Origin of the sequence: Streptococcus pseudopneumoniae IS7493 (assembly GCF_000221985.1) — a bacterium.
Taxonomy (GTDB): Bacteria; Bacillota; Bacilli; order Lactobacillales; family Streptococcaceae; genus Streptococcus; species Streptococcus pseudopneumoniae.
On record NC_015875.1, the window covers coordinates 1,313,771 to 1,371,441 of the forward strand.

Here is a 57,671-nt window from a genome sequence, read left to right on the forward strand (position 1 = left end):
ACCTCGTTGTACAAATTTCCATGGTGTGGATGCAGTTTCTCTTGTTCCAGCAGCCTGAGAATTCAGGCGTTCTTGTCTTACATTTTCAAATAATTGATGGAATTCCTGGATCTTATCTAATTTAGTATATTCATCTTGATCAATCCAAATAGTATATCTAAAATTTCCATTGATATACTCATCTGCTCCAATATACTTTTTAAAATACACTTCAGTTTCAGGATATCTTTGAACTAATTTATTTTTATCATCATTTGTCAGTATTAGATATTTACTTCTTGGCATATTCCCAAAGACTATTTTTGGAAAATTATTTAACTTCTCTGCATCATTGTGATTAGATACAATAATATCATCTGCAAAAGTTAGGTAGGGATTTATATTCTTTCCATAACTTTCTCCCTTATCACTATATATAATTCTTTTCTTATCATTTTTATTTGAAAATCCAATAATCGTAACTGTAACCCCTGCATTATGGGCCGCGCTATTGTTCCATTTAAAAGATTGATACGCAAAGGAAATTTGACCATATCGTAGAAGAACACTCCACAAAATTGAAACTTGTTCACCTTGATTTATTGAATTTGTTGTTACAAAAGCATATTGAGCATTTTTACCATAAATAAGGTGAGTTGCCTTATAAAACCATCCCGAAATATAATCTAATTTTTTAGAAGAAATTTCTGAACAAATCACATTTTCCAGTTCCTTCTTTTGTTCCAAGGTCATTTTTTTAGAGCCTATATACGGCGGATTTCCAAATATATAAACTTCGTCATCTGCCTTGACATTCAACACAGTTTCCCATTCAATTCTTAGAGCATTCCCACAAACGATATTTCCAGCTTCTCTTAAGGGGAGTAGCCTTGGATGGACATCAGCAAGAGCTTCTTCCATTTCCACATTCATCTGGTGTTCTGCTACATACAAGGATAGCCTTGCTACTTCATGAGCGAAATCATCCAATTCAATTCCTGAAAACTGGGATAGAGAAATCTTAGATGCATCAGCAATCAATTCTCCTTGATAAACAGCTTTTTCATTCAAGGAGTCACGAATTTCACGCTGTTTGACTAAGATATTAATTTCTAAACGACGAAGTTCTTTATAGGTAATGATGAGGAAATTTCCAGAACCACAGGCAGGGTCTAAAAACTTGATAGAGGCCATACGAGTGAGTAAATCTTCTAACTTAGGTAAGATTTGTCGTAATTCCTTGCGACGATGTTCCTCGCTAAAGTCACCACCTCCTATATAGTAATCAGCTCGTTCTTCTAATTCCGTAAATGCTGCTCGTAAATTATCTAAAAATAGTGGTTTGATGACCTTCATAATATTGGGCACGCTAGTATAGTGCATACCCGATGTTGATCTCGCTTCTGCATTTGCCACGGTTTGAATCATTGAGCCCAAAATATCTGGATTGATTTCATTCCAGTTTAGCAATTCCCCTGCTTCAATGAGTAATTGACGAGTTCTTTTATTGAAAATAAGGTCATGATGTGGCTCTGAAAAAAGCTTACCATTTACATAGGGAAAATCTGATAACCACGACTCCAAATCCTGACGACTACATTCAGGCATATCTAAAACAGTAAATAACTTTCTAACACACTCATTTAAGTCAGAACCATCTTCGGATGTCCTCATCTTAATAACATTTGTGAAAGCTCCCTTGGAGATGATATTTGTATCTTCTGCAAATAGTAGAAAAAGAACACGGATCAAAAATAGATTAAATGATTTACCATCAGTTTCAGTGATTGCTAGTTCAGGATTGATAGAAATTAGTTCATCATAAAGTTTGGTGAAACGCTCTGCCGCTTTTACATCAGCAGGATTTTCCTTATCATAATCAATCTTTTCAATACCATTCCAAGGTAAGAAGAAATCACAATGGGCTGGTAAATCATTAAAAGAAATTGCTAGAGTTAGCCCTGTCTGTGTATCCTTTGCATATAATTCTTGAAAATCTGTTGTAATAATAAATCGAGATTTACGAACCTGATCCTCTAACTCTTTATCAATCTCAGTCAGAGTAAGTAATGGCTGATTTTCAACTTTACGAAAATACAATTTGTTTTTTATTATAAAATCATCAGATGCCACTTTACTTGCTCTTGTTATGGTCGTTTTAGTAATGTCAAACAATGAAACAAATTCAATAATGAATGTCGATTTATTAAGATTCTCTACTAAAACCTTAGTTCTATCCTCAATCTCAGTGATATTTAATAACTTTTTAGCCATTAGATACCTCCAAGAAACGCAAAAAGCCTACTGGATTTTCAGTAGGTTTCAATTTATATTTTTCGCATTTTTTTATTAGGTTATATATATATATATATATATATGCACTTGCGTAGTCTGGCTCATTTTGAACTCCTTTAGAATTAAATTTTCAGAGATGCTATAAACAATACTAATAACTCTCTGCCTAAAACTATTATACCATGATTTCTATTTTTTCTAAAAAACGAACCAGCTTAACTGATTCATTTCGTGACTGCTAACTCCTACTTCCGATACATTTTAAACTGTAGGAAGAGGTCGCTATATTTCCCTGTCCATTTATGGTCAAATTTCTCATAAACTTCTAGGTGTTTCATGGTTTCAACATCGGGATAGAAGGCCTTATCTTCCTTTGTTTCCTCTGGGAGCAATTCCTTAGCTGGTAGGTTTGGAGTTGAATAACCGACATACTCCGCATTTTTAAGAGCATTTTCGGGTTTCAACATAAAGTTGATAAAGGCATAGGCTGCATCTTGGTTTTTGACTGTTTTGGGAATGACCATATTGTCAAACCAAAGGTTGCTGGCCTCAGTCGGAACCACATAGCGTAGATTTTCATTTTTCTCCAGCATTTGGCTGGCTTCACCAGAGAAGGTCACGCCGATAGCAGCGTTATTCTGAATCATGTAGCCCTTCATCTCATCCGCCACAATAGCCTTGATATTTGGAGTCAACTTGTAGAGCTTATCCACTGTCTCTTCCAACTGCTGGGGATCCTTTGAGTTGAGGCTGTAGCCTAGCGAATTGAGTCCTAGTCCCAGCACCTCACGCGCCCCATCAAAGAGCATGATAGAGTTCTTATACTCTGGCTTCCAAAGGTCATCCCAATGCTCAGGCGCTTCCTCTACCATGGTTTCATTGTAGACAATTCCCAGTGTTCCCCAGAAGTAAGGGATAGAGTATTTATTTCCTGGGTCAAAGGACTGGTTGAGAAACTCTGGTCCGATATTTTCAAGACCTTCAAGTTTTGAATAGTCAAGCGGTACCAAGAGATCTTCGTCCTTCATCTTGTTAATCATGTATTCGCTTGGAATGGCAATATCGTAAGTCGTTCCACCCTGCTTAATCTTGGTATACATGGCTTCGTTGGAGTCAAAGGTCTCGTACTGGACTTGGATGCCTGTTTCTTCTGTGAATTGCTCCAAGAGTTCTGGATCGATATAGTCCCCCCAGTTGTAGATAACCAGTTTTTGACTATCTCGGCTATTGATTTTACTATCGAGATGAGTCGCAATTCCCCACAAGACAAGGATAATGGCTACAATTCCTGCTAAAAATGAATAGAGTTTTTTCATGCTTGCTCCTCCTTCTCACGTGAGATAAAGTAATATCCAACAACTAGGATAATACTAAAGAGAAAGACAAGGGCAGACAGGGCATTGATTTCTAGCGAAATCCCCTTGCGAGCACGAGAGTAAATCTCGACGGACAGGGTTGAAAAGCCATTTCCCGTTACAAAGAAGGTCACAGCAAAGTCATCTAGCGAATAGGTGAAGGCCATGAAGTAACCTGCAATGATAGACGGAGTCAGATAAGGAAGCATGATTTCCTTGAACATCTGAAATTGACTAGCTCCCAAGTCATAGGCTGCATGAATCATGTCGCCGTTCATTTCCTTGAGTCGAGGCAAGACCATCAAGACCACGATAGGAATAGAGAAGGCCACATGACTAGATAGAACGGTCAAAAAGCCAAGTGAAAACTTGAGTTGAGTAAAAAGAATCAAGAAGCTGGCACCAATCATAACGTCAGGCGCAACCATGAGGATATTATTGAGTGATAGAAAGGCTTCTTGGTATTTCTTACGAGACTGGTAGATGTAAATAGCACCGAAAGTCCCGATAATGGTCGCAATCAAGGCTGACAGAAAGGCCAAGAAAAAGGTCTGGGTCACAATCAACATGAGACGACCATCGCCAAACATGGTTTTAAAATGGCTCAGGCTAAAGCCTGTAAAGCTATTCATGTCGTTGCCTGCATTAAAGGCATAACCAATCAGGTAAAAAATCGGCAGGTAGAGGACAAGAAAGACCAGTCCCAGATATAGATTGGCAAATTTTTTCATCGTTCTCTCCTTTCCTTGGTCACCCACATGGTGATGAACATGGTCAGGATAAGAATCACACCGATGGTAGAACCCATACCGTAGTTGTCATTGGTCAGGAAGTTTTGCTCAATGGCCGTCCCCAAGGTGATAACGCGGTTCCCACCAATCAAACGGGTCAGCATGAAGAGACTCAAGCTTGGAATAAAGACAGACTGAACTCCACTTCGCACGCCGTTCATAGACAGAGGGAAGATGACATGACGGAAGGTCTCCCACTTGGTCGCACCAAGGTCGTAACTAGCATTGATGAGATTGTTATCCATATCGTCCAAGACATTGAAAATCGGCAAAATCATAAAAGGAAGCTCAATATAGCTTGCGACAAAGATAAAGGAGAAATCGGTAAAGAGCAACTGCTGTGAACCGATTCCGATAAATTCCAAGAATTGGTTAATAGAGCCATTCTGACCAAAAATCCCGATAAAGGCATAGGCTTTAAGGAGCAAATTGATCCAAGTTGGCAGGATAATCAGCATGAGCCAGAGTTGACGGTGCTTGAGACGGGTCAAAAAGAGGGCTGTTGGATAGCTGATAAGCAAGGTCACAAAGGTCACAATTCCTGCATAGAGTACAGAGTTGAAACTCATTTTTAGGTAGGTCAAGTTTTGTGACGCAAAGTAAGATTTATAATTTTCTAAACTAAACTGGCCTTCAATATTGAAAAAGGATTGTCCGAAAATCAAGACCAAGGGTGCCAGAACAAAGAGGGCAATCCAAAGCATGTAGGGCACTACAAAGAGTTTAGAGCTTGTTTTCTTCATCTCTTTCCTCCTCGATTGCATTGATCAGACCTGCTTCTTGCTCTTCAATTTCCACGTATTCTTCGATACGAGCATCGAACTCTTCTTCAGTTTCGTTGAGACGCATGATATGGATGTCTTCCGGTTCAAAATCCAGACCGATTTCCTCACCCACGATGGCCTTACGAGTCGAGTGGATCATCCATTCATTTCCAAGTTCGTCATAGGCAATAATCTCATAGTGAACTCCACGGAAGAGCTGGGTATCCACCTTAACTTGGAGCTTGCCTTCTTCAGGAAGGGTAATCCGCAAGTCCTCTGGACGAATAACAACCTCGACAGGTTCATTTGGCTTCATCCCACCATCGACCGCTTCAAAGCGTTTGCCGTTAAACTCAACCAAGTAGTCCTCAATCATGGTTCCTGGCAAGATATTTGACTCACCGATAAAGGTGGCAACAAAGTGGTTGATTGGCTCATCGTAGATGTCCACAGGTGTTCCAGACTGGACAATCTCGCCATCATTCATGACAAAAATCCAGTCACTCATGGCAAGAGCTTCTTCCTGATCGTGTGTGACAAAGACAAAGGTAATGCCCAATCGTTGTTGCAGTTCACGCAGTTCGTACTGCATATCTGTTCTTAATTTCAAGTCCAGCGCTGACAAAGGCTCGTCCAACAAAACCACACGGGGTTGGTTGATGATAGCACGGGCGATGGCCACACGCTGACGTTGTCCTCCAGAAAGTTTGCGGATGGAACGTTTTTCATAACCTTCCAACTGAACCATCTTGAGAACTTCCGCTACGCGTTGCTCGATTTCTTTCTTGTCAATCTTGCGCAAGCGAAGTGGAAAGGCAACATTTTCAAACACATTCATATGTGGAAACAAGGCATAGGATTGGAAGACCGTATGGACATCACGCTTGTTGGTTGGAATATCATTGATACGAACACCGTCTAGCATGATATCTCCTGTCGTCGCATCCAGTAAACCTGCAATAATGTTTAGGATAGTTGATTTCCCCGAACCAGATGCACCTAGAAGGGTGTAGAATTTCCCTTCTTCCAACTCAAAGTTGATGTCTTTGAGAACCTTGATGTTGCTGTCTTCAAAAACTTTTGAGACGTTTTTGAATTCAATAATTGGTTTTTTCAATTGTCATTTATTCCTTCTTTTTCATAGATTAACAGATCAGGGCTCTGTCAGGCCGCCACTACTTCTTGCAGGGTGTAAAACCACCTGCATACATCTGCACTAACGATAGGCTTTCACCCCCTTTCCATGACATAGCAGCAGCTTTTTAGCCAAAGCTTCCTACTTGCTTTCACCTAAAATACGGACTTCTCTTTCAAGCGTGATACCTGAGTGTTCCTTGACTTTTTCGATAACAGACTCAATCAAGTCTTCGTAGTCTTTAGCCGTTCCATCTGCGACATTGATCATAAATCCTGCGTGCTTTTCTGACACTTCTACGCCACCAACACGATAGCCTTTCAAGCCAGCTTCTGAAATTAACTGACCTGCAAAATGCCCGACTGGACGCTTAAAGACCGAGCCACAAGATGGGTATTCTAAAGGTTGCTTGAGTTCACGTAGGTGCGTCAAACGGTCCATTTCCTGCTTGATAACCTGATGAGTTCCTGGAGCAAGGGCAAATTTAGCTGACAAGACAACTGCACCAGACTCCTGAATGGCTGAATGACGGTAACCAAAAGCCAAGTCTTTAGCAGACAGGGTCTCGATTTCTCCATCCTTGGTCAAGACCTTACAAGACTGCAAGATGTGGGCAATCTCACCACCATAGGCACCTGCATTCATAAAGACAGCACCACCAACACTTCCAGGAATGCCACAAGCAAACTCAAAGCCGGTCAAACTATGACGGAGGGCAATGCGAGTTGTTTCAATCAAGTTAGCACCAGCTTCTGCTTCAATAGTATAGCCATCAACAGAAACATTATTGAGCTTGTCACACAAGATGACAAATCCACGAATCCCACCATCACGAACAATGATGTTGCTGGCATTGCCAAGAACCATCCAAGGGATATTTTCTTGATTGGCAAATTTAACAACGCGAGCCAACTCAAAACGATTTCGTGGAAAGACCAAATAATCGGCCTCTCCACCTACTTTTGTATAACTATAGCTATGCAAGGGTTCCTTAAAACGGATGTCAATTCCTTCTAAGATTTCAAGCATTTTTTCTCTTACAGACATGTCACTCTTCCTTTTACAAAATTCATTCCATTATACCATTTTTAAGACCATTTGACGACCCTAAAAAAATCTTGGGCTTATTTTAAACAAAAAAAGAGGTTTCCCCTCTTTTTATGATTTTTTGCAAAAGATAGCCTTGGTTCCATAGGCAACCAGAACAAGTTCAAGTGCTAGGACAACTTCAACCAAGACTGGATTGGTCAACCAGCCAACTTGGACTAGAGATGGTGCTAAGTCAAAGAGGGCATGTAGGCCATAAGCTGCTAGGAGATAAATCCATTTCTTCTGACGAACAGCTTGATAAACCCAAACAGTCAAGAGTAATTGGAAACCTAGCGCCAAGATTCGCTCAAAAGCAAGCAAATAAATCTGCCAGACTGATAGCGACTGAATAGTTTTCAACATATTTTCAGACAGTAATTGCATGACCTGTGGATCCTGCGTTTGAACTGCTGAGAGAACGAAGTAGAGATTAAGCAAACTAGTAAGACCTAGGAAAATCAACTCCAAGCCACCATGCCCTAACCCATAGGCCAAGGCGTCTGCCTTTTCCAAACTTCTCTTTTTCTCCAACCATTTGAAGAAAATAAGACGAGCAGTTTCCTCAAAAAATGCTGCCATGGCTAGTCCATAGATGATATAGACAAGCGGATGGTCTTGCAAGAGGGCAATACTACCGTCTTTTTGAGGATGTAAAACCAAGATATGCACTAGTTTTTCCAAAATCTGTGTAGAGACAAAGAAGGCTACAGCCCCCAAGCCCAAAACAGCTAGATTAATCTGGTATTTCTTTTTGGTATACCAAACGCTCCCTAGCAAGAAAGCCAGCAACAGCACCATGGTAATGATAATATGAATGGTCATTTTCTTCTCCTATTCTGCCTTTTCAATATCTTTTTTCATCTCGTCAACATTGAACTTAGCAAACAAGTATTGACGATCTTGGACTGGGAAACGTTGATCCAATTGGTCAACAGCTCCCACCTCGATAATGCCTTCCTTGATAACAAAGTCCATAACATGCCCACCGAAGGTCAAATCATCTGAGATAAAATGTAGATGATATCCTGCCAAACTGACCCCATTGAAAATCTCTGGCGTCCAGAAACCAACGATGGTTCCTGCCACATTGTCACGACTATATTCAGGTTGATGGGTTGCGACATCAGCAAACTTGGTATCTGGTGCCGACTTAGGAATCATGCGCACATGCATATGTGAAAATTCCCCACGAATCTTGATAGAGCGGAAAAGATTTTCCCCGTCATAATAAGACTCAATCCGTTCTTCCAATTCCTTGTCTGTCATCTCAAAGCGCTGGCGGAAAATGACCTCTGCCTGATGTGGTACTACTGCTGCGTAAGGAATAAGGGCATCTGGTGATACTTCTACAATTTCCGGTTGCTCTCCTGAGCCTTTGGCTTGATAAGCCTTGCCATCCAAGACAATCAATTCCCCATCAATGGAATCCAAGGTTCCCAAACCAAGGTCTCCATGCTCTAGCAATTCTCCTACTGTCATGGTGCCACCATAAAGGCCAGCCATCAAGGCTCCAAGGGTATTGTATTGAAATAATTTCACTGGTTCCTGCACGTTCTTATCCATTCTCTTTCTTGTTTGTTATTCTATAAATGTTACTCCTAAGTATACCACATTTAGCTTTATATGTGAACGAGAGAAACACCTTAGACATTGCCAAGAAAGAAAAAAAGGGTACAATGTAACAAAATCAAGGGAGGTCTGGAATGAAGAAACAAAGCAAGTACCAAGAGGTCGTAGCTTATCTGAAAAATGCATCGAGTCTGGACGCTTTCCGACGGGTAGCCTGAGATTTTGACAGAAACAAAACTTGAACTGGCACAACAACCCCTAAGGAACACACTTCCCTAGGGGCCTTTTTTTATTTAACTAAATCATTATTTATTTTTTGTTCCTAGCAAACATAAATATTGTATTAATAATTGCAAAAATAAATGCAAACAAAAGGATTTTCCAAAGGATAAATTTTTGTAACACTAAATATGCATATACAAATCCAATCAAAAAGCTAATAATCCCATCTTTTATTAAAAAGTTTTTATCACGCATTATTCCAGACCACACTGAACTGCCCAAATAGCCAACTGACCAGCAATGATATAAATATTTGTTTTAAGTCCATTAGCTTTAACAAATCTTAGTACCACTTTAGCTAATTCTAACCAAGCCTTTTTCTGCGCATACTTAACAATTAGCGAAACATTGGTCATAGCAAAAAATTCTTCTCGTATTTTTCTCGCTATACATCCTCCCATCTCATCCCAAGGGACTCTGTCATAGAGATTATTAATATTAGTTTCTAATTTATTTTCCGCAAGAGCAATATCTTTTTGAGAAAAGTTTTTATAAACATATTCAGTAAAATTTTTTTCATTAACTCCATTTCTAAACATTTGATCAAGAACATTAGCTACATCATCCATTTATTTTTGTTCTTGGGTACTAATTTCAGAAACTTCCGTAGTAGTTACATCATCAGCAAATACTCTAACAGAAACTATAGAAGGAGACATAATAGAAAATAGTGATAATACAACAAGAGCTGAAGTTACAGTTTTTTTTAAATTTCATAAAAAACACTCCTTCAAGTCACAAATATATATTACTGATAAAATAACTTGATTTTCTGATTTAAAACTCCTTTCTAACAAGTCATTCGTATACTTTTATTTTTCAATTCTATTATACCACAACTAGAAAACGGTTTCAAGCTTTTTCCTAAAAATATGTGCAAGTAATACGGGGAAATTAGCATGAAAACTTTTTAAAACAAACCAACTCCAGATAAAAATACATATTTTGTTTTAAAGAGAAAAAAGTTCCGAAAAACTGTCACATCTGCATTTGGTTGCTCTTTGATTTCAAAAAAGTATTAAAGATGGGAATATACCACATTTGCTCTTAGATGTGAACGAGAGAAACACCCTAGACATTGCCAAGAAGGAAAAAAAAGGGTACAATGTAACAAAATCAAGGGAGGTCTGGAATGAAGAAACAAAGCAAGTACCAAGAGGTCGTTTCCTATCTGAAAAATGGTATCGAGTCTGGACGCTTTCCGACGGGAAGTCGCCTGCCTTCTATCCGTCAACTAAGCCTTGACTTTCACTGTAGCAAGGACACCGTTCAGCGCGCCCTGCTGGAATTACGGCACGAACAATACCTCTATGCCAAGCCCCAGAGTGGCTACTATGTCCTAGAACAAGGGCAACACCAAGACCTCGAAATCGAGGTTACGGATGAACACGCCAGCGCCTATGACGATTTCCGACTCTGTGTCAATGAAACTTTGATTGGCCGGGAAAACTACCTCTTCAACTACTATGAAAATCAAGAAGGTTTAGAAGACTTAAGACAATCCATTCACCAACTCCTCTTTGACCAAGCCCTCTACTGCAAGGCTGACCAACTGGTACTGACTTCTGGAACCCAACAAGCCTTGTTTATCCTTTCTCAAATTTCCTTCCCTAGCCAAGCCAAGGAAATCTTGGTGGAACAACCGACCTACCATCGAATGAATCGCCTCTTGATTGCTCAGGGTCTGGACTATCAAACGATTGAACGAGGCATTGATGGGATTGACTTGAAGGAACTGGAAGGCCACTTCAAAACAGGAAAAATTAAGTTTTTCTATACCATTCCTCGATTTCACTATCCTCTAGGCCATTCCTATTCTGAGCAGGACAAACGAGCTATTCTTGACTTAGCAGCCAAGTATGATGTCTATATCGTAGAGGACGATTATCTGGGTGATTTGGACTCCAAGAAGGGCCAAACCTTCCACTATCTTGATACAGAGGAGCGTGTCATTTATATCAAGTCCTTCTCGACCAGTCTCTTTCCAGCCCTTCGTATTACAGCACTCATTCTTCCAAATGCTATCAAAGAAGCATTTGTGGCCTACAAAAATATCCTAGACTACGACAGCAACCTCATCATGCAAAAGGCCTTATCACTCTATATCGATAGTCAATTGTTTGAGAAAAATCGTCTGACTCGCTTGAATAATCAAGAAACTTACCAAAAACAAATCAAGGAAAGACTAGCTTACAGCCCCTGTCCTCTTCCTCATTTTCCTCTTCACGATGGTTTATTGCTAGACCTGAGACAGTATCCTAAAATCGCCAATCTCAAACACAGTCAACTAGGCTTGGACTTCTTTGAAGAGGCCTATTTAAGCACCTGTCCTTATCAATTTGCCAAGGTGTCCCTAGACAATCTGGAAAAGGTTTTAAACTATTTAAAAGCAGAATTGGAATGACATCCAACTCTGCTTTTTCTTATTCTTCAACTTCAGTTAGACTTGCTGCTTTTTCAAGATAGCTTTGGTAAATTCCTTCATCCTTAAGTTTTTGGATGACCTTGTCTACCACTTCTTTCAAATCATCACTATTTTTTCTAAGAGCAACGGCATTGGCGTCGCCGTCCTTCATCTTCAAGCTGACAGTTGCGACAGCTAAGCCAGCGTTTTTAGCAGCATAACTAAGTGCAACAGGCTCATCCATATGAACAGCATCTACTTTTCCAGCCTGCAATTCATTGACTGCTTCACCCATATTAGTTAGGGAAGTTAATTGAGCTTTTGGCAATTGTTCCTTGACCATTGATTCTGGAACAGTCCCTTTTTGGGCTGCAATATTAGCACTTTCTAGGCTAGTTAAATCCTTGTATTTTTCCACATCAGCCTTACGAACCAAGAAACTAATCTTGTTTTCATAGTATGGGATTGAAAAATCAAAGACTTCTTTTCTCTCGTCAGTAGCACTAATTCCTGCAACTGCTAGGTCAGCCTTACCAGTTTGAAGACTGGTCAAAACATTGTCAAAACTCATGCTTGAGATTTCCAACTTAACCCCAAGTTCATCAGCGATAGCCTGAGCCATGTCGATGTCTGCACCGACTACCTGGTTCTTTCCATCAACCAATGATTGAAATTCAAAGGGTGCATAGTCAGGACTGGTTGCCACAACTAATTTCCCCTTTTGCTTAATTGCCTCAACAGCTGACTGAGAACCATTAGAACCTGACTGGCAAGCTACTAAGAAGAAACTTGCAAGAAAATTACATAAAACAAATATCCATTTTTTTGATTTCATAAATAAACAACCCCTCTGTTAATTTTGTATAATTATAACGATATCTAAGTTGCTTGTCAAGTGTTTTTTAAATTTTTATCTCAAAAATATTTTTTCGTTCAAAAAAAGGAGCCATCAGTTGATTTCAAGCTCCTTTTTATACAGAATTAAACTATTTTATAATTCGACAATCTTACCTGTTTCAAAGTAAACAACCCATTCACAGATATTTTTAGCATAGTCACCGATACGCTCCAAGTAGGAAATAACTTGGAAATAATCACGACCCGTAACAATGGCTTCTGGATTTTTCTTAATCTCTTCAGTCGCAAGGTCACGGATAGTTTCAAAATAGTGGTTAATTTGCTCATCCATGGAGGCTACCCGGTATGCGTCGTCAACAGAACCATTAAGATAAAGATCAAGTGCTGCTTCAACAACGCTTTTAACTTCACGTCCCATTTTTTGAATTTCTTCCTCTACAGCTGGGATGCGCTCTTCCCCCTTCATACGGATGGTTGCCTGGGCAATGGCTACAGCGTGATCCCCCATACGCTCCACATCTGATACAGCCTTAAGGACAGTCAAGACTGTACGCAAATCTTGAGAGACTGGTTGTTGGAGTGCAATCATTTCAAATGATTTCTTTTCCAGTTTCACTTCGTATTCATTTACTTCTGCGTCATCTTCGATGACCTCTTTTGCCAGGTCACGGTCATGCGTGACAAAGGCACGCACCGTACGATTGATTTGTGAGAGCACTTCTTGTCCCATAGCGTAGAACTGGTTATGTAATTTCTCTAAATCTTCTTCAAATTGAGATCGTAACATCTTTCATCTCCTTATCCAAATTTTCCTGTAATATAGTCTTCCGTTTCCTTGTGTTGGGGATCAAGGAACATCTGCTTGGTATCATTAAATTCAATCAAATCTCCATCTAGGAAAAATCCTGTCTTATCAGAGATACGTGAAGCTTGTTGCATGGAACGGGTTACCAGAAGCATGGTGTACTTGTCTTTTAGACCATACAAGGTTTCCTCAATTTTACCAGCTGAAATCGGATCCAAAGCCGAAGTTGGCTCATCCAAGAGGATGATTTTAGGACTGGTTGCCAAGACACGGGCCACACAGACACGCTGCTGTTGACCACCTGACAATCCAATAGCTGAATCATGTAGACGATCCTTGACCTCATCCCAGATAGAGGCACCTTGCAAGGCTTTTTCTACGGCTTCATCCAGAACCAGCTTATCCTTAATTCCATTGATACGAAGCCCGTAGACAACATTCTCATAGATAGTCATAGGGAAAGGATTAGGTTGTTGGAAAACCATTCCGATTTCCTTACGTAATTCAACCGTATCTGTACGCGGACTGTAGATGTTGTGACCATTGTACACCACGGATCCAGTTGTGGTCACCTCTGGATTGAGATTTCCCATGCGGTTGAGAGACTTGAGGAGAGTTGACTTCCCTGATCCAGATGGACCAATCAAGGCTGTAATTTCCTTAGGTTGGAAAGATAGGGAAACACTATTCAAAGCCTTCTTTTTATTATAATAAACGGACAGGTCTGATACCTGTAAAATCGCATCTGTCATACGGTTTCCTTTCTAACCAAAGTGACCAGATACATAGTCATTGGTGGACTGTAGCTTGGCATTTTGGAAAATAGTTGCAGTTTTGTCATACTCAATCAAATCACCCAAGTAAAAGAAGCCTGTATAGTCACTTGCACGAGCAGCCTGCTGCATATTATGCGTTACAATGATGATGGTAAAGTCTTTCTTGAGCTCAAACATGGTCTCTTCTAGTTGCATGGTCGCAATCGGATCCAAGGCTGAGGCTGGCTCATCCATTAAGAGGATATCTGGCTTAACAGAGATGGCACGAGCAATACAGAGACGTTGTTGCTGACCACCTGATAAGGTCAAGGCTGACTTGTGGAGATCGTCTTTAACCTGATCCCAGAGGGCAGCCTGACGAAGGGAGGTTTCTACGATTTCATCTAGGACTTGCTTATCCTTAACTCCAGCACGTTCATGCGCAAAGGTAATATTACGGTAAATTGACTTAGCAAATGGATTAGGGCGTTGAAAAACCATTCCAATGTGTTTACGCATTTCATAAACGTTGATTTCTGGACGGTTGACATCAATTCCACGATAGAGAATCTGCCCAGTTACTTTAGCAATATCAATAGTATCATTCATGCGATTGAGACTGCGTAAGTAGGTAGATTTCCCCGATCCCGACGGACCAATCAAAGCTGTAATTTTATTTCTTTCAAATTGCATATCAATCCCCTTAATGGATTCATTTTTACCATAGTAAACATGGACATCCTTAGTAGAAAGGGCTACTTTTTCTTCAGGAAAGGTAAGGATATGCTTCTCATCCCAGTTATATGTTGACATGGCTTCTCCTTTAGACAGCGGTTAATTTCTTGTGTAGATAGTTTCCGAACTTACGAGCTCCAAAGTTAAAAATCAGGATAAAGATTAGGAGCACAGCGGCAGAACCTGCTGATACAATAGTTCCATCTGGAATAGTGCCTTCACTATTGACTTTCCAGATATGGACAGCCAAGGTTTCTGCTTGACGGAAGATAGAGATGGGGCTAGTCACACTGAGGATATTCCAGTTAGACCAGTCAAGAGCTGGCGCCGATTGCCCTGCTGTATAAATCAGAGCTGCAGCTTCGCCAAAGATACGACCAGATGCCAAGACGACACCCGTTACAATACCTGGAAGCGCTTCTGGAATAACAACATGAACCACTGTCTCCCAACGAGAAATCCCAAGAGCCAGACCAGCCTCACGTTGGGTATGGTGAACATGTTTCAAACTATCCTCTACATTACGCGTCATCTGAGGCAAGTTAAAGACTGTCAAGGCCAAGGCGCCTGAAATGATTGAAAATCCATACTCAAACTGGACTACAAAGATCAAGTAACCAAAGAGACCCACCACCACTGATGGTAAAGAGGACAAGATTTCAATACAAGTCCGCACAAAGTTGGTAACAGGACCTTTTTTAGCATACTCAGCCAAGTAAATCCCAGCTCCCATAGAAAGAGGTACAGAAATAATCAAAGTAATGACCAATAGGAAAAAGGAATTGTAAAGCTGAATGCCAATCCCACCACCTGCTTGAAAAGCAGAAGACCTTCCAGTCAAGAAAGACCAAGAGATATGGGGCAAGCCCCGAACCAAGATATAGAGAATCAAGGAAGCCAAGATTGTCACAATGATGCTAGCAATCGTATAGAGGACAGCTGTTGCAAGTTTATCTAATTTCTTAGCGCGCATAATTTTTCTTTCCTCTTTCTTTCGTAATCAATTTAATCACACTGTTAAAAACTAAACTCATCAAGAGCAGTACCAAGGCCAGTGACCAGAGAACATTATTATTTACAGTTCCCATGACAGTGTTCCCAATTCCCATAGTTAATATAGAAGTTAAAGTTGCAGCTGGTGTGGTCAAGGAAGTTGGGATAACAGCTGAGTTTCCGACAACCATCTGGATAGCTAGAGCCTCACCAAAGGCACGCGCCATCCCAAAGACCACTGCAGTGAAAATACCAGAACGGGCCGCCTTCAAGATCACACGCCAGATAGTCTGCCAGCGAGTAGCTCCCATAGCGAAACTGGCCTCACGATAATAACGAGGAACCGCACGCAAGCTATCCGTTGTCATAAAGGTTACGGTCGGCAAAATCATGACAAAGAGGACGGAAATCCCTGACAAAATCCCAAAACCAGTCCCACCAAAGACACTGCGAACAAAGGGAACGACGACTTGCAAGCCAATAAATCCGTACACTACTGAAGGAATCCCAACCAGGAGTTCAATAGCTGGTTGCAAAATCTTCGCCCCTTTTGGTGATACTTCGGTCATAAAAACTGCTGCACCAATAGCAAAGGGTGTTGCGATAAGGGCTGAGAGAATGGTAACGATAAAGGAACCCAAAATCATAGGAAGGGCACCAAATTCTTTACTAGAAGGATTCCAAGTTCCTCCCAAAAGAAAGTCAAAGATATTCACACCATTGACAAAGAAGGTCGACAAGCCTTTTTGCGCTACGAAAACCAAAATCATGGCCACAAGGATGACTATCAAAGAAAGACAGGCAAAGGTCAAACCTTTTCCTAATTTCTCCAGACGAGAATTCTTTGATGGAAGCAACATTTTCTTAGCTAATTCTTCTTGATTCATTATTGTCTCCCTTCCAACACTGTCACAGTTCCGGCAGCATCTTTTTCAACCTTCATTTCCTTAATCGGAATATACTTCAATCCTTTGACAATCCCTTCTTGGGTCTCATCCGAGAGAACAAAATTGAGAAATTCTGCAGCCAACTCATTGGGCTGCCCCAATGTATACATATGCTCATAAGACCACAAGGGCCAATTATTGCTACTTATATTTTCTGGACTTAAGTCATAGCCATTCAACTTCATGCTTTTGACCGAATCATCTATATAGGTAAGAGATAAATAAGAGATAGCTCCTGGACTTTTTGATACGATTGATTTTACCGCTCCATTTGAATCCTGCTCCTGACTTTGCATGGCGGACTGACCTTCCATAATGACAGTATCAAAGGTAGCACGAGAGCCAGAGCCGGCTGCCCGATTGATAACAGAGATGGGTAAGTCCTTACCACCAACCTCTTTCCAATTGGTTACCTCACCTATGAAGATTTGACGAAGTTGCTCTGTCGTTAGGTTATCAACATCGACCTCCTTATTGGCAATCAGAGCCAAGCCAGCTACCGCGACCTTGTGGTCAACAAGAGCAGAAGCATCAATTCCGTCTTTTTCCTCAGCAAATACATCTGAGTTTCCTATATCAACTGCCCCAGACTGAACCTGGGACAAGCCTGTACCAGAACCTCCCCCTTGGACATTGACCGTTTTTCCAACATGGATCGTGCCAAATTCATCTGCCGCTACTTCAACCAAGGGTTGCAAGGCAGTTGAGCCAACAGCCGTTATGGATTCTCCACGATCAATCCAGCTAGCACAGCCTACTAGACAAGCCGTCAGCCAAAAAGCGATAAGAGACAGAGCAAGCTTTTTTCTTTTTTTCACTGTTTTTCTCCTCGAAAATAATTATGAATACTGTGAATTTTTTAAGTAGTTCTTTATGAGTTGACGCATGAATTCTTACCAAATTTCTGCGCAATTGATTATTTATATAATATAGGCTATATTACTCTTTTCTAACCTCCTTTTTTCATATGTGGATAAAATCTCTTGTCTATCCCTTCCCCCATTGTCACCCATTATAGTCATTTCGTGTCTCTTTTTCCCCTTTTTAATGCAAGGAAAAGGTTACTCTCCTTAGATGATAATCCAAAAGCTAGAAAGGTATCTCAAACCTCTCTACTCTCCCAGACTAGTTTACAACTAAAAGGAAAAGATTCTATTTTATGGGAAATCTAGTTTACAAGCGGTAAGAACGCTAATAACTAAACTTCTTGTACTCTTTGAAAATCTCTTCAAACCAGGTCAGCCTTGCCTTGTTATAGGTATGTACCTATTTGGTCAGTCCTATCTACAACTTTAAAGCAATGCTTTGTAACTGACTCCGTCAGTCCTATTTGCAACCTCAAAACAGTATTTTGAGCTATCTATGGCTAGCTTCCTAGTTTGCTCTTTGATTTTCATTGAGTAGTAAAACTACATGTGATGGCAATCAAGATATCAAGAATCATCCTACTAAAAAAATCCATACTTTCACTATAACATAGAATAAGATATTTGACTAGCATTTTCACTTGAATCTGAGGCCTTTTGGAAAATAATTTTTCAAAACATTTCCAGTAACCTTTGCAAAGCCCAAGCCATTGCCTTTAACCAAAACTTGGTACCAACCATTTGGCAGACTTTCTGCCAGCTGAACAGTTTCTCCAGCCACATACTTGACAAACGCTTCTTGGCCAATTTCAACCGACTGTTCGACCTGACTCGGTTTCAAGGCTAGACCAAGAGCGAAACTGGGCTCAAAGCGTTTCTTCTTAAAAGTGCCCAGATGCAGTCCATTGCGAGCAATCTTGAGCTTCCCTAAATCTGGCAAAAGTTCTGGTAAGAGATAGAGTTGGTCCCCAAAAGTCTGCAAGATTCCCGGTAGATTGACCTTCAAATGGTTTTGGGCAAATTCTTGCCACAAGGCAACTTGTTCTCGACCAAGATTGCTCTTACTTGCCTTACATTTAGGAGTTGGATTGTTACCCTTACACTGTAGATGGGCTACAAACTGACCCTCTCCCTTAAACTGATGGGGGTACATCCGAGCCGTTTCTGGCAGGTCAATACCAGCTACCATTCCATTGATATGCTCTACTGGCAACAAATCAAAATCATACTCTTCCAGCAACCACTTGACAATCTCTTCGTTTTCCTCGGGTGCCCAGGTACAGGTCGAATAAACCAGACGACCACCTTCAGCTAACATGGTCACTGCATCCGCTAGAATTTCTCTTTGCAAACTTGCACATTGACTCGGATAATCTAAGCTCCAATAGTCCATAGCATCTGGTTGCTTACGGAACATCCCTTCCCCTGAGCAAGGGGCATCAAGGACAATAAGGTCAAAATAGCCTTTAAAGACCTTGGCCAAACGATCAGCAGATTCATTGGTCACCACGACATTTGTCGCTCCAAATCGCTCCATATTTTCTACTAAAATCTTAGCCCGTTTGCTTGAAATTTCATTGGAAACAAGTAGCCCCTCCCCTGCTAGATAGGCTGCCAGTTGAGTTGATTTGCCCCCCGGTGCAGCAGCCAAGTCCAAGACCTTCATACCAGGACTGGGTTGGGCTACTTGAGCCACCATTTGAGCAGCAGGTTCTTGCGAATAAACTAAACCTGTAGCATGCTCAGGCGATTTCCCTGAAACCTTCCCATAGTGGCCCCAAGGGGTTTGAGTAATGGCATCAGAAAAGGAAAGTTGCTCTTCTTTTAAGGGATTGACCCGAAAGGCCGAAACCGCTTCCTCCTCAAAAGAGGCAAGAAAATCTCTTGCCTCATCTCCTAGTATTTCTTTATATTTTTCAACAAATCCTTCTGGAAATTGCATTTAAGTTCTTTTCCTTTCGTAAATATAGGACTGAATTTCCTCCTGCATCTCAAGAGGCACCATCATGACCAGCTGTCTGGTTTGAAAATCAGGAGCTTCACCAAAAAGGGTCACAACCCGATAGCCCAGACTTTCCCCTAAAATACTAGCTGCGGCATAATCCCATGGTTGCAGATAAGTGAGATAGGTCAACAAACGCCCTGACAAAATCTTGGCAAAACTAATGGCCGCACTTCCATAGACACGAACACCAAGAACCGCTCGACTCAAATCAGCCAATCCCCATTCATTGATTTCCAGCATACCACTATTCCCTGCAATGAGAAAATCTCCAAGTGGTTTTGCTTTAAAGGGAGCTAGGGGCTTATCATTTCGACAAACCGGAAAGGCTCCACCACCGTGATAACAATCCTCTTTGACCACATCATAAATCAGGCCAAACTGTCCCTGACCATTTTCAAAATAAGCCATCATGACAGCAAAATCTTCCTGCTGGGCGACAAAGTTATTGGTACCATCAATGGGATCAATAACCCAAACCTTGCCCTCTTGAACTGAAGCTCGCAGACACCCTTCTTCAGCACAAATCTTATCCTCAGGATAACAGGATAGAATTTCACCCACCAAGAGTTCCTGAACTTCCTTGTCCAGTCTGGTCACCAAATCTGTTGGAGAGGACTTGGTCTAAACGCGCAAGTCTTCCTGCATGTGGTCAAGGATGTACTGTCCTGCTTTCTTAATTAGCTCTTTAGCAAATTCAAATTTACTTTCCAAGAGAAATCTTTCCTTCCCCTTTTTCCTTGGCAGCCTGAACTGCTCGGTAAAGCGAATAACCACTCACTGTTTCAAATTCTCGTCCCAAACGTTTCTCTTCGCTCTTGCTTGGCACGACCGCTTTGAATCCCTTATAGGAGTCCAGTAACTTTTTAGCCTCTACTTTGCCTTCATAGGCAGCTTCAACATCATTAAAAAAAGAAAGCACTGAAGCAAGTTCTTCAGTGCTCCACGACAAATCTAGTGGGTAACTATACTGTTTGTTCATTAACTAATACCAGCTCTCATTCTTGCTTCTTTTAGTTCTTGCTTACGATAACTACGAGGGAGAAAAGCACGAATCTCATCTTCATTAAAACCGATTTGCATACGCTTGGCATCAATAATAATTGGACGACGCAAAAGACTAGGATACTGCTCAATCAAATGAAGCAATTCCGATACCGAAATACTCTCTACATCAATATTCAATTTTTGAAAAATTTTTGAACGAGTTGAAATGATGTCATCAGTACCATTTTCGGTCAAGGAAAGGATGTGTTGCAATTCTTTTCTTGTTAAAGGACTGGTCATAATATTGTGTTCCACAAAGGGAACCTTATGTTTTTCTAACCAGGCCTTAGCCTTACGACATGATGTACAGCTCGGTGATAGAAATAGTGTAATCATGCTTTTCTCTTCTTATCTATACTTTGCTACTTCTATTATACAAAAAAATAAAGCGCTTGACTAGAGATTTTTAGAAAAAAAGCCTATTTTTTCAAGAAAAATAGACTGTTCGCGAACGATTGACACAATTGGATTTGGTTAATTCACTCTTAACGATGGTTTTAAACGATATGTATTTTTATATATACAAATTAAAAACAGCTTTCGGTTCACTTCCTACGACTTTTCAGATACAGATAGCCAAAGAAGCTCTCATAGAGGGCAAAAAAGAGGAGGAAGGCATGAAGGAAGAAGGTCTCTGGCAAAATCAGAATCACTGGATCCTTGGCTGGGTCAAAAAGCCAGGTATCATCTCCCACAAAGAGAATTTGATGGAAAAGGGTAAAGAATTGGTCAAAACCAATCAAAACTCCCCCAAGTCCAATCAGCACAGGCAAGACTACTAGAGTCAAGAGTCCCTTACTGAATAAAGACAAAAAGCCCTTTTTCACAATCCTATTGACAAAGACATAGAAACTTGGCAGTGTCACTAGAGCTACTAGCTGAACCAAATGAAAGAGATTCTTGACCACTGCAAAGTGGTGCAGACCAGCTGCTGACGAACGAAAATCTGGCATCTCTAGGACCTGACTAAATGGATTGGTCAGATAATTCATCAAAATATGAAAATTGTATTGAATGATTTCTGGTTTTAGATAGACTCGATTCGTTAAGTTTAGCCACTGAATTTCCAGCGGATAAAAAATCCAAGCCTGATAAATGGTCATAAGGATTGAGAGGGAGAGGAGAAAGAGCATAGAGGCCCAAAAGGTCAGTTTAGTTTTCATCAAAATCCCACTCCGCAAGGCTAGAAACCACATGTGTCGGTGCAATTGGCAGGTCTGCTACTTCTTCTTCCTTAGTAAAACCAGTCGTTACTAGGAGCGTTGGAATGCCATTGTCAATCCCTGCTCGAATATCAGTTAAATAGTTATCTCCAACCATAATCAACTCTTCACGTTCTAAGCCTAAGTGCTCAACCGCCTTGTCCATAATGATGGCATTGGGTTTTCCGATATAAACAGGCTTCACTCGTGTTGCTACTTCAAGCAGGGTAATCAGTGAACCAGCACCTGGCAAAAGACCACGCTCTGTCGGGATATTGAGGTCAGGATTGGTTCCGATAAAATGAGCTCCCTTTTGGATAGCTAGAGTTGCTGTGGCAAATTTTTCATAGTCGACTTGCCAGTCCAGACCTACTACCACATAGGCAGGATTTTCCTTGTCTTCCACATAGCCAGCCGCCTTGATGGCTTCCTTGAGCCCTGATTCTCCGATAACATAGACAGTCTTTTCCAGTCCCAAGTCATTCATATAGTCGATAGTTGCCAAAGTCGCTGTGTAGACAGTCGATAGAGGCGTATCGATATTAAAATTCTGAGCCAACATTTCTTGAACACTCTCAGGAGTACGGGTTGTATTGTTGGTCACAAAGAGATAGGGGATGTCTCGCTTTTGCAATTCATGGACAAAAGCCTCTCCTGCTGGGATTCGGTCTTTCCCCTTATAAATGGTTCCGTCTAAATCAATTAAATAGCCTTTATATTTCATCTATTTCTCCCTAAGCCTTTTTTATTTCTTGCCATGTGATGATAGCTTGGGCATTGGTAGCCCCGTCGCTTGTAATCTCATGCTTGCTTTCCAGTCCAGTCCTTTCAACAGCCGATGTAATAAACCCACCTGGTCGAACTTCCTTGACATACTTGAGATTGATTTTCTTGGGAATATAGTGGGTCAAAAAGTCCGCTCCCATGACCTCAAAAATCCAATCCAAGTATTTACTGTTATTGACATGACCATTCATATCCAAGTCGTAAAAACGGACATGGTAATCCTTGCTAATTGGATTTTCCAAGAACTCATACTTTGGCCCGCGGATAAGCTTTTTATTAAATTCAGACTGGTAAGGAGCCACAATCTCAGGTTCGACAGCATGGATTTTTCGACTGTCTCGGTCCATGAGAACAAAGGTCGCCATCATGTGGATGAGTTCCTGACCTGCTTCATCATAAATGGTAAAGCGACGGTAGCAAAAGAGCCGATTGTAGCTCAGGGCTTCCGTTTCGATGGTAATTTCTTCCGCAAAACGAGGCAAACGAACCACCTCAATATCGTATTCTGTGATAATCCAGACCAGATTATGCTCTTCTAAAATGGCCTTATCACTAACTCCCAGTTCAATCGACTGCATCCCTGAAACTTGTAGGGACAGCAAAATCACATCTGGAAGTTTGATATGACCGTTCATGTCAGCCATATCAAAAAGAATTTTCATTTTCATTTGATAAGTTAAGCCCATCATCCTACTCCAAAATAAATCGTTCTGCTACGGTGTCTCCTAAAAAGAGACCTCTCTTTGTCATGCGCACGCGATCACCGTCTATTTGCATGAGACCTTGTTGAACCAAGTCTCTGACAATTTCTCCATAAAGTCCATCAAAAGACCGTCCAAATTTTTCCTCAAATCGCGCCATGGAGACTCCTGATTTCTTGCGGAGTCCCAGGAACATTTCTTCTTCCATTTGCTCTTTTTGACTCAGGTACTCCTCTGTGATACGAGCATTGCCTTCCTCAACCGCATTAAGATAATGGCGAATGGGACCATGATTTTTATAGCGAATACCATTGACATAACCAGATGCTCCAGCACCGATGCCATAGTATTCAGCATTGTCCCAGTACATAAGATTGTGGCGACTTTCAAAACCAGGTTTGGAGAAATTAGAAATCTCATAATGCTCAAAGCCTGCTCGCTCAAGCTCAGTGATGATGTACTCAAACATCTCCGCTTCCAGTTCCTCCTTAGGCAGAGGCAATTTCCCTCGTCGCATACGGTTCATAAAGACCGTATGATTTTCCAAAATCAAGCTATACAAACTCATGTGGGGAATATCCAGTCCAATGGCCTTAGCCACATTTTCCTGGACCTGCTCCATGGTCTGACCAGGCAGCGCATAAATCAAATCAATGGAGATGTTGTCAAAACCAGCCAATTTCAGGCGGTCGATATTTTCATAAATATCCTTCTCCAAATGACTGCGCCCAATCTTTTTCAGCATCTTGTCGTCAAAGGTCTGCACGCCTAGCGAAACACGATTGACAGCCGAGTTTTTCAAAACAGCAATCTTATCCGCGTCCAAGTCGCCTGGATTGGCTTCAATGGTCAACTCTTCCAAGGCAGACAAGTCCAAGTTTTTAGTCAAGCCCTTCAATAACACCTCCAGTTGCGGAGCTGACAAGGCTGTTGGTGTCCCACCACCAATGTAGAGGGTCCGCAACTTTTGAATATCATAAGAACGAAACTCTTCTAACAGATGCTCTAAATAACTGTCGACTGGCTGATTCTTAATAAAAACTTTTGAAAAATCACAATAATAACAAATCTGGGTACAAAATGGGATGTGCACATAGGCTGACGTTGGTTTTTTCTGCATAGTACTTATTATACCACAAAAGCGAACAATACTTAGAATTCCCTTTAACAAAATCCTAGCATTGTTCGCTTTCTTTATCTAAACATTCTTTTTATTTTATGACGAACACGATTCCCAGAACCAATCTAGTTTGTCTTTACAATACAAAAGAATGAATGTTCATTTGACTAAATTTTTAGTCTTCTTTTTTCGTTCCAAGAGCAAGTCCGAGACCGCCTAGCAGACCAAGAAGTTCTAGAGATGCAAGAGTCGCATTTGATTCTGTTCCTGTATTTGGCAATACATTTTGAGAATCATTTGATTTAGCTCCGTTATCACTATCACTAGCATCTGTAGTATCTTCATGATTTTCATTCGGAGTAACTGCATCTGGAATTGGAGTTGTTGGTGCAGGTGTATCTTGATCAGAACCTCCATTAGTAGCAGGTGTGACTGGAGTTGCTGGAGTGACTTTACCTGGTGTTACCTTAGCTGGTGTTGTTATATTATTAGCAATGTGTTCTGTGATATGACCGTCCTTTGAGTCTACATCATAGGTGGTTGTAGTAACTGTTTTACCTTTAGCTCCTTCAATACGTTCATTAGGTGTGTCAACTTCTCGTTCACCATCTCTAACATATCCAACTTCAGGTTCAATCGGGGTTTCTACTACTTTGTCCTTGGCTGCGACTTTGACGACTGTATTCGTTGGTTCTTTCGTTTTCCCATAAGTTAGCACGGTTGTTGGAGTTATCTTACCTGTTTTTGGATTAACTTCATAGGTAGTGGTCTCAATCACATCACGACCTTCAGAATCTTTAGATTGTTCAACCTTAGTTTTAGCTCCTACTTTAACGATTGTCTTACCTGCTGGGGTGACGACTGGGGTGCCAACGTGTTCTGTGATATGACCGTCCTTTGAATCTACATCGTAAGTGGTTGTAGTAACTGTTTTACCTTTAGCTCCTTCAATACGTTCATTAGGTGTGTCAACTTCTCGTTCACCATCTCTAACATATTCAACTTCAGGTTCAATTGGTGTTTCTACTATTTTGTCCTTGGCTGCGACTTTGACTATTGTTGCTGTTGGATTTACTACTACTGGTTTTCCTACTGTTTCTGTAATAGCGCCTGTAGTAGAATCAACACTATATGTTGTTGTGATAGTACTTGAACCTGCTTGGCCTGCTTCTTCCACATTTGGTTGATTTTTGTCGCGTGTATCATCTTTCACATATTTCTTAGGTGATGAGATTTCTGTTTTTTCTACTTTGTCCTTCGCTGCGACTTTGACGACTGTATTCGTTGGTTCTTTCGTACGAACTGGTTTACCTTCACTTGCTGTAATCTTTCCAGTATTAGTGTCCACAGTATAAGTTGTTGTGATAGTGTCTTCACCATCTTCACCTTTAACAGTAGTTGGGACTGTACCTTTTTCTTTCGTATCATCTTTTTCGTAAACTACTGGAGATGGTACTACCATCTTCTCAATCGTTAGTTCTTTCCTTGTCCCGTAAGTAATTACTGTTGTAGAAGTTACCTTACCTGTTTTTGGATCAACTTCATAAGTTGTAGTGTTGATAACTTCACGACCTTGGTCATCCTTGCTACTCTCAACCTTAGTTTTAGCTCCAACCTTAACTATTGTTTTACCAGCTGGGGTGACCACTGGCTTACCAACCTGTTCTGTGACTGTTCCATTATTTGGATTAACGTCATACCTTGTAGTCGTTACAGATTTTCCTTTTGCTCCTTTTCTAGGCTTGTCTGGTGTACCAAAGTCACGAGTGTCATCTCTTTCATAAACCACTGTGGGCTCAATTGGCGTTTCTACTACTTGATCCTTAGCCGCGACTTTAACGATTGTTTCTGTTGGATTTACTATTACTGGATTTCCTTCATTTGGAGTAACTTCCCCATTGTCTGGATTTACTGTGTAAGTCGTGGTAGTTGTCTTACTTCCGTCTTTTCCTGGAACAGTAATATTGGCTTGGCCTTTTTCTCGACTAGCATCTTTTTCGTATTTTACTGGAGATGGGATTGTTTCTACGTCTACTTTATCCTTAGCTCCTACTTTTACAACTCTAGCTATTGGTAGAGTTACGACTTCTGATCCCCCTTTTGATGGAGTTAGGGCTCCATTTACTGGATTTACGCTATAGGTTGTGATGACTTTAGATTTTCCTGATCTCCCTAGAAATTGAACGGTATCAGTACCTTTTGGACTGTTTTCATCTTTTAAATAAACTGTTTTGGGTTCAACTGAATTATACTCAACTATATCCTTCGCGCCACCTTTATTGACTACTTCTTCCTTCTTAGTCGAAGTAAGGCTGCCAGTTTTTGAGTTTACTGTGTAGCTTGTTGTCTTCTTAACAACGTCGTCTCCTTTTTTAATGTATTCTACTTCATCCTTGGCTGCGACTTTGACAACTGTTTCTATTGCCGGTTGCTTAACTACTGGTTGTCCTACATGTTCAATCAGATCTCCAGTGTTAGGATCTACACTATAAGTTGTTGTTACTGTACTAGTACCTGAAGTACCAGTTGTTGTTACATTAGCTTCACCTTTAGCTCTTGTGGCATCTTTTTCATAACGTACACTTGGCTCAAGTTGGGTAACGACAACTGTAGATTTGGCTCCATCTTTCTTAAACACTTCATCAATTGTATTGTTAGTAATCTGTCCTGTATCGAGATCTTTCATACTCACAGTTATTGACTTAATGATGTCATCTCCGCGTTTACTATATACAACAGTTTCTCCAACTTTTTCTACAGATTTAACTGTTGCAATGTTTTTATCTTGATAACCTGTCCCATCTAAGGAAATTCGTTTCCCAGATATAAACTCTGATCGTCTATTAATCATATCAGCTTCAAAATAAGAACGTGAACTGTGACCTCCACTGGTTCGTCCAACATTTATAACAACATCACTATCATTGCTGACGCCTTTTCTTATCGCCAAATCATTATCAACAATATAATGAGTCATTTTACCAGACTTGGCTATTTTTTTGCTATCTAAACCTTTTTGCCAAAATTCACGACTGGAAAGCAAATTGGTCACAACTTTTGGAGCATTAAAGGTTGTGCCTTTTTTTAATACATTATTATAAACGTTTCTATAAGCCAACTGTTCTTTAGGAGACATGACTCTGCTGTCAGAATATGCCAACTGATAAGCTTCAACCATTGCCCGTTGTACTAAATATCCTCCTAAAGAATGACCTGTCAAATAAAGATTAGTAATACTCTTATCTTTAGCTAGTTCATGCATAATATTTTCTGCATCTATCCCTTGTTGAGGATTGCTTCCTAATCCAAGTGTTATATCAGCTCCTATATCTTTGGCATCACTTGTTCCACGAAAGGCTAATACTTGTGCAGTTCCATTTGGTAAATATAAGAAATCACTCTTCGTTTCATACAAGACAGCATCTAGTCCACTGGAGGTATGGTAACTTTTCTTCCTTTCCCAATAAGGCCCCAATTCCTTATTCATCATCATATACTCATAACGTGGTTTACTGTCACCATTCTTTTTATATAACTCTGACTCTGTTAAGGGTCTCTTATGATCCAGCACTCTATCAATATAATTATCATCACGGTAGGATAATTCCATGAACATAATCATATCGCGCTCACTTACATTCCATTTTAATTTTTCATCTGGCTTTTCTTTACTGTCAATAATACCATCACCGTCAGTATCTTCTAATAAGGGATGACTATTATAACCTACATACTTTTTCCCACCTTTTTCATAAATATAAAGTTCTTCTTTATCCTTCAAGTAATCATCATCTGTATAGGCTTCTGGACTTAACTTAGAGCCGTTTAACAATAAACTATCAAGCTTATTACCTTCTGAACCGATTACTCCTGCTTTTATTTGCTTAGCATACTCATCAGTTAATTCATACTTTTTAACCTCGGAAGGATTTGATGCTGCTCTCACCGCTGGAGTGCTTGATCTGTCTTCACCCGCCACGAAATCCCTTGTGGTCAAGCTATTATTTTCCTTATTCCCAGATCTGACGGGTTCTGTAGTCCTTGTAGATCCTATTGGAACATCTCTGGTATCTAACTCAGAAGAAGGATTATTTTGATTATCTAGTATAGGTTGAACTTCTTCTCTTTTATCCACAGAAGATGGAGAATTTTCCGTAGAAGCAAGTACTCCCTGGGATGGTGTAAACAAAGCAATGCCTATTAATACAGAAGCCACTCCAACAGAAAACTTTCGAATCGAAAAACATTGACGTTTATTAAAAATATCTTTCATTTTACCAACTTTCTTTCTAGCTATTTTTTACAAAATAGAGAGTTCTACTATTTTCCCTTGACAAAATACTAAACCCTTTCTTGACTAAAATTTTAGAACTTTTCCTCTGCTTGATTATAAACTACCACATTGATTTCTAATCATAAAAAAATGAATTGCTTAATATTAATAAAATATCAGTAAAATATAAAAAATGTAAATATTTCACTTTCAACACTGCCATTATACCATAATACTCAATGAAAATCAAAAAACGCATAATATCAGGCCTTGAAAAACCTTGATACTATGCGTTTGATTATGGGAAGATCTACTTCATTTTCTCCTAGAATTGAGTTTTTGCCCAGTCTCATCAAATCTAGATTTTTTCTTCTTTGATATCAATCACAATCTCTTCTGATTCATCAAGAATTTCGGCCTTTTCTTGCCATTGCTCTTTGAGATTATTGAATCGATATTTTGATACTTCTGTCGCTTGACGAGCACATGATTTGGCTTGAGCAAGGACGCTGTCCACAGTGATTTCACCCGACTCAACCTGTTCTTTGGTTTTAAGAACAAAATCTGTAGCCTGCTCCTTGACTTCTGTCAGTTTTTCACAGACCTGCTCCTTGGCATACTCTGGATTTTCTCTCAAATCATCCAGAAAATCTTGAGCCTGACTGCAAACTTGTTTGCCCTTGTCGCTTGTTAAAAACAAGGCAAGAGCTGCACCTGAAACGGTTCCTAAAAGGATTGAGGATAATTTACCCATAAGGATTCTCCTTTTTTATTTTTTTAAAAATTTACTTGCAAGACGAAGAGCTGATAAACTTGCCCCAGTCTTGAGTGTTTTTGAACCAGCTGATGAAGCTTTCTTGCTCAAGACACGCGCATGGTCATTGAGGTCTGAAACAGATAGAGATAAATCTGCAACAGCACTAAAGAGTGGATCAATCGTTGCCACCTTGACATTAATATCATCTGCCAAGACATTGATCTTAGACAGCAATTCATTGGTATGATGCAAGGTCACATCCACATCTGAAGTCAAGGTTTTAATCGTCTTCTCTGTTTCATCGATAACACGGCCAAGCTTTTGTACAGTAATGATTAGATACACTAAAAATACAATCAAAGCAAGGGCAACAAAAATATATGCAACTTCTAACATTTAGTTTTCCTCCTCTGTAACATAGTAAGGGGCCTTCTTTCGATTTTGATATAGAATGATAAAAATACCCAGTCCGATAAGGACAACTGATAGCCATTGAGACACTCGAAGGCCAAAGAACATGAGACTATCTGTTCGCATGCCTTCGATGACCATACGACCGAAACCATACCAAATCAAGTAAAAGGCCGTGATATGACCTCGTCTGAGACTTTTCCATTTTCGTCTAAAAATCAGAATCAAGGCAAATCCAAGTAGATTCCATAGGGACTCATAAAGAAAGGTCGGCTGACGGTAGCTCCCCTCAATATACATCTGGTCACGAATAAAGACAGGTAGATAATCCAAATTATCCACTGCTGCACCATAAGCTTCTTGGTTAAAGAAATTGCCCCAGCGACCCAAACTTTGGGCAATCATGACGCTAGGCGCCGCAATATCTAGAAAATCCCAAGTGTTAATGAGTTTACGATCAGCAAAGATATAGAGTACAAGTGCCCCAGTTATCAAACCACCGTAAATGGCCAAACCACCATTCCAAATGGCAAAAATCTCTCCCAAATTCTGACTATAATAATCAAAACGGAAAATGACATAGTAGAGACGAGCTCCTAAAATAGCCAAGGGAAAGGCTATCAAGATAAAATCTAAAATATCGTCTGGTATGATCTTCTTTCTAGGCGCTTCTTTCATGGTCAAATAAACCGCAAGAATCAAACCTGTAACAATACACAAGGCATACCAACGAATGGCTAGAGGGCCTAGTTGAATAGCAATTGGATCAAGCATTAGGCACCTCATTTCGAGCGATGAGACTTGTCAGTCGTTCTTCGAACAAACGGGTCGCATCAAAGCCCATTTCCTTGGCACGATAATTCATGGCAGCTGCCTCAATCACGACAGAAATATTACGACCTGTTTTAACTGGAATGCGGATACGAGGAATGGCTACGCCAGAAATTTCTATTTCCTCTGCATTGTTTCCAAGACGATCAAAAGTCTTATGTGTATCATAGTTTTCCAAATAGACAGCAAGTTGAACCTGTGAAGAATCCTTGACGGCACTGGCACCGTAGAGGCTCATGACATCGATAATCCCAACCCCACGAATTTCAATCAGGTGTCTCAAGATTTCAGCCGGTTCACCCCAAAGAGTAATCTCATCCTTGGCAAAGATATCGACCCGGTCATCAGCTACCAAGCGGTGACCACGTTTGACAAGTTCCAGACCTGTCTCACTCTTACCAATTCCACTATCTCCCTGAATCAAGACGCCCATCCCATAGATATCCATCAAAACCCCATGAACACTGGTACGTTCTGCCAAACGAGAATCCAGATAGCTAGATAACTCTCCAGATAAACGACTTGTCGCTGTACGGCTGGTTAAAATAGCAATCTTACATTCTCTGGCTGCTTTTAACATCTCCTCTGGAACCACCAAACCACGGGCAACAATGACCGCTGGTGTCTCAGGTAGAAACATTTTTTTCAAAACTTCATAACGGCTGTTGGAAGGCATGCTGATCAGATAAGACCACTCCTTCATCCCCAAAAGTTGAATCCGCTCTGGCGTGTAGTAGTCAAAATAACCTGTCATTTCAAGACCAGGTCGCGTAATATCTGCTGTATTGATTTCCTTTTCAAGCAATTCTGGTTCGCCATAGACAATGTCTAGTCTAAGCTTTTCAATCACTTCTTTTACTAAAACCGACATCATTTCCTCCTTCAATCGAGTTCTTCTCTCTATTATATCAAATTGTAGGAGGAAGTTTCAGATTTTTGCAGGCTTTGGAGTATTTATTTATACTCAATGAAAATCAAAGAGCAAACTAGGAAACTAGCCACAGGCTGCTCAAAACACCGTTTTGAGGTTGTAGATGGAACTGACGAAGTCAGCTCAAAGCACTGCTTTGAGGTTGTAGATGAAACTGACGAAGTCAGTAACCATATCTACGGCAAGGAGACGTTGACGTGGTTTGAAGAGATTTTCGAAGAGTATTAAAAGAAAAAGGACTAGATTTCTCCAGCCTTTCATTTCAAATTAGAATTTTTTACGTTTACGAGCTGCTTCTGATTTACGTTTACGTTTTACAGAAGGTTTTTCATAGAATTCACGTTTGCGTGTTTCTTGAAGAGTACCAGCTTTAGTAACCGCACGTTTGAAACGACGAAGTGCGTCGTCAAGAGATTCATTCTTACGTACTACTGTTTTAGACATTTTTTTCACTCCCTTCAAGTTCAATATCTATTTCATTCTACACGTAAAAGGAATAATTGTCAAGCAAAAATGCGGTTTAATTTTGATTTTTTCTTACATTTATACAAGAGTTGAAAGCGTTCAACAGAACATTGCTTTTTATTTTTCAAGTAAGCTGAGCGCTTCAGCATCCGCAATAATAGTCACATCAGGGTGATTTTGTAAGCTACTTGCTGGTAGAGACTCAGTAACTGGGCCAGACACTGTTCCAGCGATGGCTTCTGCTTTTGACTCACCGTAAGCAAAGAGAAGGATTGACTTGGCATCCAAAATGTTTTTAATCCCTATTGAAATGGCTTGGGTTGGGACGTCTTCAATCTTGTCAAAGAAACGTGCGTTTGCTTCGATAGTAGACTGGTCCAGTTCGACTAGATGCGTTTGACTGTCAAATGGAGTACCAGGCTCATTAAAGCCGATATGCCCATTGCGACCGATTCCCAAGATTTGGAGATCAACTGGATGGTCAGCCAAAATTTGGTTGTAGCGTTCAACTTCAGCTTCAGCATGATCCTTAACCCCGCGAGGCAAGAAACTTTCTTTAAATGGTTTTTGGTTGAACAAGTTTTCTTGCATGAAATGACGGTAAGACTGAGGATTGTCGCCATCAAGACCTACATACTCATCAAGGTTGACACTGGTTAGATTTGAAAAATCGAGGTCACTTTCAACAATTTCCTTGTAAAATTCAAGCGGACTGCTTCCAGTCGCAAGTCCTAGGGTTTGAGCGCCGTTGGCCAATTTTTCCTTCAAAATCTCAAAAGCAACTTTTCCACCTTCAACTTGGTTTTCAACTTTAATGACTTTCATCTTTTCATCCTCCGTTTCTATCTATATTCATTATATGGTATAGACCAATTTTTGTCAAGTGAAAACGATTTAATTTCTAAAAAAAGAGCGTCCAAACTTGAAACATGTTATAATGGATAGGATTAGAACTTAGAAAGAATGAACAGATATATGAATACAGCTGATTTTGATTTCCACTTACCTGAGGAATTGATTGCCCAAACGCCCCTTGAAAAACGTGATGCCTCTAAACTCCTCATCGTCAATCGTGAGACGGGAGAAATGCAGGATAAACACTTCCACTCTATTATTGATATGCTGGAACCTGGTGATGCTCTTGTCATGAACGACACCCGCGTTCTCCCTGCCCGCCTCTATGGTCAAAAAGAGGAGACAGGAGGCCATGTGGAACTTCTCCTGCTCAAAAATACTGCTGGAGATGAGTGGGAAGTTCTGGCTAAACCTGCCAAACGCCTCAAGGTCGGTACTCGTATCAGCTTTGGTGATGGTCGCCTCAGCGCTGTCGTTACAGAAGAATTGACCCACGGAGGACGCATTGTCCGCTTTGAATACCAAGGAATTTTCCTAGAAGTCTTGGAAAGTCTGGGTGAAATGCCGCTACCGCCTTATATCCACGAAAAACTGGATGACCGTGAACGTTATCAAACCGTCTACGCCAAGGAAAGCGGTTCTGCTGCAGCACCGACTGCTGGTCTTCACTTCACCAAAGAACTGCTGGCAGAAATCCAAGCTAAGGGTGTTCATCTAGTCTATCTGACTCTTCATGTCGGACTCGGAACCTTTAGACCTGTCTCTGTGGACAATTTGGACGAACATGAAATGCACTCAGAATTCTACCAACTTTCTGAGGAGGCAGCTGCCACCCTCCGCTCTGTTAAGGAAAATGGTGGCCGTGTCATCGCTGTCGGAACCACTTCTATCCGCACCTTGGAGACTATTGGTTCCAAGTTTGATGGACAAATACAAGCAGATTCTGGCTGGACCAATATCTTTATCAAACCTGGCTATGAATGGAAAGTCGTGGATGCCTTCTCAACCAACTTCCATCTGCCAAAATCAACTCTGGTCATGTTGGTTTCTGCCTTTGCTGGCCGTGAATTAGTCTTAGATGCCTACCACCATGCCATCCAAGAACACTACCGCTTCTTCAGTTTTGGTGACGCCATGTTTATTTATTGAGAAAGAATTTCTCTAAATCTTCTAATACCAATAAATCGCTAAGATATTATTTCAAAGAATATCTACAATTGAAACTCTAGCTATCTGTAGAAGACGCCTAGTACATTAAAATTAAAATGTTTCCCCCTAGCTGCGAAAATATTGCCATAGATTGCGTTGACTCTCCAAATCGATTCATCTATATTTTATTTCAGCTTCCTATATTTTCTTCGCTGTTTGTAAATCAAAATACAAGATACATGAGTAGCACCATATTTGTTACTCTTATCTGTCCTCTCAAGAGACTATTATGAGTGGTTTCAGAATCATTCACTACTTTGACCCTGACTCTCCTTAGTCTCAAAATCAAAGACTAAACAAAAAGTGAACAAACCTGAATTCTAATGTACAGAAGACTAGGCTTGTTCACTTTTTTATAGTCGCTATAAGATGACCTTATCTATAGCTTTTTATACATAATTATATATTCAGACATACTATTATCAATTGTGTCGCAGGGAGGAATCTGTTAACGCACCCATTCACCATTATCATTGACTCTATAGCCATCTATACTTGTATTGATCGCTAGCTCACCCGATGCATTTACATAATACCATTTACTGCCAACTTGGAACCATTGATTGGCTTTCATAGAACCGTTGCTGTTGAGGTAGTACCATGAACCATTATTTTGTAGCCAACCTATCTCCATAGAACCATTATCGTTGAGATAGTACCATGAACCATCAACTTGCTCCCAACCTGTTGCCATGGAACCGTTAGAGTTGAGATAGTACCATGAACCATTCACTTGTGCCCAACCTGTTGCCATGGAACCGTTAGAGTTGAGATAGTACCATGAACCATTCACTTGTGCCCAACCTGTTGCCATGGAACCGTTAGAGTTGAGATAGTACCATGAACCATTCACTTGTACCCAACCCGTTACCATGGAACCGTTAGTATTATAAAAATACCACATACCATTTTCTTGTTTCCAACCTGTTGTTGGAGCAACTGGTTTAGCTAATTCTACTGCTGCGTTTGTTCCTTGGTTAGATGTAACAGATACAGGATACGAAGGAATAGATGATTGCTCAGGAACAACAACTTTTTCAGGTTCTCTCGTCCCTCTCCTTATACGTCTTTTTACCATCTCTTTAGTAATTTGACGAGAAGTAGTTTCTTCAATTGTTCCATCACGTTCATCTACAGTATAGATTGTAGTAAGCGTAATTTCACCAATTTCTCCTGCTTCTTCTATTTCTTGACCTTTATCAAGAGTTGAGTCATCGAGATATTCTGTTTCGATTGGAATTTCTTGGACAAGAACTTGGGGCTTGGTTCCTTTTTTAACAACTCTTGTTTGAGAGTCTTCTTTTTGACTTAAAGTACTCTCAGTTACTTGTCCACTCTTTCCATCTACATCATAAGTTATCGTTGTAACTGTTTTCCCATTCTTTCCTAGAGTAATCTCTTGCTCCTGTCCTGCAGAAAGGTCATTGTCTGCTTCATATTTAGTAGCAAATGGAACAAGAACTTCTTCAACCTTGCTCTTGGCAGGAACTTTGATAACTGTGTCTGTCGGTTCTTTTCTGTCTACAGTAACCTTTTCGGTAACATGACCATTCTCTGGATTAACATCGTAGGTCCTTGTTGTAGTTACATAGCCATCCTCTCCATCAATTTGTAACAGGATTTTCATTACGGTCTCTAGTTTCATCTTTTTCAAAACGGATAACACTTGTAGGCAGAACTTCACGCTCAACCTTACTTTTAGCTGGAACTTTAATAACTGTATCCGTGGCTTCTTTTTTCTCTACGGTAACCTTTTCGGTAACCTTACCAGTCTCTGAATCAACATCGTAGGTCCTTGTCGTGATTACATAGCCATCCTCTCCGTCAATTGTAACAGGATTTTCATTACGGTCTCTAGTTTCATCTTTTTCAAAACGGATAACACTTGTAGGCAGAACTTCACGCTCAACCTTACTTTTAGCTGGAACTTTTACAACAGTAGGTGTAGGCTGAGTTAGTATTTTTTCAGTTGTTTCTAGTTCTGAGACTTCTCCAGTATTTGTATCTAATTTGTATGTTGTAGTGATTTCCTTAGTTCCATTTTCTCCAGGTATAGTTTCAGGGTTACTTCCTCTTGGATGTTCTAAATCTTTTTCGAACTTAACTTCTTTTGATTCAATATCTCCAACACGAACAGTAGGTTTAGTTCCGACTTTTATGATTTTCTTTTCCATAGGAGTTGTTACTTTTTCTGTAGAAGTATCCTCTACTGCTTTACCATTTTCAATTCTGTAAGTAGTAGTAATAGTTCTGATACCTAGTTTACCTTGACGATTTGGATCATCTACTTTTTTCCCTTTTTCTAACGTGGGGTCCGCCTCGTATTCTGCTTCTATTGGAATATCTTTATACTCAATCTTATCTTTAGCAGGGACTTTTACAACAGTAGGAGTAGGTTGAGTTAGTATTTTTTCGGTTGTTTCTAGTTCTGAGACTTCTCCGGTATTTGTATCTAATTTGTATGTTGTAGTAATTTCCTTAGTTCCATTTTCTCCAGGTATAGTCTCAGGGTTACTTCCTTTTTGATGTTCTAAATCTTTTTCGAACTTAACTTCCTCTGATTCAATCTCTTCAACACGAACAGTAGGTTTAGTTCCAATTGTTATCACTTCAGTTTTGGGTTCTGTTCTTTTTTCTATTGGTGTATTAGGAGTAGGTGTACCATTAATAGGAGATACATTATATGAGGTAGTCGTAACTATTTTTCCATCTTCTCCTGGGGTCTTTATTTTTCTTTTTCTAACTTCAAGATTATCATCTTTTTCATATATTGTTTTATGATTAATCGTAGTTTCTTGAATTTTATCTTGAGCTCCGACTTTATAGACGATGTCTTGCGCTTTTTTTTCAATAGTAGTTGTGTTGTTTTTAACCGTAACCTCTCCAGTTTTTTCGTTTAAAGAATAGGTAGTGGTAATTTTCTTAATACCATCCTCCCCTTCACTTTCAGTTATAACATCACTTCCGATAGGTCTATTAGGGTCTTTTATATATTTAATAGAAGACTCAATTTTTTCAGTAATTACAGTAGGTTTAGTTCCGACTTTTATTACCTGTGTTGTGGGTTCTGTTATTATGACCTTCTCGGGAGTTGTTGCAATGATTGTTGTTTTTCCTGTTTCATAATTATAGAAAGTTTTGTTCTTAAATGCTTTTAATCCTGGTTTTCCAGGTGTTACTTCTTTTTTAGTATTTAATTCCATAGTGTCGTCAGCTATATATTTTGTTTCAAAAGGTATAGCTTCAGCTGTTTTGTTATCGGTTACGACTGTAGTAAACCCTTCCTCACTTATTTCGTCGTCAGTAGACTCAAATGATTCTGCTGATGGAGGTTGTTGTGCTGCTTGGACTTCGGTGCTGGTGCTATTCATAACCGCTGCAAACGATAATCCAATAACAACAGAACCTACATACTTTCCAATTTTCCTAAGAGAATATTGTTTTTTCATGTCTTTTCTATTCATTCTTTATCTCCTTTTTCTCCAGGTATAGTCTTAGGGTTGCTTCCTTTTTGATGTTCTAAATCTTTTTCGAACTTAACTTCCTCTGATTCAATCTCTTCAACACGAACAGTAGGTTTAGTTTCGACTTTTATAATTTTCTTTTCCATCGGCGTTGTTACTTTTTCTGTAGAAGTATCCTCTACTGCTTTACCATTTTCAATTCTGTAAGTAGTAGTAATAGTTCTGACACCTAGTTTACCTTGACGATTTGAATCATCTACTTTTTTCCCTTTATCAAGAGTTGGATCCGCTTCATACTCTGTTTCGATTGGAATTACTTTTGTTTCAACGCTATCCTTAGCCGGAACCTTAACGATAATATTTCCTACTTCATCAACATCAGTCTCCGGTTCCTCTCCTTTACGGCGGGTATCGTCTTTAATAAATGTCACTCCTGTTCCATCAGCATGAACAAAACTTGTATTCAGGATTCCTCCTAAAAATAAAGTTAGCCCGACTATCACAGAACCAAAAATCTTTCCGAGTTTACGTAATGCATAGCGCTTATTGGTATTAGATTTTGCCATTACATCCTCCTTCTAAAAGTTACTACTTAGTATAGCATATTTTCTGGCAAATGTTAAACAATATGTTTCATACATCAAATAAACTTAAAATGATATATTAATTATTGAACTAACACTTTAACTATATCGTAATCAATCTCATATATAGAGGATTGCAGACATCTTATCTAAATACATGCTAATATATTTAGATACAAACATTCCAACTTGATAACTTTCACTCATCTTTCATCATTCCTTATACAACTATGCAGTATAAATAGAATAGTTTGCGCATCAGAATGAGACTATTTTAATGTTAGATATTTTGATAAAAAAACATAAATAAAATTGGTGGAATTTAATTCCCTAACTCGATAGAGGATTCTATTTTAAATTTAACAACAGCTAGGATTACACTATAAAAAGCACATTACCACCTGTTCGGCTGGAGAATCTAGTCGATTAGCTCCCTCTTAGTTACAAGCTTAAAGCGATTTTTTAACTAATACTAAACCAGATTAAAGAAGGAACTAGAACATCTGTCTTGTACTAATCAATATGCTATTTTAAAGTTGCAAATAAACTTAGAATGCCATTTATTATATTTACAATAAATAGTTGACTTTGATAGAAACAGAAAATAGAATTCAACATTCTTCCCTACTTATCTGATAATAAATAAGATCCGCAAGATAGCCTTTTCTCTCTACACCATTAACAATCGTTTGTAGATAGGACATTCCAGCCTTCTCCATGACACGACCTGAAGCTGGGTTGAGACTGGCATATCGAGCTTTGACTTTTTGAAATCCTACTTGAGTAAAACAAAAGTCCAAGACAGCTTTTAAGGCCTCTGTCATAAGACCACGACCCCAATAGTTTTTTCCTAAAATATAGCCAATTTCACAAGAAGAATTGTTCTCATCTATTGCAACGATGCTGATATCTCCTATCACTTGCTCTGGGTTTTCTTTGAGACAAATAGCCCATTTGTAATAGTTGGGATTAGTATAGGAAGCAACCTAGTTACGAATCGAATTTCGAGTCACCTCGACATCAGGATGGGGATCCCAGGTAACATAGGTCAGATTCTCAGCGGATGAAGCCCAATTTTGAAACATGGCTTCTGCATCACTCTCCACAAATCTTCTTAAAATCAAACGTTCTGTCTGTAATATTTGCGTACCGATAGATTTCATGATGCTACCTCACTTCCTTATTTCTATGCTCGTAGTAAAAAGGCTCAACTCAGTAACAGCTAGAAAACGAGTTTGTCTTCTAATTTCTTGACGCAGTCGCTGCCTGGTTTGAAATGCGCTCTAGCAAGCTTTTTCAAACCTAGTCATCGTTGCAGGGGTAAGACGATGAAATCGAACTCTTCGAGTTACTGAATCTGCCTCATTTTCTTATTTCTAAACTCGGGGTTCAAGATCCCCCAGACCTTCTCTCACTTTCTTATTTCAAGATGAGAGGCTGAAAACCTCCAGTGGAGGTTTTTCTTGCTTTTTAATTTCAGGGCAAGAAGCTAAAAAGGTCCCCCGGACCTTTTTACTCCCAAAAGTCATCAAATACGGTGATGGGTAAGTGGCGTTTGTGTTGGCCTTTGTGCCACCAGTTTTCGATTCTTGCTTGGGCTTCTGGGCTGATTGTTTTGCCTTCTAGGTAGTCGTCAATCTCTTCATAAGTGACTCCGAGGGCTACTTCGTCAGCTAGACCTGGTTTATCTTCTTCTAGGTCTGCTGTTGGGATTTTTTCATAAAGGGCTGGGTCTGCACCAAGTTCCTTCAAGAGTTGTTTTCCTTGACGTTTATTAAGACGGAAAAGGGGTAAAATATCCGCACCACCGTCACCAAACTTGGTAAAGAAACCTGTGATATTTTCCGCAGCATGGTCTGTTCCAATGACCGCTCCACTATGGGCACCAGCAAGGGCATACTGAGCAATCATACGGCAACGAGCCTTGATATTGCCCTTGTTAAAATCTGAAACAAGATTACCTGTCGCTTCAACTGCAGCTGTCATAGCGTCAGCTGATTCCTTAATATTGACGACTAAACTGACATCAGGCTGGATAAAGGCTAGGGCTTTTTGAGCATCTGCTTCATCAGCTTGCACTCCATATGGCAAACGAACAGCGATAAATTTGTAGCTGTCGTCTCCCGTTTCTGCTCGCAATTCTTCCATGGCCAGTTGAGCCAATCGTCCTGCTAAGGTTGAGTCTTGTCCTCCAGAAATCCCTAGCACAAAGGTTTTAAGAAAGGGATGTTTTTTCAGGTATCTTTTTAAGAAATCAATAGAACGACGGATTTCTTCCTGGGAATCAATCACTGGTTTGACACCCAGCTCTTGGATAATCGTTTCTTGCAAACTCATTCTTCTTCTCCTTCACCAAGGGCTTCCTTGCGCATCTTATCAATCAAGTCCATCTTATCTTGCCATACATCACGCGCCAAATCCACTGGATAGTGCTGCGGATTGAGCACGCGCTTGTATTCATCCCAAAGCTTGTCAAATTCCTTACGAGCATAGTCCTGAATCTCAGTTAAGCTAGGCAGGTTGTAAATCAATTTCCCGTCTTTGAAGATATCCACTAAGAGAGGAACAGCGTCAAAATTACGAACCGTCTTCTTGATGTAAGTATAGGTCGGATGGAACATCTTGATTTCTGTCATGCTGGCAACATCTACGCCGTCATAAGTGATATAATCGCCTTCTGACTTGCCTTTTTCACGACTGGTAATGCGCCACACCTGCTTCTTACCTGGCGTAGACACTTTTTCAGCATTATTTGACAGCTTAATCGTATTGCGCATGTTCCCATTTTCATCTTCGATTGCCACAATCTTATAAACTGCACCAAGAGCTGGCTGGTCATAGGCTGTAATCAGCTTAGTTCCCACACCCCAGACATCAATCTTGGCCTTTTGCATCTTGAGGTTGAGGATAGTATTTTCATCTAGGTCATTTGAAGCATAAATCTTAGCTTCTGTAAAGCCAGCCTCGTCCAATTGCTGACGGACTTTCTTGGAAATGTAGGCAATATCCCCAGAGTCAATGCGGACACCAAGGAAATTAATCTGGTCACCCAGCTCACGCGCCACCTGAATGGCAGCGGGTACCCCAATTCGAAGTGTGTCATAGGTATCCACAAGAAAGACGCAATTTTTATGGGTCGCAGCATAAGCCTTGAAGGCCTTATAGTCGTTACCATAAACCTGTACCAAGGCATGGGCATGGGTCCCCAAGACAGGAATGTCAAAGAGTTTACCAGCACGCACGTTACTAGTTCCATTGGCACCACCAATCACCGCTGCGCGTGTTCCCCAGATAGCCGCATCCATCTCTTGCGCCCGACGTGTCCCAAACTCCATCAAGGGTTCATCTTCGATGACCGAACGAATACGAGCTGCCTTAGTCGCCACCAAGGTCTGGTAGTTAACGATGTTCAAAAGAGCTGTTTCGACCAACTGACATTGGGCTAGAGGGCCTTCCACCTGCACAATAGGCTCATTAGCAAAAACCAAGTCCCCTTCTTGGGCAGAACGAACGGCCAACTCCAACTTGAAATTGCGAAGATAGTCCAAGAATGGCCCATGATAGCCTAGCGACTCCAAATAGGCAATATCACTATCTGAAAAACACAAGTCTTCAAGATAATTCACAATTCTTTCCAAACCTGCAAAAACCGCATAGCCATTTTTAAAAGGCTGCTGACGGAAATAAACCTCAAAGACCGCCTTTTTATTGTGAATCCCTTGGTCGAAGTAAACCTGCATCATGTTGATCTGGTACAAGTCCGTGTGCAATGTCAAACTATCATCTGGATACATACTTTTCCTACTTCCTTAGCTAGAAACCCATGAAAATTTTCAAGAACTTTCATGTATTCCAATAAATTAGTACTATTATATCACATTTTAGCTGGATTGAGAAAAGAGTAACAAGCTATTCACTACTCTCCAGTTCATCCATGTCTTGCTCAAATTTTTTCTGAGCCCATTCTCCATAGCTCTTCAGACCGAGATTGCCTATAAAAACCCAAGGAAGGTAAATGACATAAGTAATGACCCAAACAGACAGGTATTTAATGTTCAAAGGATTGTGCTGATAAATTTCTATGTTGAATTGATAATTCTGCAACATCAAAAGAGCCGTAATCGCCAAGGTTAGAAAAAAACAACCCAAAATCGTAAAATGAAAACGACTATAGTAGGTCACTCCCAGATAACGGGCACGATTGAAAAAGAAGAAAATTCCTACTATCAGAGTATAGACTAGAAAATTCGGATTAAAAAGAGATGGAGCCAACACTGCCACCAAATAGCTTAGAAGTACAAGCCCAATAAAGAGGGAAAAGGATTCTGCCCCAGCTTTATTGATTAGTTGTTCTTCTCTTTCGTCAAGTAATTGATAATAATAAAATCTATTTTTCATCTTCTTCCTCCCAAAATAGTTGGTCTAGGCTTTTCCCTAAACATCTGCAAATGGACTGGCAGAGTGAGAGACTGGGATTGTATTTCCCCGCCTCTATCAAACCAATAGTCTGGCGCGTCACCCCCACAGCCTCTGCCAGTTGACCTTGAGTTAAATCAAGCTCTACACGAGCTAATTTTAATTTTAAATTTTTAGCCACCGGCGTCCTCCTTATAGTTTTAATACTCATCTACTCTTAAAAAATCCAAAACCAACACAAGCTGTCAACTATTTATTATAACCCCATTAATTAGCACTCCAGTATTATCTTCAGCCGAAAATCAGTATTTTAGGTTGTTTGAAATAAACTTCCTAGTTTACTCTTTTATTTTTATTTAGTATTAGCTTTAGTAGGATCTTTTAAACGAGTTTTTATTGCTTATATTTCTTGTTTAGTTTAGTTGGTTTCATATCACTATTATATAATGCTTTTGGAAATGAGCCTAGTATAAGTCAAAAACGTGTTGAATAGTGAAAGCAGGAGCATACCAAGATGACTGATTTTTTTATTGTATTTTAGGTATGCAAAATAATACTAAATGAAACTAAAATGAATACTTCTTGCTTTTCTTAAGAGTGAAAAAGTACAATAAAATGATTGTAGTGATTACCACAAGATACTGACTAATAGACATCGTATTTGAAGCCACAAATACAGGTAAAGAATAAAAAGGAAGAAGTTCAATTGCTTTGATAAACAAATCATTACTAGTATTCATCATCATCGTATTTAATATATTAGGGATAAAGAGTAGTAAAGCTACTAAAATACCAAATACCAAGCCACTTTTCAATTTGTATAAATAGAAAATGTAAGATAATAGAAAATAAAACAGGACTAACAAAATTGTATTGACTACAATAGCTACTATAAAATCTAATCCTAAATCACCTGGAATACCCAATTTACTTACTATGACTAGTAACACAATGCCATTCAAAGCATAAATAATGGAAACTGAGATGGCATATAGAAAATTAGACAAGACGTAAATCATCCGATTCTTCTGTTGATTATAAAACAAACTTACCGTATTGTGGGAAAAATCCCTGCTAATGACTCGATTAGCATGTATAACAGCCATTAACATACCGAGCATAGCATAAAAATTTGAAATATGCTTAATACCAAGCGATGTCCCTTGAGTCTTTAGAATAAAGAATGTAACCAATATCGGCGGTATAAACGAGATAAGCAAACCGAGATATATTACGCTTGATGAATATAAATTTCTTATATTTTCCTTAAGAAAATTCAATTTATTTAATTTCATGATGATAACCTTCCTTTATTTTGAACGATTTAGATAAATATCTTTAAGCGTCTCTTTTTTAGTTTCAAAATCAACTACTTTAATAGAGTTTTCGTTAAAAAATTTAAAAAGCTCACTACTTTGAATATTCCCAGACATAGTAATTCTCAGTCCCTCTTCCTGAACAATATCCCCAAATTCTTGTTTGGTAATGAAAATGTCTCTATCTGTAGCTGATGAAAAAGCTATCTCAAACAAGAAATTATGACTATCTTTTCCTACTTTTTGAAATGTCAAAAGCTCGTTCTCCAAGAAAAGAACCCTCTCACAAATTTCTTCAATATCTTCTAATTTATGACTCGATATTAAAATTCCCACATTTTCATGTAAAGCTAAATTTTTTAGAACCGATAAAACTATTTGTGATGATTCAATATCTAAACCATTAGTCGGTTCATCTAAAATCAATATATCAGGTTCCGTAACGAGAGTTAGAAGCAAAGCTAATTTTTGTTTTGTACCCAAAGAATAGGTCTTTACTTTTTTATTAATAGACTGAGTCAAATCTAACTCTTGAATCAAACTTCTAAATCTTTCTTGATTGTAGTCAACACCATATAAATTTGACAAATATTTTAAATTCTCTAAACCTGTTTTAGATAAAAATAATTTTGGTTCTTCGATTAAATACCCAACATTATCACTGCTTATAATATTACCTGAAGTCGGTTGATTATTCTGAACAAGAATTTTCATCAACGTACTCTTACCAACTCCATTTCTCCCTACTAGACCAACAATTTCACCCTTGTTAAGTGCAAAATTTATATCTTTGAGAATGATTGAATGACCATAATGCTTACTTACATTTATAACTTCCATTTTTTATTCCTCCATCAATATTCATGGTTTGCTCTTTGATTCTTATTGAGTTTAAAAAGTTGCGCCTCTTTTTAACAACATTATATCATATATCTAACTTAATGCAATATATAAATGTCATTTTGTAAGATTTTATTAGCAAAAAAACTCTCTACCATAAAAAATAGAGAGTGTTAAGTTTAAATATAGGATTTCAAAATATCGATGATATCCCTTCTTTGTTTAATTTAATATGCTTTGATACCTAAGCTTCGACTTTATCACTTAAAAAATAAAAAAGGACAGCTAATCCCTTGCGCATCAAGGGATTTCGCCATTCTTTAATCTCGTTTAAGTGTTGTATATGGAGCTTTGCATAATTTTTTAACACTAAACAACTACATTAAGCTCGAACTGTGACACTGGTTCCATCTTCCTTATAAAGATTGATGAGACCCTCTTTAAGAGCTCGAACCATGTCTCCAGCTTGAACAGGTTGTGGGACTTTAATAGTCAAGAGTTCCATTGGATTTGGAGCACGGTCGATTTTATTGCCTTTGGCATCGTGAAGATCCTCAATATAGGTTTCAATTTGAAGATACATGGACTTCGATTGAGGATTACAAAGAATTTTTATCTGTAAGATTAGAAGAATGCAAAAGAGTGCTAAAAAATAGTGGCAGTATTTTCGTTCATTGTGATAAAATTGCAAATCATCATATTAGATTAATTTTAGATAATATCTTTGGAGCAGATATGTTTCAAAGCGAAATTATATGGAACTATAAACGGTGGTCTAATTCAAAAAAGGGATTATTGAACAATCATCAAAACATTTACTTTTATTCAAAGTCAAAAGATTTTAAATTTAATACAATTTTTACAGAGTATTCTTCTACTACAAATATCGACCAAATACTAGTGGAACGAAAACGAGATGGAAACTCTAAAACTATATATAAAGTTGATAATAATGGTAACTATATTCTAGCAAAAGAGAAAAATGGAGTTCCCCTTTCAGATGTTTGGAATATACCATTTCTTAATCCAAAAGCTAAAGAAAGAGTAGGTTATCCTACACAAAAACCTATTCTGTTATTAGAACAAATTATAAAGATTGCTACTGATAAAAATGATATAGTTTTAGACCCATTCTGTGGAAGTGGAACTACTTTAGTAGCCTCCAAAATTTTGAATAGAAATTATATGGGGATTGATTTATCTGAGGAAGCTATCAATATAACTCAGCAACGTCTGGAAAATGTTATAAAAACAAGTTCAAATTTATTGAATAAAGGAATCGAAGCATATAGAACCAAAACTGAGGAAGAGGAAAACATTCTTAAATTATTACAGGCAAAAATTGTTCAAAGAAATAAAGGAATTGATGGTTTTTTACCTAAACATTTTCAAAAAAAACCGATACCTATAAAAATTCAAAAAAATAATGAATGCCTGAATGAGAGTATCTCTTTATTACAGAATGCTATAAATTCTAAAAAACTTGATTTTGGAGTAGTTATAAAAACTCATTCAGATAATTTATTATTTGATTTTGATACGATTCCTGAAAATATAATAGTAATTGACCATTTTGAACTTACAATCGAAAAATGGTTAAGTAAAAGTCAACAGTTACTATAGTTTGCAAATTATTTACAGAAAGAACAAAAAATGCTCTGAAACACTGATTTCAAAGCATTTTTTGTGAGTTTAAAATTATTCCCACTCAACAGTTGCAGGTGGTTTACTTGTAATATCATAGACGATGCGGTTAACATGATCCACTTCGTTTACGATACGTACTGAGATTTTTTGAAGGACATCCCAAGGAATTTTGGCAAAGTCAGCAGTCATACCATCAATAGAGGTGATAGCACGGATTGCAATTGTGTAGTCGTACGTACGACCGTCACCCATAACCCCAACTGAACGAACGCCTGTATTGACCGTGAAGTATTGCCAAATATCGCGGTCAAGACCAGCTTTAGCAATTTCTTCACGAAGAATAGCGTCCGACTCACGAACAGTTTCAAGTTTCTCTTCAGTGATTTCACCCATGACACGGATAGCAAGTCCTGGTCCTGGGAATGGTTGGCGCCATACGATATGGTCTGGCATACCAAGCTCTGTACCAAGGGCACGAACTTCGTCCTTGTAAAGAGTATTCAATGGTTCGATCAATTCAAACTGCATGTCTTCTGGAAGACCACCCACGTTGTGGTGTGACTTGATAGTTTGAGCTGTATCCGTACCAGACTCGATAACGTCTGTATAAAGAGTTCCTTGAGCAAGGAATTTCACATCTTTGAGCTTGCTGGCTTCATCATCAAATACATAGACAAACTCGTTACCGATGATTTTACGTTTTTGTTCAGGGTCAGAAACGCCAGCAAGTTTGTCAAGGAAACGTTTAGCAGCGTCTGCTTTGACGATATTCAAACCAAACTTACCACCAAGCATGTCCATAACTTGGTCCGCTTCTCCTTTACGAAGAAGACCGTGGTCTACGAAGATACAGATCAATTGATCGCCAATAGCCTTTTGGAGAAGAACTCCAACAACTGAAGAGTCAACCCCACCTGATAGGCCAAGAAGGACACGTTTATCACCGACGGTTTCACGAATTTTTTGGATCTGCATATCAATGAAGTTATCCATTGTCCAGTCGCCTTTAGCCTTACAGATGTTAAGGGCAAAGTTACGAAGGATATCATTTCCGTATACAGAATGGCGAACTTCTGGGTGGAATTGGATACCGTAAATGTGTTTATCTGGGTTTTCAATGGCTGCATATGGGCAGTCAGCTGATGTACCTGTACGAACAAAGTCAGAAGGAATTTCAGTAACTGCATCACCATGGCTCATCAATACAGTCTGTTCATCAGGTGTTGATTCAAAAAGCGCTGATGGTGTGTGTGTTAGGGTTGATTGACCGTATTCACGATTTCCAGCATCACCTGCAGGAACAACTTTTCCTCCAAGTTTATGGGTTAATAATTGCATACCATAACAGATTCCCAAAATAGGAATTCCGAGTTCGAAGATTTCTGGGTCAATATCAAATGAACCATCTTCGTATACAGAGTTTGGACCACCTGATAGGATAATTCCTACAGGATTGATTTCACGAACTTCAGCAGCTGAAATTTTATGGCTCTTTAGTTCTGAAAAAACGCCAATCTCACGGATACGGCGTGAAATCAGCTGGTTATATTGGCTACCATAATCCAGCACGATGATTTTTTCTACATCTTGCAAATCAGTTGATATGTTGCTCATCTTTTTCCTTTCTCAAAAGAAATATCTTTTTCCAATATTCTATCACAAATAAGGGCGAATTACCAACTAAACAAGGCGAAGATTGACTTTTTCTAGTTTATTGGGGTACAATAGAGAAAAGATAGAAATGAAGTGAAAAATATGCTACCCGCTTATATGAAAATCCATGATCAGATTAAAAAGGATATTGACGAACATCGTTGGGCCATTGGTGAGAGACTTCCCAGTGAACGAGACTTGGCAGAGCAGTTTGCGGTCAGTCGCATGACCCTTCGCCAAGCCGTATCTCTATTAGTTGAAGAAGGCGTTTTGGAACGCAGGGTAGGAAGTGGCACCTTTGTTTCCAGTACTCGGGTACAAGAAAAGATGCGAGGGACAACCAGTTTTACTGAAATTGTTAAGTCCCAAGGTAAAGTACCCTCTAGCCAGCTCATTTCTTACAGAAAAACCATTCCCAATGAGCAAGAAGTTGCTAAGTTAGGAATTTCTCCAACCGAAAACATTATCCGAATGGAGCGGGTCCGCTATGCCGACAAAGTCCCTCTGGTTTATGAAGTTGCTTCTATTCCTGAAAAATTCATTAAGGACTTTAAAAAAGAAGAAATCACTAGTCATTTCTTCCAAACACTGCAAAAACATGGCTACCGTATTGGTAAATCACATCAGACCATCTATGCTCGCCTTGCTAAAGAAAAGATTGCCCACTATTTGGAAGTTGAAAAAGGACATGCTATTCTTGGTTTGACTCAGGTTTCCTACCTAGAAGATGGTACTGCATTTGAATACGTAAAAAGTCAATATGTAGGCGAACGTTTTGAATTTTATCTTGAAAATAATTAATACTCTTCGAAAATCTCTTCAAACCGCGTCAACGTCACCTTGCCGTACTCAAGTACAGCCTGCGGCTAGTTTCCTAGTTTGCTCTTTGATTTTCATTGAGTATAAAATACTAGGCAAAAACTCTCTGTCACGGACGACAAAGAGTCTTTTTATTTTTCTAAGAGTAAATCTTTCAAAGAAATCAGTGTTACTGCAATTAAAATCATTGCCATGCCAAGAAAATCAATAGGATAAAATTGTTCATTCATGATTAGGAAAGCAAAGAAAACAGCCGAAATTGGCTCAATTGAAGCCAACAAACTTAACTTGACCGGCCCAATCAGACTGGCTCCTTTTAGAAAGGCTGTATAGGCAAAGACAGTCCCGATAAGGATAATACCCGCAAAAGCAAGGAGAAAATCAAGACTAGTCGGTATATTGGCCTGTAGAACCCCTGTAAAAGGAAGGGCGACCAAACCAGCTATGACCATTCCCACACCAATGACCAAACTGCTCCCCCACTTCTTAATCAAGGCTATGGGCAAAATGATATACAGGGCGTAAGTCAGAGCAGAAAAGAGCCCCCAGAACAGTCCCGAAGGTGTCATAGATAACTGGTCCAACTGCCCATGAGTGGCGATCAGGAAGGTCCCTCCGATGGCTAATATGATAGAACCTATCTCTCCCAGTATCGGTACCACCTTATCCTTGATACAGCTATAAATCAAAATTCCGACAGGACAAACATACTGAAGTACTGTCGCGGTACCTGCATTGGTCTCCTGAATAGCAGTTAGATAGGCGAATTGGTTGAGGAATAGACCAATTAGAGCAAAAATAAGAAGAGACAGCAAACTCTTCTTATCCGTTAAAAAGGCCAGCATTTTATCCTTTGCAGTGGCATAAGCCAAGAGCATGAGAATTCCACCAGCGATTAAAAGGCGCAAGTTGGTCAAGACCAGAGCTGAAATTCCGTGTGCCATCAGGTATTGGCCACTCGTTCCTGACAAGCCCCAAGCTATCCCTGCCACAACTGTTAGTAAAGTCCCTTTTAAACTATTTGACATGTCTCTCCTTACTCTTCTTTGCGAATCAAGTTCATCACTTGATTGCGGTCTACAATCCATTGAGCCCTCTCATCCTTTTCATAGGTACGATTCGATAGGAAAATGGCCGCTTCTTGCTTCTGACGATTCCACATGATAAAGGTACCTGTATAGCCCGTATGGTCTAGCCAATCTCCTTCCAAATTCCATGCCAAAGAACGTTCCTTGTCATCCAAAGGTGAAAAATTTTGACTCAAATCTCTTGCAAAATCATCTGCTAAATAGTGTTCTAAAAAGATTTGTAAATCCTTTACAGTCGAAAACAAACCAGCACTACCTGCATGTCTGCCCAAAAGGCGAGCCTTGGGATCATGTACCAGACCTGCCTCGACACCTCTAACTGTTGGAACAGCAAGCTCAACAGGCCCAAACTGGGTTTCTATCATTCCCCAAGGTTTCCAAACTTGCTCCTGTAAAATCACATCCAAATCCTGATTAAAGATTCTTTCCAAAATAAAGCCCAAAAGCAAAAAATGGACATCCGAATAAAGAAAGGCTGGCTGACTTCGTCTCTTGAGATGAAACATCGCTTTCTTTAATTCAGGGGCTGTTAAAAGATCACGATTAGGAATAAAAGGATCAAGGTCTGTTGCATGAGTCAAGAGCTGGCGAATAGTGATGTCTGGATAATCACTCTCAGCTAAAAAATCTGTTACTGGTTTATCAATATCTAATTTGCCTTTTTCACACAAAAAGGTAAAAACCGTACCAACCCCAACAACCTTGCTGACACTGGCTAGGTCATAAACTAGTCCTGCCTCTGTCTGCAAGCCATGCTCTGGGTCACTCTGACCTAAATAGAACTCTGTCCATTGATGGTCCTTAAAATACGCAAAAGAGGCTCCGGGATAAATCCCTGCCTCGATTTGTTCTTCTATTTTTTTAATAATCTGGGTCCACTTCATACTTCTTCAAACCACAATTCAACATTATTTCTATCTTTACCAAGGAAGAATTTTTCAGACTTAGGAATAAAATATTCTATAGAATCAAACTTCTGGCGAAGACTTGCTATGTCTAATTCATTGACCAAGAACTTGAGCATAGATAAGTCCCAGGTAACCGTATTGTCCACAGTCAAATCTTGACCCTGAGCTGGAATAAAATCAAGGGATGCCCCAATTTCAGATGGTTCCAAGAAACTTTCGATATCAATCGAGAGATGTAATTCCATGAAAATTTCAAATTTACTTAAAGAGATTGATGCCAAATCTGTTTGAAATTCAGGCTTTTCTCCTACTTCTACTAGACTTGCTCTGTCATCTTCTGCATGAATCAAAATCAAATCATCTTCTGGTGAAAAAATTTCAAAAGCGTAGCCATTTTGACCTTTATATAATCGATGAATCGAATCTGTTTTAGATAAGAGTCCCTCGATTTCTAAGGGATTTTCCACCTTGATAATCAATCTAGCCAGTTTTTTTCGTCCCTCTACCTTACGAGTACGCATGCTTGGTGCTTCTTCTAAAACCAGCTTTTCAAGACCTGTTTGGTCCCCTAGTGATAGGAAGGCTGATTCCTCTAACAAGGCCTTCATGCCAAGGGTTTCAATATAAAATGTTTCATTTAATTTTCTATTATTAACTTTTAAAGTAGGAATAATCCGTACAATCTGATTTACATTCATAAATTCCTCCATCACTTTTTATTTTAAAGGATTTTAGAATTTTTTACAAGATATTATGCTCAAATTTAACTTTATTTAGCTATTTAGTAAAGATAGCCTTTCAAGGCTTTTGTCAAAACCTGATAACTAGCAACACTGAGGTGCAGTCCATCAGTTGTATATTCTTTTTTTAGTTGGCCCGCCTGGTCTGTCAAACTGTCAAAAACTGACAAAAATTCCACCTGCATATAGGCAGAAGCAAGCTCTTGATAGGCGTGATTCCTGTTCTGAATTTTTTCATTCGTGCGGATATAGACTGTCTGCTTATACTCCTCGCCTTCATTAACTGGCAAAATGGAAAGTAATTTTATCTCAGTCAGTGGATAATCGCGAGCAATGGATTGATGATAGCTTCGAGATTATTGAGAGCCTCATTCACAGGCACATCTTTTCCAATATCGTTCGTCCCAATTAAAAGGACAATTTTATCTACCTCCCCACCGTACAGATGCGCATCCAGATTCTCTAATAACAGTCCTGTCTGATAGCCACAAATTCCTCGATTGACAATTGTCTTTGAAGTCCCAAACAACTCCTGCAGAGGATAATATTCGACAATGGAATCCCCAATAAAAAGAATATCTGGCTCTACAACTGAAACCTGATTTAAGTGACGATACTTGGTTTGGAGTTTGCCCTCTTCCTTAAGGAGCCAATTTTCTAATAACTGTATTGCCACTTCATTTTCCTTTTTCTAGCCAGTTTTCCAAGACTTGGTAAACTCCTCCTTGGCTATTGGCTGGCGCTAGAGCAGTCGCCACAGCTTTGGCCTTGTCATCAGCATTTTCCATCGCATAGGCAATTCCAGCCATTTCAAGCATTTCAACATCATTTTCACTATCGCCAAAAGCCATGATCTGTTGGGGGTTCAAGTCCCAGCGCTTGAGTAATTCTTCCAAGCCCCATGCTTTATGAATTCCAGCTTGGAGGATATCAATGCAACCATAGCCACTCGATACAGCCCGAACACGGCCATCAAAGAGGTCATTGATTTCTTCCAATACCGAATTCAAACGTTCCTCACCAACAACCATACTCATCTTGAGCACACCACCAAAGAGGTCAGAGGTTAATTCATCCACAAAATTCATTCGTTGGTAGAATTCTTCAATCATTTCTGGAGTCATAAAACTTTCAAGGTCTGTAAAAATGGTACCTTCCTTGACGAAACCACCCTTCATCCCTGTTACAACAAATTGATCCTGACACGCTCGACCCTCGAAATAAGCCAAAGCCTTATCGACAATGGTATCATCCCAAGTCTGAGCCTGAATCAATTCATTGTTTTCAAAAATATGAGCACCATTAGCAACCACCAGAACCACTCGATCCACCAAGTGCTCCAGGAGTTGCCTCATGCGGTGAATTTCATTCCCCGTCGCGATGACAAAACGAATCCCCCTTTGATCCAACTGATCCACAATCTTTTCCAAGCGTGGGAGATCAAGCTGGCCTCTAGCATCCAGCAAGGTCCCATCCATATCTGTCGCAATTACCTTAATCGTCATTTACTTTCCTCTTGATTAGACTTCCTGCAAAACTAGAATCCTAGTTCATGATTGATAATACCAGCAATCAAATTCATTCGTAATCCGAAGTGTTTACGATGATTTCGATAGGTTGTTGAAGATATTTTAAACGTTTTTATAGTGAAATGAAATAAGAACAGGACAAATCGATCAAGACAGTCAAATCGATTTCTAACAATGTTTTAGAAGTAGAGGTGTACTATTCTAGTTTCAATCTACTATACTTTGTCAAAAATATTCTCAACCTTGATTCTCTCCTTAGATAGCGCATGGTTACAGGCTTTCTCTTCAGCTGTTAGCGGCTTGAGTTTGCTGGATTTCCTCGGAGTTTGCGCTTGAGGATATAGCTTCATGAGCCCTTGATAAGCACTGTCAGACAAGATTTTACCAGCTTGTCCGATATTTCTGCGACTCATTTTGAACAACTTCATATCATGACAATAGTTCACAGTGATCTCCAAAGAAACAATTCTCCCTTGACTTGTGACAATCGCTTGAGCCTTCATAGCGTGGCATTTCTTTTTACCAGAATCATTCGCTAATTGTTTTTTAGGACGATTGATTTTTACTTCCGTCGCATCAATCATTACCGTGTCCTCAGAACTGAGAGGAGTTCTTGAAATCGCAACACCACCTTTGAACAAGAGTTACTTCAACCCATTGGCTCCGACGGATTAAGTTGCTTTCGTGGATACCAAGATCAGCCGCAATTTCTTCATAAGTTCGATATTCTCGCACATATTGAAGTCGCCATAAGAAGGTATTCTAGGCTTAGTTTAGGTTTTCGTCCCCCTTTTGCGTGTTTACCTTGATAATCTCTTTTTAATACAGCTAACATCTCTTCAAAAGTCGTGCACTGAACACCAACCAGGAGCTTAAATCGTGCATCAGTTAGTTGTTCACTTGCTTCATAATCCATAGAACTATTATACCATATATTGTTTCGCAGGAAGTCTAATAATGTTCGAAATTGAATCAGGTTAAAGAGACAACTAAAGGCAACACAAAGGCTTGTCGCATAAAAGACAGCATGGTAGCCAAATTGACCTGCTACTGCAGAACCTGCCATGGGACCAACAACACCTCCCAGATAAAAGAATACCTGATTGAAGGCAAAGACCCTCGAAATGCCGGCTTTGGGAGTCATTTTGCTGAGTAGGGCATTAACCCCGGGAATCAAGGCACCGGTTCCCAATCCAAAGAGGAAACGATAGAGTCCTAGTTGAAGGGGGCTAGAGGCATTGGCACAGAGGAGATAGATGATGACTGAATAAAACTGGGCGACAACCAAGAGACGATGATTGCCCACCTTGTCACCTAGCTTGCCCATGACTCCTGCACTCATCATACTGGAAAAGCCCATACTGGACACAATCAAACCAGAGACAAAAAGAAGATTCTCTGTCTGCCCTAAGTCGCGTACATAAAGAGCCAAAATAGGGCCAATCGATTGAGCTGAAAATTGGATGACAAAACTGGTTAAAAAGAGATTGAGCAAAAGATAGGGATATTTAACCGAGGTAAATAATTCCTTTGTTGGAATAGCCTTTTCCTTGGCTACTGGTTGAAAATCTTCCTTGATAAAGCAAATAGTCAAAATAGCAGCTAAAAATAGAAAACTACCAACCAGTAAGAAAACTGTACGAATGCCAAATAATTCTGCGATAAAGCCACCAATAAAGGGACCAGTTAGAGTGCATGCAACTACGCCTGTAGACAAAGTACCTAAGGCAGAGCCTGATTTCTCCTTGGGAACCTGACTGGCTATCAGTGCCGTTGCATTAGGAACAAAACCTGCAAATACACCGTTTAGTAAACGAAGAAAGATTAACCAATAGATATTTGGGACAAAGGCCAAGCCTCCCATAGTGATAGTCATAGCAAGACCTGCCCGAATCATCATGGGTTTTCGGCCGTATTTGTCAGCAAGAATACCCCAAATAGGAGAAAAGAGCGCCGCGGAAATAGCAGAGACAGAAATTGCTAAGCCTGCATAAAAAGCGACTTGCTGACTCCCTACACCTAGATTTTCCACGAAGATGGGCATAAAAGGTACAACCAAAGAAATACTGGCTCCTGTCAGAAAATTACCAAACCAGGCAATACGCAGATTATCCTTCCAGTTAATCTCTGTCATCTTGCCTACCTCCCTCAAGAAGGATATGCACTTGATTAAGAAGCTGGTTCTGATTGCCATTATTATCAAGAACCTGGCTGGCCAAATCTTTCTTTTTTTCTAAAGGCCACTGGGCTGCCAGACGAGACTCAGCTTCATCTTTGGACAACTGGTCCCTTTTCATTAAGCGTTCTACTTGGGCATCTCGGTCCACATAGACCAACCAAGTCTCAGCAAACCAATCGCTGTAGTCCTGCTCAAAAAGTAGGGGAATATCCATGAAGAAAATCTCTTCTGTCTGAGCCAACTGCTCTCTCAAAGTAGCCAGTTCCTCACGGATAATCTCCCCTTGAATTTGATTAGACCATTTTTGCTCTTCAGGATTTGAAAAGATGAGACTAGCTAGGAGAGGGCGATTGAGTTCTCCGTTTTCAAGAATGATTTCTTGCCCAAAGTGCTGTACTAGAGCCTCAAACAGACGACCACCAGGTTTCTGTAGTTGGTGGACGACTGCGTCGGCATCCACTGCTTGAAAGCCTTGCTGTCTTAGAAAATTTGTCACAGTTGACTTACCTGAGGCAATTCCCCCAGTGATTCCGATGATTTTTCCCATCAGTCCCTCCTTTGACAGTTTGGACAAAAGTGGGTTCCACGTCCGCCTAGTTGAATTTTCTCAATGATGGTACCACAGCGTACACATTCTTGACCAGTCTTATCATAGACCTGATGAAAGTCCTGCATGCTTCCATCTTCCCCAAAGGCATTGGTATAAGTCCGAATGGTGGAGCCACCTTTTTCAACAGCCTGGCCCAAAACAGCAATGGTCTGGTCATGAATGGCAGTCGCTTCTTCTGCTGTCAAAGTCTGGGAAGGTCTAGCTGGATGAACCTGAGCTCGCCAGAGAACCTCATCCACATAGATATTGCCAAGTCCAGCTACCAAGGTCTGGTCTAGGAGATGGGATTTGATAGGCTTTTTGGACTTGGCAAGGGCAGATTGAAAGACCTGTAAATCAAAGTCTTGTTCGCTTGGTTCAGGACCTAATTTTTTAGAAATAAAGTAGGCGTCTAAAAGGTCAGGCACCAAGAGTTCCATGGTTCCAAACTTGCGAACATCCTCATAAACAAGCGTGCCACCATCTTCAAACTGAAAGAAAACATGGGCATGCTTGCGTTCAGGTCCTTGGTCTGGATAGTAAAAATACTTGCCCTCCATCCGCAGATGGGAAATCAAAACCTTTTCTGTCAGGCAGAAAAGTAAATATTTACCACGACGTCCCATTGACTCAACAATCTGACCAGGCACTTCCCTTTGAAACTCGTCCAAATCCGTCTTAATCATCTTGGGATAACGAATTTCTATACTCGAAATCTTCTTACCCAAAATCAATTTTTCCAAGCCACGACGAACGGTTTCAACCTCAGGTAATTCAGGCATAAGTCCTCCTTCTGTAAAAACAAGAAGCAGGCATGAGCCCACCTCTACTTAGCATTCTTTTTCATTATAGCCAAAGTCAGCTAAATCCAGCTTTTTATCGCGCCAGTTTTTCTTGACCTTGACCCAGGTTTCTAGGAAGACCTTGTCTCCTAGCATGAGTTCGATATCACGACGGGCCATGCTACCGATTTTCTTAAGCATAGCGCCACCTTTACCGATGATAATCCCTTTTTGGCTATCACGCTCGACCATGATGGTTGCACGGATATGAACCTTGTCTGTCTCTTCGTCTCGTTTCATAGAATCCACTACTACTGCGACAGAATGCGGAATCTCTTCACGAGTTAGGTGCAAGACTTTCTCACGAACCATCTCTGAAACCAAGAAACGCTCTGGATGGTCTGTGATTTGGTCAGCTGGGAAATATTGGAATCCTTCATCCAGATTTTCACTCAAAATATCCACTAGACGAGAGACGTTATTTCCTTGAAGAGCTGAGATTGGAACGATTTCCTTAAAGTCCATTTGGTTACGGAAATCATCGATCTGAGATAAAAGCTGGTCTGGGTGAACCTTATCGATTTTATTCACCACCAAAATCACAGGAACCTTAGCAGCCTTGAGACGCTCGATAATCATGTCGTCTCCCTTACCACGCGCTTCATCAGCAGGCACCATGAAAAGGACGGTATCCACTTCGCGAAGGGTACTGTAGGCAGACTCAACCATGAAATCTCCGAGAGCTGTTTTAGGCTTGTGAATTCCTGGCGTATCGATAAAGACGATTTGCTCTTTATCAGTCGTGTAAATTCCCATAATTTTGTTGCGCGTTGTCTGCGCCTTGTCACTCATGATGGCAATCTTTTGCCCCATGACATGATTTAAAAAAGTTGACTTCCCAACAT

Annotated in this window: 49 protein-coding genes and 9 pseudogenes (2 of these 58 running past the window's edge); 5 read left to right on the forward strand and 53 right to left on the reverse strand. The window is 39.8% G+C overall.

Annotated features, from left to right (window positions below):
• From SPPN_RS06765 to SPPN_RS06805, 9 genes are all read right to left on the reverse strand, one after another.
• A protein-coding gene (locus tag SPPN_RS06765) for a class I SAM-dependent DNA methyltransferase (RefSeq protein ID WP_001085251.1) crosses the window boundary here: on the reverse strand, positions 1-2,253 show its 5' portion. The gene continues 540 nt to the left of window position 1, outside the view; 2,253 of the gene's 2,793 nt are visible here — the first part of the coding sequence; it begins with the start codon at positions 2,251-2,253; its stop codon lies beyond the left edge, outside the window.
• A 266-nt stretch (positions 2,254-2,519) separates the two neighbouring features.
• Positions 2,520-3,590 (reverse strand): ABC transporter substrate-binding protein, encoded by a 1,071-nt coding sequence (locus SPPN_RS06770; protein ID WP_000737960.1) that lies wholly within the window; start codon positions 3,588-3,590, stop codon positions 2,520-2,522.
• Positions 3,587-4,360 (reverse strand): ABC transporter permease, encoded by a 774-nt coding sequence (locus SPPN_RS06775; RefSeq protein WP_000712740.1) that lies wholly within the window; start codon positions 4,358-4,360, stop codon positions 3,587-3,589. Before SPPN_RS06775 ends, SPPN_RS06770 begins: the two co-directional genes overlap by 4 nt.
• Complete coding sequence (locus SPPN_RS06780) at positions 4,357-5,163, reverse strand: ABC transporter permease (RefSeq protein WP_000753801.1); 807 nt, start codon at positions 5,161-5,163, stop codon at positions 4,357-4,359. Before SPPN_RS06780 ends, SPPN_RS06775 begins: the two co-directional genes overlap by 4 nt.
• A complete protein-coding gene (locus tag SPPN_RS06785) occupies positions 5,144-6,301 on the reverse strand; it encodes an ABC transporter ATP-binding protein (RefSeq protein WP_000742892.1) in 1,158 nt (385 codons plus the stop codon). Before SPPN_RS06785 ends, SPPN_RS06780 begins: the two co-directional genes overlap by 20 nt.
• 159 nt (positions 6,302-6,460) lie before the next feature.
• Complete coding sequence (gene murB / locus SPPN_RS06790) at positions 6,461-7,366, reverse strand: UDP-N-acetylmuramate dehydrogenase (protein WP_000116177.1); 906 nt, start codon at positions 7,364-7,366, stop codon at positions 6,461-6,463.
• A 111-nt stretch (positions 7,367-7,477) separates the two neighbouring features.
• Positions 7,478-8,230: a YhfC family intramembrane metalloprotease gene (locus SPPN_RS06795; protein ID WP_000152242.1), complete on the reverse strand. Its 753-nt coding sequence runs from the start codon at positions 8,228-8,230 to the stop codon at positions 7,478-7,480.
• Between the two features lie 9 nt (positions 8,231-8,239).
• Positions 8,240-8,971 carry an acetolactate decarboxylase gene (gene budA / locus SPPN_RS06800; RefSeq protein WP_000360309.1) on the reverse strand — a complete coding sequence of 244 codons (732 nt, stop codon included), beginning with the start codon at positions 8,969-8,971 and terminating at the stop codon, positions 8,240-8,242.
• A gap of 482 nt (positions 8,972-9,453) precedes the next feature.
• Entirely contained in the window at positions 9,454-9,828 is a 375-nt protein-coding gene (locus SPPN_RS06805; protein ID WP_000342870.1) for a hypothetical protein, read from the reverse strand.
• A gap of 563 nt (positions 9,829-10,391) precedes the next feature.
• Between SPPN_RS06805 and SPPN_RS06810 the strand changes: the two genes are divergently transcribed.
• Positions 10,392-11,663, forward strand: a complete 1,272-nt coding sequence (locus SPPN_RS06810; RefSeq protein WP_000744852.1) for an aminotransferase-like domain-containing protein — start codon at positions 10,392-10,394, stop codon at positions 11,661-11,663.
• Between the two features lie 19 nt (positions 11,664-11,682).
• On the opposite strand, the gene SPPN_RS06815 is transcribed toward SPPN_RS06810, so the two are convergent.
• The 20 genes and pseudogenes from SPPN_RS06815 to hprK form a co-directional block, all read right to left on the reverse strand.
• Complete coding sequence (locus tag SPPN_RS06815; protein ID WP_000837360.1) at positions 11,683-12,498, reverse strand: ABC transporter substrate-binding protein; 816 nt, start codon at positions 12,496-12,498, stop codon at positions 11,683-11,685.
• Between the two features lie 156 nt (positions 12,499-12,654).
• On the reverse strand, positions 12,655-13,308 hold the full coding sequence (gene phoU, locus SPPN_RS06820; RefSeq protein WP_000946465.1) for a phosphate signaling complex protein PhoU: 654 nt from the start codon (positions 13,306-13,308) through the stop codon (positions 12,655-12,657).
• 11 nt (positions 13,309-13,319) lie between these two features.
• On the reverse strand, positions 13,320-14,078 hold the full coding sequence (pstB, locus tag SPPN_RS06825; RefSeq protein ID WP_000128645.1) for a phosphate ABC transporter ATP-binding protein PstB: 759 nt from the start codon (positions 14,076-14,078) through the stop codon (positions 13,320-13,322).
• A 12-nt stretch (positions 14,079-14,090) separates the two neighbouring features.
• Positions 14,091-14,894, reverse strand: coding sequence for a phosphate ABC transporter ATP-binding protein PstB (gene pstB / locus SPPN_RS06830; RefSeq protein ID WP_000109215.1), 804 nt, complete (start codon positions 14,892-14,894; stop codon positions 14,091-14,093).
• Between the two features lie 10 nt (positions 14,895-14,904).
• On the reverse strand, positions 14,905-15,789 hold the full coding sequence (gene pstA, locus SPPN_RS06835) for a phosphate ABC transporter permease PstA (RefSeq protein WP_001201787.1): 885 nt from the start codon (positions 15,787-15,789) through the stop codon (positions 14,905-14,907).
• A complete protein-coding gene (gene pstC / locus SPPN_RS06840; RefSeq protein ID WP_001070908.1) occupies positions 15,779-16,696 on the reverse strand; it encodes a phosphate ABC transporter permease subunit PstC in 918 nt (305 codons plus the stop codon). Before pstC ends, pstA begins: the two co-directional genes overlap by 11 nt.
• Positions 16,696-17,574, reverse strand: coding sequence for a phosphate ABC transporter substrate-binding protein PstS (pstS, locus tag SPPN_RS06845; protein ID WP_000746334.1), 879 nt, complete (start codon positions 17,572-17,574; stop codon positions 16,696-16,698). The genes pstC and pstS overlap by 1 nt, the downstream gene beginning before the upstream one ends.
• A gap of 685 nt (positions 17,575-18,259) precedes the next feature.
• Entirely contained in the window at positions 18,260-19,564 is a 1,305-nt protein-coding gene (locus SPPN_RS06850; protein WP_001160264.1) for an RsmF rRNA methyltransferase first C-terminal domain-containing protein, read from the reverse strand.
• A pseudogene (locus SPPN_RS06855) lies at positions 19,565-20,338 on the reverse strand (inositol monophosphatase family protein).
• On the reverse strand, positions 20,328-20,606 hold the full coding sequence (locus SPPN_RS06860) for a UPF0223 family protein (RefSeq protein ID WP_001041974.1): 279 nt from the start codon (positions 20,604-20,606) through the stop codon (positions 20,328-20,330). The pseudogene SPPN_RS06855 and the gene SPPN_RS06860 overlap by 11 nt, the downstream one beginning before the upstream one ends.
• A complete protein-coding gene (locus SPPN_RS06865; RefSeq protein WP_000631259.1) occupies positions 20,606-21,007 on the reverse strand; it encodes a Spx/MgsR family RNA polymerase-binding regulatory protein in 402 nt (133 codons plus the stop codon). Before SPPN_RS06865 ends, SPPN_RS06860 begins: the two co-directional genes overlap by 1 nt.
• 209 nt (positions 21,008-21,216) lie before the next feature.
• Positions 21,217-21,834 carry a TIGR01906 family membrane protein gene (locus tag SPPN_RS06870; RefSeq protein WP_000850603.1) on the reverse strand — a complete coding sequence of 206 codons (618 nt, stop codon included), beginning with the start codon at positions 21,832-21,834 and terminating at the stop codon, positions 21,217-21,219.
• The gene (locus tag SPPN_RS06875; RefSeq protein WP_000875448.1) at positions 21,824-22,597 is read right to left on the reverse strand and encodes a TIGR01457 family HAD-type hydrolase; all 774 of its coding nucleotides are present in this window, start codon (positions 22,595-22,597) and stop codon (positions 21,824-21,826) included. The genes SPPN_RS06870 and SPPN_RS06875 overlap by 11 nt, the downstream gene beginning before the upstream one ends.
• 10 nt (positions 22,598-22,607) lie before the next feature.
• Positions 22,608-23,345, reverse strand: a complete 738-nt coding sequence (locus SPPN_RS06880) for an acyl-[acyl-carrier-protein] thioesterase (protein WP_000524760.1) — start codon at positions 23,343-23,345, stop codon at positions 22,608-22,610.
• Positions 23,346-23,349: 4 nt separating this feature from the next.
• Positions 23,350-24,480: a radical SAM family heme chaperone HemW gene (gene hemW / locus SPPN_RS06885; RefSeq protein ID WP_001170090.1), complete on the reverse strand. Its 1,131-nt coding sequence runs from the start codon at positions 24,478-24,480 to the stop codon at positions 23,350-23,352.
• Positions 24,481-24,655: 175 nt separating this feature from the next.
• Complete coding sequence (locus SPPN_RS06890; protein ID WP_000651637.1) at positions 24,656-28,753, reverse strand: G5 domain-containing protein; 4,098 nt, start codon at positions 28,751-28,753, stop codon at positions 24,656-24,658.
• A gap of 358 nt (positions 28,754-29,111) precedes the next feature.
• Complete coding sequence (locus SPPN_RS06895; protein ID WP_000517395.1) at positions 29,112-29,507, reverse strand: YtxH domain-containing protein; 396 nt, start codon at positions 29,505-29,507, stop codon at positions 29,112-29,114.
• Between the two features lie 15 nt (positions 29,508-29,522).
• Positions 29,523-29,906 (reverse strand): DUF948 domain-containing protein, encoded by a 384-nt coding sequence (locus tag SPPN_RS06900; protein WP_000895020.1) that lies wholly within the window; start codon positions 29,904-29,906, stop codon positions 29,523-29,525.
• Positions 29,907-30,695, reverse strand: a complete 789-nt coding sequence (gene lgt, locus SPPN_RS06905; protein ID WP_000886657.1) for a prolipoprotein diacylglyceryl transferase — start codon at positions 30,693-30,695, stop codon at positions 29,907-29,909.
• A complete protein-coding gene (gene hprK / locus SPPN_RS06910; protein WP_000115147.1) occupies positions 30,688-31,623 on the reverse strand; it encodes an HPr(Ser) kinase/phosphatase in 936 nt (311 codons plus the stop codon). Before hprK ends, lgt begins: the two co-directional genes overlap by 8 nt.
• A 96-nt stretch (positions 31,624-31,719) precedes the next feature.
• Here hprK and SPPN_RS13955 point away from each other — a divergent pair, with 96 nt between their 5' ends.
• Positions 31,720-31,911, forward strand: a complete 192-nt coding sequence (locus SPPN_RS13955) for a hypothetical protein (RefSeq protein WP_000693406.1) — start codon at positions 31,720-31,722, stop codon at positions 31,909-31,911.
• Positions 31,912-31,950: 39 nt separating this feature from the next.
• Here the strand turns inward: SPPN_RS13955 and rpsU are convergent, their stop codons facing one another.
• Entirely contained in the window at positions 31,951-32,127 is a 177-nt protein-coding gene (gene rpsU, locus SPPN_RS06920; protein WP_000048054.1) for a 30S ribosomal protein S21, read from the reverse strand.
• 138 nt (positions 32,128-32,265) lie between these two features.
• Positions 32,266-32,973 (reverse strand): glucosamine-6-phosphate deaminase, encoded by a 708-nt coding sequence (locus SPPN_RS06925; RefSeq protein WP_000864602.1) that lies wholly within the window; start codon positions 32,971-32,973, stop codon positions 32,266-32,268.
• Between the two features lie 150 nt (positions 32,974-33,123).
• Between SPPN_RS06925 and queA the strand changes: the two genes are divergently transcribed.
• The gene (queA, locus tag SPPN_RS06930) at positions 33,124-34,152 is read left to right on the forward strand and encodes a tRNA preQ1(34) S-adenosylmethionine ribosyltransferase-isomerase QueA (RefSeq protein WP_001090134.1); all 1,029 of its coding nucleotides are present in this window, start codon (positions 33,124-33,126) and stop codon (positions 34,150-34,152) included.
• Positions 34,153-34,660: 508 nt separating this feature from the next.
• On the opposite strand, the pseudogene SPPN_RS14415 reads toward queA, so the two are convergent.
• From SPPN_RS14415 to SPPN_RS12165, 10 genes and pseudogenes are all read right to left on the reverse strand, one after another.
• Positions 34,661-37,676, reverse strand: a pseudogene (locus SPPN_RS14415) (PspC-related protein choline-binding protein 1).
• Positions 37,676-38,032 (reverse strand): annotated as a pseudogene (locus tag SPPN_RS13960) (G5 domain-containing protein); the annotation flags it as partial. The pseudogenes SPPN_RS13960 and SPPN_RS14415, both read right to left, overlap by 1 nt.
• A gap of 839 nt (positions 38,033-38,871) precedes the next feature.
• A pseudogene (locus SPPN_RS06950) lies at positions 38,872-39,423 on the reverse strand (GNAT family N-acetyltransferase).
• Between the two features lie 349 nt (positions 39,424-39,772).
• Positions 39,773-40,597, reverse strand: coding sequence for an ammonia-dependent NAD(+) synthetase (gene nadE, locus SPPN_RS06955; RefSeq protein ID WP_000058045.1), 825 nt, complete (start codon positions 40,595-40,597; stop codon positions 39,773-39,775).
• Positions 40,594-42,054: a nicotinate phosphoribosyltransferase gene (locus SPPN_RS06960; RefSeq protein ID WP_000283107.1), complete on the reverse strand. Its 1,461-nt coding sequence runs from the start codon at positions 42,052-42,054 to the stop codon at positions 40,594-40,596. Before SPPN_RS06960 ends, nadE begins: the two co-directional genes overlap by 4 nt.
• Positions 42,055-42,169: 115 nt before the next feature.
• Positions 42,170-42,658: a DUF6773 family protein gene (locus SPPN_RS06965; RefSeq protein WP_000797187.1), complete on the reverse strand. Its 489-nt coding sequence runs from the start codon at positions 42,656-42,658 to the stop codon at positions 42,170-42,172.
• Positions 42,648-42,857, reverse strand: a complete 210-nt coding sequence (locus tag SPPN_RS06970; RefSeq protein ID WP_001107499.1) for a helix-turn-helix transcriptional regulator — start codon at positions 42,855-42,857, stop codon at positions 42,648-42,650. Before SPPN_RS06970 ends, SPPN_RS06965 begins: the two co-directional genes overlap by 11 nt.
• A gap of 385 nt (positions 42,858-43,242) precedes the next feature.
• Positions 43,243-43,971 (reverse strand): ABC transporter permease, encoded by a 729-nt coding sequence (locus SPPN_RS06975; RefSeq protein ID WP_000773503.1) that lies wholly within the window; start codon positions 43,969-43,971, stop codon positions 43,243-43,245.
• Between the two features lie 15 nt (positions 43,972-43,986).
• Complete coding sequence (locus tag SPPN_RS06980) at positions 43,987-44,832, reverse strand: ABC transporter ATP-binding protein (protein ID WP_000452052.1); 846 nt, start codon at positions 44,830-44,832, stop codon at positions 43,987-43,989.
• A 382-nt stretch (positions 44,833-45,214) separates the two neighbouring features.
• Positions 45,215-45,412: pseudogene (locus SPPN_RS12165) on the reverse strand (U32 family peptidase C-terminal domain-containing protein); the annotation flags it as partial.
• On the opposite strand from SPPN_RS12165, the gene SPPN_RS06985 reads away from it, so the two are divergent.
• Positions 45,337-46,455: a DNA-methyltransferase gene (locus SPPN_RS06985; RefSeq protein WP_420173439.1), complete on the forward strand. Its 1,119-nt coding sequence runs from the start codon at positions 45,337-45,339 to the stop codon at positions 46,453-46,455. The pseudogene SPPN_RS12165 and the gene SPPN_RS06985 sit on opposite strands and share 76 nt — an antisense overlap.
• A gap of 75 nt (positions 46,456-46,530) precedes the next feature.
• Here SPPN_RS06985 and guaA read toward each other — a convergent pair whose 3' ends face one another.
• A complete protein-coding gene (guaA, locus tag SPPN_RS06990) occupies positions 46,531-48,093 on the reverse strand; it encodes a glutamine-hydrolyzing GMP synthase (protein ID WP_000065715.1) in 1,563 nt (520 codons plus the stop codon).
• A gap of 141 nt (positions 48,094-48,234) precedes the next feature.
• Between guaA and SPPN_RS06995 the strand changes: the two genes are divergently transcribed.
• Positions 48,235-48,933, forward strand: coding sequence for a GntR family transcriptional regulator (locus tag SPPN_RS06995; protein ID WP_000936190.1), 699 nt, complete (start codon positions 48,235-48,237; stop codon positions 48,931-48,933).
• A 149-nt stretch (positions 48,934-49,082) separates the two neighbouring features.
• Here the strand turns inward: SPPN_RS06995 and SPPN_RS07000 are convergent, their stop codons facing one another.
• From SPPN_RS07000 to era, 11 genes and pseudogenes are all read right to left on the reverse strand, one after another.
• On the reverse strand, positions 49,083-49,979 hold the full coding sequence (locus SPPN_RS07000) for a DMT family transporter (protein ID WP_000071686.1): 897 nt from the start codon (positions 49,977-49,979) through the stop codon (positions 49,083-49,085).
• 8 nt (positions 49,980-49,987) lie between these two features.
• Entirely contained in the window at positions 49,988-50,923 is a 936-nt protein-coding gene (locus SPPN_RS07005; protein ID WP_000872314.1) for a serine hydrolase domain-containing protein, read from the reverse strand.
• Positions 50,920-51,645 carry a CppA family protein gene (locus SPPN_RS07010; protein ID WP_001102226.1) on the reverse strand — a complete coding sequence of 242 codons (726 nt, stop codon included), beginning with the start codon at positions 51,643-51,645 and terminating at the stop codon, positions 50,920-50,922. The genes SPPN_RS07005 and SPPN_RS07010 overlap by 4 nt, the downstream gene beginning before the upstream one ends.
• A gap of 83 nt (positions 51,646-51,728) precedes the next feature.
• A pseudogene (locus SPPN_RS07015) lies at positions 51,729-52,363 on the reverse strand (SGNH/GDSL hydrolase family protein).
• Position 52,364: 1 nt separating this feature from the next.
• Positions 52,365-53,192 (reverse strand): HAD family hydrolase, encoded by an 828-nt coding sequence (locus SPPN_RS07020; protein ID WP_000153524.1) that lies wholly within the window; start codon positions 53,190-53,192, stop codon positions 52,365-52,367.
• A 32-nt stretch (positions 53,193-53,224) separates the two neighbouring features.
• Positions 53,225-53,332, reverse strand: a pseudogene (locus SPPN_RS12895) (IS5/IS1182 family transposase); the annotation flags it as partial.
• Positions 53,333-53,436: 104 nt separating this feature from the next.
• Positions 53,437-54,132, reverse strand: a pseudogene (locus SPPN_RS12170) (transposase family protein); the annotation flags it as partial.
• A 36-nt stretch (positions 54,133-54,168) separates the two neighbouring features.
• A pseudogene (pmrA, locus tag SPPN_RS07030) lies at positions 54,169-55,350 on the reverse strand (multidrug efflux MFS transporter PmrA); the annotation flags it as partial.
• On the reverse strand, positions 55,337-55,942 hold the full coding sequence (gene coaE, locus SPPN_RS07035) for a dephospho-CoA kinase (protein WP_000516190.1): 606 nt from the start codon (positions 55,940-55,942) through the stop codon (positions 55,337-55,339). The gene coaE and the pseudogene pmrA, both read right to left, overlap by 14 nt.
• On the reverse strand, positions 55,942-56,766 hold the full coding sequence (gene mutM, locus SPPN_RS07040) for a DNA-formamidopyrimidine glycosylase (RefSeq protein WP_001114616.1): 825 nt from the start codon (positions 56,764-56,766) through the stop codon (positions 55,942-55,944). Before mutM ends, coaE begins: the two co-directional genes overlap by 1 nt.
• A gap of 48 nt (positions 56,767-56,814) precedes the next feature.
• Positions 56,815-57,671: the 3' portion of a GTPase Era gene (gene era / locus SPPN_RS07045; RefSeq protein WP_000143257.1), read on the reverse strand. Its footprint extends 43 nt past the window's final position; the window shows 857 of its 900 coding nt (coding positions 44-900); its start codon lies off the right edge, out of view; it ends in the stop codon at positions 56,815-56,817.

Coding starts and splice junctions, on each gene's coding strand:
- SPPN_RS06770 (WP_000737960.1), bottom strand. CDS start 3,590: ATGAAAAAACTCTATTCATTTTTAGCAGGAATTGTAGCCATTATCCTT.
- SPPN_RS06775 (WP_000712740.1), bottom strand. CDS start 4,360: ATGAAAAAATTTGCCAATCTATATCTGGGACTGGTCTTTCTTGTCCTC.
- SPPN_RS06780 (WP_000753801.1), bottom strand. CDS start 5,163: ATGAAGAAAACAAGCTCTAAACTCTTTGTAGTGCCCTACATGCTTTGG.
- murB (WP_000116177.1), bottom strand. CDS start 7,366: ATGTCTGTAAGAGAAAAAATGCTTGAAATCTTAGAAGGAATTGACATC.
- SPPN_RS06795 (WP_000152242.1), bottom strand. CDS start 8,230: ATGACCATTCATATTATCATTACCATGGTGCTGTTGCTGGCTTTCTTG.
- budA (WP_000360309.1), bottom strand. CDS start 8,971: ATGGATAAGAACGTGCAGGAACCAGTGAAATTATTTCAATACAATACC.
- SPPN_RS06805 (WP_000342870.1), bottom strand. CDS start 9,828: ATGGATGATGTAGCTAATGTTCTTGATCAAATGTTTAGAAATGGAGTT.
- SPPN_RS06810 (WP_000744852.1), top strand. CDS start 10,392: ATGAAGAAACAAAGCAAGTACCAAGAGGTCGTTTCCTATCTGAAAAAT.
- SPPN_RS06815 (WP_000837360.1), bottom strand. CDS start 12,498: ATGAAATCAAAAAAATGGATATTTGTTTTATGTAATTTTCTTGCAAGT.
- phoU (WP_000946465.1), bottom strand. CDS start 13,308: ATGTTACGATCTCAATTTGAAGAAGATTTAGAGAAATTACATAACCAG.
- pstB (WP_000128645.1), bottom strand. CDS start 14,078: ATGACAGATGCGATTTTACAGGTATCAGACCTGTCCGTTTATTATAAT.
- pstB (WP_000109215.1), bottom strand. CDS start 14,894: ATGTCAACATATAACTGGGATGAGAAGCATATCCTTACCTTTCCTGAA.
- pstA (WP_001201787.1), bottom strand. CDS start 15,789: ATGCGCGCTAAGAAATTAGATAAACTTGCAACAGCTGTCCTCTATACG.
- pstC (WP_001070908.1), bottom strand. CDS start 16,696: ATGAATCAAGAAGAATTAGCTAAGAAAATGTTGCTTCCATCAAAGAAT.
- SPPN_RS06850 (WP_001160264.1), bottom strand. CDS start 19,564: ATGCAATTTCCAGAAGGATTTGTTGAAAAATATAAAGAAATACTAGGA.
- SPPN_RS06860 (WP_001041974.1), bottom strand. CDS start 20,606: ATGAACAAACAGTATAGTTACCCACTAGATTTGTCGTGGAGCACTGAA.
- SPPN_RS06865 (WP_000631259.1), bottom strand. CDS start 21,007: ATGATTACACTATTTCTATCACCGAGCTGTACATCATGTCGTAAGGCT.
- SPPN_RS06870 (WP_000850603.1), bottom strand. CDS start 21,834: ATGAAAACTAAACTGACCTTTTGGGCCTCTATGCTCTTTCTCCTCTCC.
- SPPN_RS06875 (WP_000875448.1), bottom strand. CDS start 22,597: ATGAAATATAAAGGCTATTTAATTGATTTAGACGGAACCATTTATAAG.
- SPPN_RS06880 (WP_000524760.1), bottom strand. CDS start 23,345: ATGGGCTTAACTTATCAAATGAAAATGAAAATTCTTTTTGATATGGCT.
- hemW (WP_001170090.1), bottom strand. CDS start 24,480: ATGCAGAAAAAACCAACGTCAGCCTATGTGCACATCCCATTTTGTACC.
- SPPN_RS06890 (WP_000651637.1), bottom strand. CDS start 28,753: ATGAAAGATATTTTTAATAAACGTCAATGTTTTTCGATTCGAAAGTTT.
- SPPN_RS06895 (WP_000517395.1), bottom strand. CDS start 29,507: ATGGGTAAATTATCCTCAATCCTTTTAGGAACCGTTTCAGGTGCAGCT.
- SPPN_RS06900 (WP_000895020.1), bottom strand. CDS start 29,906: ATGTTAGAAGTTGCATATATTTTTGTTGCCCTTGCTTTGATTGTATTT.
- lgt (WP_000886657.1), bottom strand. CDS start 30,695: ATGCTTGATCCAATTGCTATTCAACTAGGCCCTCTAGCCATTCGTTGG.
- hprK (WP_000115147.1), bottom strand. CDS start 31,623: ATGTCGGTTTTAGTAAAAGAAGTGATTGAAAAGCTTAGACTAGACATT.
- SPPN_RS13955 (WP_000693406.1), top strand. CDS start 31,720: ATGAAAATCAAAGAGCAAACTAGGAAACTAGCCACAGGCTGCTCAAAA.
- rpsU (WP_000048054.1), bottom strand. CDS start 32,127: ATGTCTAAAACAGTAGTACGTAAGAATGAATCTCTTGACGACGCACTT.
- SPPN_RS06925 (WP_000864602.1), bottom strand. CDS start 32,973: ATGAAAGTCATTAAAGTTGAAAACCAAGTTGAAGGTGGAAAAGTTGCT.
- queA (WP_001090134.1), top strand. CDS start 33,124: ATGAATACAGCTGATTTTGATTTCCACTTACCTGAGGAATTGATTGCC.
- nadE (WP_000058045.1), bottom strand. CDS start 40,597: ATGAGTTTGCAAGAAACGATTATCCAAGAGCTGGGTGTCAAACCAGTG.
- SPPN_RS06960 (WP_000283107.1), bottom strand. CDS start 42,054: ATGTATCCAGATGATAGTTTGACATTGCACACGGACTTGTACCAGATC.
- SPPN_RS06965 (WP_000797187.1), bottom strand. CDS start 42,658: ATGAAAAATAGATTTTATTATTATCAATTACTTGACGAAAGAGAAGAA.
- SPPN_RS06975 (WP_000773503.1), bottom strand. CDS start 43,971: ATGAAATTAAATAAATTGAATTTTCTTAAGGAAAATATAAGAAATTTA.
- SPPN_RS06980 (WP_000452052.1), bottom strand. CDS start 44,832: ATGGAAGTTATAAATGTAAGTAAGCATTATGGTCATTCAATCATTCTC.
- guaA (WP_000065715.1), bottom strand. CDS start 48,093: ATGAGCAACATATCAACTGATTTGCAAGATGTAGAAAAAATCATCGTG.
- SPPN_RS06995 (WP_000936190.1), top strand. CDS start 48,235: ATGCTACCCGCTTATATGAAAATCCATGATCAGATTAAAAAGGATATT.
- SPPN_RS07000 (WP_000071686.1), bottom strand. CDS start 49,979: ATGTCAAATAGTTTAAAAGGGACTTTACTAACAGTTGTGGCAGGGATA.
- SPPN_RS07005 (WP_000872314.1), bottom strand. CDS start 50,923: ATGAAGTGGACCCAGATTATTAAAAAAATAGAAGAACAAATCGAGGCA.
- SPPN_RS07010 (WP_001102226.1), bottom strand. CDS start 51,645: ATGAATGTAAATCAGATTGTACGGATTATTCCTACTTTAAAAGTTAAT.
- SPPN_RS07020 (WP_000153524.1), bottom strand. CDS start 53,192: ATGACGATTAAGGTAATTGCGACAGATATGGATGGGACCTTGCTGGAT.
- coaE (WP_000516190.1), bottom strand. CDS start 55,942: ATGGGAAAAATCATCGGAATCACTGGGGGAATTGCCTCAGGTAAGTCA.
- mutM (WP_001114616.1), bottom strand. CDS start 56,766: ATGCCTGAATTACCTGAGGTTGAAACCGTTCGTCGTGGCTTGGAAAAA.